Annotated in this window: 51 protein-coding genes, 2 tRNA genes, 1 pseudogene and 1 other annotated feature (1 of these 55 running past the window's edge); of the genes and pseudogenes, 5 read left to right on the top strand and 49 right to left on the bottom strand. The window is 45.9% G+C overall.

Annotation, left to right across the window (positions count from 1 at the left end):
* The 4 genes from B3157_RS04945 to B3157_RS04930 all read left to right on the top strand — a co-directional run.
* A protein-coding gene (locus tag B3157_RS04945) for an ATP-binding protein (protein ID WP_292589275.1) crosses the window boundary here: on the top strand, positions 1-710 show its 3' portion. 142 nt of this gene lie to the left of the window's left edge; only the last 710 of its 852 coding nucleotides appear in the window; its start codon lies beyond the left edge, outside the window; the stop codon is at positions 708-710.
* Positions 710-1,588, top strand: coding sequence for an ATP-binding protein (locus tag B3157_RS04940; protein WP_292592581.1), 879 nt, complete (start codon positions 710-712; stop codon positions 1,586-1,588). Before B3157_RS04945 ends, B3157_RS04940 begins: the two co-directional genes overlap by 1 nt.
* Complete coding sequence (locus B3157_RS04935; protein WP_214061058.1) at positions 1,588-1,908, top strand: NifB/NifX family molybdenum-iron cluster-binding protein; 321 nt, start codon at positions 1,588-1,590, stop codon at positions 1,906-1,908. Before B3157_RS04940 ends, B3157_RS04935 begins: the two co-directional genes overlap by 1 nt.
* Positions 1,909-2,081: 173 nt before the next feature.
* Positions 2,082-2,543, top strand: coding sequence for a helix-hairpin-helix domain-containing protein (locus B3157_RS04930; RefSeq protein WP_292589271.1), 462 nt, complete (start codon positions 2,082-2,084; stop codon positions 2,541-2,543).
* Here the strand turns inward: B3157_RS04930 and B3157_RS04925 are convergent.
* The 35 genes from B3157_RS04925 to dnaN all read right to left on the bottom strand — a co-directional run bounded on the left by B3157_RS04925 (position 2,540) and on the right by dnaN (position 47,285).
* On the bottom strand, positions 2,540-4,042 hold the full coding sequence (locus B3157_RS04925) for a carboxypeptidase M32 (RefSeq protein WP_292589269.1): 1,503 nt from the start codon (positions 4,040-4,042) through the stop codon (positions 2,540-2,542). The two genes, B3157_RS04930 and B3157_RS04925, sit on opposite strands and share 4 nt — an antisense overlap.
* A gap of 84 nt (positions 4,043-4,126) precedes the next feature.
* Positions 4,127-5,011, bottom strand: coding sequence for an ABC transporter permease (locus B3157_RS04920; protein ID WP_099828967.1), 885 nt, complete (start codon positions 5,009-5,011; stop codon positions 4,127-4,129).
* Positions 5,004-6,035 (bottom strand): ABC transporter permease, encoded by a 1,032-nt coding sequence (locus B3157_RS04915; protein WP_214060512.1) that lies wholly within the window; start codon positions 6,033-6,035, stop codon positions 5,004-5,006. The genes B3157_RS04920 and B3157_RS04915 overlap by 8 nt, the downstream gene beginning before the upstream one ends.
* Entirely contained in the window at positions 6,032-7,546 is a 1,515-nt protein-coding gene (locus B3157_RS04910) for an ABC transporter ATP-binding protein (RefSeq protein ID WP_292589265.1), read from the bottom strand. The genes B3157_RS04915 and B3157_RS04910 overlap by 4 nt, the downstream gene beginning before the upstream one ends.
* Positions 7,547-7,644: 98 nt before the next feature.
* Positions 7,645-12,339, bottom strand: coding sequence for a DNA-directed RNA polymerase subunit beta' (locus tag B3157_RS04905; RefSeq protein ID WP_292589263.1), 4,695 nt, complete (start codon positions 12,337-12,339; stop codon positions 7,645-7,647).
* A 40-nt stretch (positions 12,340-12,379) separates the two neighbouring features.
* Complete coding sequence (locus B3157_RS04900) at positions 12,380-15,904, bottom strand: DNA-directed RNA polymerase subunit beta (protein ID WP_214061043.1); 3,525 nt, start codon at positions 15,902-15,904, stop codon at positions 12,380-12,382.
* Positions 15,905-16,010: 106 nt separating this feature from the next.
* Entirely contained in the window at positions 16,011-16,397 is a 387-nt protein-coding gene (rplL, locus tag B3157_RS04895; RefSeq protein ID WP_292589261.1) for a 50S ribosomal protein L7/L12, read from the bottom strand.
* Positions 16,398-16,418: 21 nt separating this feature from the next.
* Complete coding sequence (gene rplJ / locus B3157_RS04890; protein WP_099828961.1) at positions 16,419-16,961, bottom strand: 50S ribosomal protein L10; 543 nt, start codon at positions 16,959-16,961, stop codon at positions 16,419-16,421.
* A gap of 8 nt (positions 16,962-16,969) precedes the next feature.
* Positions 16,970-17,088 (bottom strand) — a sequence feature (ribosomal protein L10 leader region).
* 14 nt (positions 17,089-17,102) lie between these two features.
* Complete coding sequence (rplA, locus tag B3157_RS04885) at positions 17,103-17,801, bottom strand: 50S ribosomal protein L1 (RefSeq protein ID WP_214061044.1); 699 nt, start codon at positions 17,799-17,801, stop codon at positions 17,103-17,105.
* 12 nt (positions 17,802-17,813) lie between these two features.
* Complete coding sequence (gene rplK / locus B3157_RS04880; RefSeq protein WP_099828959.1) at positions 17,814-18,239, bottom strand: 50S ribosomal protein L11; 426 nt, start codon at positions 18,237-18,239, stop codon at positions 17,814-17,816.
* Between the two features lie 55 nt (positions 18,240-18,294).
* Entirely contained in the window at positions 18,295-19,362 is a 1,068-nt protein-coding gene (gene nusG / locus B3157_RS04875) for a transcription termination/antitermination protein NusG (protein ID WP_099828958.1), read from the bottom strand.
* Positions 19,363-19,387: 25 nt separating this feature from the next.
* Positions 19,388-19,594, bottom strand: coding sequence for a preprotein translocase subunit SecE (secE, locus tag B3157_RS04870; RefSeq protein ID WP_099828957.1), 207 nt, complete (start codon positions 19,592-19,594; stop codon positions 19,388-19,390).
* 35 nt (positions 19,595-19,629) lie between these two features.
* On the bottom strand, positions 19,630-19,797 hold the full coding sequence (gene rpmG / locus B3157_RS04865; RefSeq protein WP_292589255.1) for a 50S ribosomal protein L33: 168 nt from the start codon (positions 19,795-19,797) through the stop codon (positions 19,630-19,632).
* A 29-nt stretch (positions 19,798-19,826) separates the two neighbouring features.
* A tRNA-Tyr gene (locus B3157_RS04860) sits at positions 19,827-19,913 on the bottom strand.
* Between the two features lie 16 nt (positions 19,914-19,929).
* Positions 19,930-20,005, bottom strand: a tRNA-Thr gene (locus B3157_RS04855).
* Positions 20,006-20,100: 95 nt separating this feature from the next.
* On the bottom strand, positions 20,101-20,334 hold the full coding sequence (locus B3157_RS04850) for a DNA-directed RNA polymerase subunit omega (RefSeq protein ID WP_099828955.1): 234 nt from the start codon (positions 20,332-20,334) through the stop codon (positions 20,101-20,103).
* Positions 20,331-20,948, bottom strand: a complete 618-nt coding sequence (gmk, locus tag B3157_RS04845) for a guanylate kinase (protein ID WP_214060215.1) — start codon at positions 20,946-20,948, stop codon at positions 20,331-20,333. Before gmk ends, B3157_RS04850 begins: the two co-directional genes overlap by 4 nt.
* Complete coding sequence (locus tag B3157_RS04840; protein ID WP_099828953.1) at positions 20,945-21,244, bottom strand: DUF370 domain-containing protein; 300 nt, start codon at positions 21,242-21,244, stop codon at positions 20,945-20,947. The genes gmk and B3157_RS04840 overlap by 4 nt, the downstream gene beginning before the upstream one ends.
* A 12-nt stretch (positions 21,245-21,256) precedes the next feature.
* Positions 21,257-22,129, bottom strand: a complete 873-nt coding sequence (locus tag B3157_RS04835; RefSeq protein WP_292589250.1) for a YicC/YloC family endoribonuclease — start codon at positions 22,127-22,129, stop codon at positions 21,257-21,259.
* Positions 22,130-22,185: 56 nt separating this feature from the next.
* A complete protein-coding gene (locus B3157_RS04830; RefSeq protein ID WP_292589248.1) occupies positions 22,186-23,313 on the bottom strand; it encodes a cysteine desulfurase family protein in 1,128 nt (375 codons plus the stop codon).
* The gene (ligA, locus tag B3157_RS04825; protein ID WP_292589246.1) at positions 23,310-25,307 is read right to left on the bottom strand and encodes an NAD-dependent DNA ligase LigA; all 1,998 of its coding nucleotides are present in this window, start codon (positions 25,305-25,307) and stop codon (positions 23,310-23,312) included. The genes B3157_RS04830 and ligA overlap by 4 nt, the downstream gene beginning before the upstream one ends.
* Before the next feature lies 1 nt (position 25,308).
* Entirely contained in the window at positions 25,309-25,650 is a 342-nt protein-coding gene (gene acpS / locus B3157_RS04820; protein WP_099828950.1) for a holo-ACP synthase, read from the bottom strand.
* Between the two features lie 6 nt (positions 25,651-25,656).
* Positions 25,657-27,966 carry an endonuclease MutS2 gene (locus B3157_RS04815; RefSeq protein ID WP_214078162.1) on the bottom strand — a complete coding sequence of 770 codons (2,310 nt, stop codon included), beginning with the start codon at positions 27,964-27,966 and terminating at the stop codon, positions 25,657-25,659.
* Positions 27,947-28,381: a SoxR reducing system RseC family protein gene (locus B3157_RS04810; protein WP_214060210.1), complete on the bottom strand. Its 435-nt coding sequence runs from the start codon at positions 28,379-28,381 to the stop codon at positions 27,947-27,949. The genes B3157_RS04815 and B3157_RS04810 overlap by 20 nt, the downstream gene beginning before the upstream one ends.
* 14 nt (positions 28,382-28,395) lie before the next feature.
* Positions 28,396-28,899, bottom strand: coding sequence for a hypothetical protein (locus B3157_RS04805; RefSeq protein WP_292589243.1), 504 nt, complete (start codon positions 28,897-28,899; stop codon positions 28,396-28,398).
* A gap of 84 nt (positions 28,900-28,983) precedes the next feature.
* A complete protein-coding gene (gene amrB, locus B3157_RS04800) occupies positions 28,984-29,811 on the bottom strand; it encodes an AmmeMemoRadiSam system protein B (RefSeq protein WP_292589241.1) in 828 nt (275 codons plus the stop codon).
* Positions 29,808-41,489 carry a type II secretory pathway, component HofQ gene (locus tag B3157_RS04795; RefSeq protein ID WP_292589239.1) on the bottom strand — a complete coding sequence of 3,894 codons (11,682 nt, stop codon included), beginning with the start codon at positions 41,487-41,489 and terminating at the stop codon, positions 29,808-29,810. The genes amrB and B3157_RS04795 overlap by 4 nt, the downstream gene beginning before the upstream one ends.
* A 28-nt stretch (positions 41,490-41,517) precedes the next feature.
* A complete protein-coding gene (locus tag B3157_RS04790; RefSeq protein WP_099828944.1) occupies positions 41,518-41,958 on the bottom strand; it encodes an alpha/beta hydrolase in 441 nt (146 codons plus the stop codon).
* Between the two features lie 14 nt (positions 41,959-41,972).
* Entirely contained in the window at positions 41,973-42,569 is a 597-nt protein-coding gene (locus B3157_RS04785) for a hypothetical protein (protein WP_214060206.1), read from the bottom strand.
* Positions 42,562-42,984, bottom strand: a complete 423-nt coding sequence (locus tag B3157_RS04780; RefSeq protein ID WP_292589236.1) for a hypothetical protein — start codon at positions 42,982-42,984, stop codon at positions 42,562-42,564. Before B3157_RS04780 ends, B3157_RS04785 begins: the two co-directional genes overlap by 8 nt.
* Positions 42,985-43,084: 100 nt before the next feature.
* Positions 43,085-44,122, bottom strand: a complete 1,038-nt coding sequence (locus tag B3157_RS04775; protein ID WP_292589234.1) for a hypothetical protein — start codon at positions 44,120-44,122, stop codon at positions 43,085-43,087.
* Between the two features lie 15 nt (positions 44,123-44,137).
* Positions 44,138-44,518, bottom strand: a complete 381-nt coding sequence (locus B3157_RS04770; RefSeq protein ID WP_214060203.1) for a hypothetical protein — start codon at positions 44,516-44,518, stop codon at positions 44,138-44,140.
* Entirely contained in the window at positions 44,515-45,714 is a 1,200-nt protein-coding gene (locus B3157_RS04765; RefSeq protein WP_292589231.1) for a type II secretion system F family protein, read from the bottom strand. Before B3157_RS04765 ends, B3157_RS04770 begins: the two co-directional genes overlap by 4 nt.
* A 3-nt stretch (positions 45,715-45,717) precedes the next feature.
* Positions 45,718-46,185: a 2-C-methyl-D-erythritol 2,4-cyclodiphosphate synthase gene (locus B3157_RS04760; protein WP_292589229.1), complete on the bottom strand. Its 468-nt coding sequence runs from the start codon at positions 46,183-46,185 to the stop codon at positions 45,718-45,720.
* Positions 46,182-47,285 carry a DNA polymerase III subunit beta gene (gene dnaN / locus B3157_RS04755; protein ID WP_214060664.1) on the bottom strand — a complete coding sequence of 368 codons (1,104 nt, stop codon included), beginning with the start codon at positions 47,283-47,285 and terminating at the stop codon, positions 46,182-46,184. The genes B3157_RS04760 and dnaN overlap by 4 nt, the downstream gene beginning before the upstream one ends.
* A gap of 106 nt (positions 47,286-47,391) precedes the next feature.
* Between dnaN and B3157_RS04750 the strand changes: the two genes are divergently transcribed.
* Positions 47,392-48,069: an endonuclease V gene (locus B3157_RS04750; RefSeq protein ID WP_292589226.1), complete on the top strand. Its 678-nt coding sequence runs from the start codon at positions 47,392-47,394 to the stop codon at positions 48,067-48,069.
* On the opposite strand, the gene B3157_RS04745 is transcribed toward B3157_RS04750, so the two are convergent.
* The 14 genes and pseudogenes from B3157_RS04745 to B3157_RS04680 all read right to left on the bottom strand — a co-directional run.
* On the bottom strand, positions 48,054-49,004 hold the full coding sequence (locus B3157_RS04745) for an ROK family protein (RefSeq protein ID WP_214060603.1): 951 nt from the start codon (positions 49,002-49,004) through the stop codon (positions 48,054-48,056). The two genes, B3157_RS04750 and B3157_RS04745, sit on opposite strands and share 16 nt — an antisense overlap.
* A 13-nt stretch (positions 49,005-49,017) precedes the next feature.
* Positions 49,018-50,349, bottom strand: a complete 1,332-nt coding sequence (rho, locus tag B3157_RS04740; RefSeq protein ID WP_349680368.1) for a transcription termination factor Rho — start codon at positions 50,347-50,349, stop codon at positions 49,018-49,020.
* 480 nt (positions 50,350-50,829) lie between these two features.
* A complete protein-coding gene (gene fsa, locus B3157_RS04735; protein ID WP_214060604.1) occupies positions 50,830-51,486 on the bottom strand; it encodes a fructose-6-phosphate aldolase in 657 nt (218 codons plus the stop codon).
* A gap of 38 nt (positions 51,487-51,524) precedes the next feature.
* On the bottom strand, positions 51,525-52,007 hold the full coding sequence (gene rplQ / locus B3157_RS04730; RefSeq protein WP_292589222.1) for a 50S ribosomal protein L17: 483 nt from the start codon (positions 52,005-52,007) through the stop codon (positions 51,525-51,527).
* A 21-nt stretch (positions 52,008-52,028) separates the two neighbouring features.
* Positions 52,029-53,048: a DNA-directed RNA polymerase subunit alpha gene (locus B3157_RS04725; protein WP_292589221.1), complete on the bottom strand. Its 1,020-nt coding sequence runs from the start codon at positions 53,046-53,048 to the stop codon at positions 52,029-52,031.
* 54 nt (positions 53,049-53,102) lie between these two features.
* Positions 53,103-53,729, bottom strand: a complete 627-nt coding sequence (gene rpsD, locus B3157_RS04720; RefSeq protein WP_099828930.1) for a 30S ribosomal protein S4 — start codon at positions 53,727-53,729, stop codon at positions 53,103-53,105.
* Between the two features lie 16 nt (positions 53,730-53,745).
* Positions 53,746-54,132: a 30S ribosomal protein S11 gene (gene rpsK / locus B3157_RS04715; protein WP_099828929.1), complete on the bottom strand. Its 387-nt coding sequence runs from the start codon at positions 54,130-54,132 to the stop codon at positions 53,746-53,748.
* Positions 54,133-54,150: 18 nt separating this feature from the next.
* Positions 54,151-54,519 carry a 30S ribosomal protein S13 gene (rpsM, locus tag B3157_RS04710; RefSeq protein ID WP_099828928.1) on the bottom strand — a complete coding sequence of 123 codons (369 nt, stop codon included), beginning with the start codon at positions 54,517-54,519 and terminating at the stop codon, positions 54,151-54,153.
* A 12-nt stretch (positions 54,520-54,531) separates the two neighbouring features.
* Positions 54,532-54,648 carry a 50S ribosomal protein L36 gene (gene rpmJ, locus B3157_RS04705; protein ID WP_099828927.1) on the bottom strand — a complete coding sequence of 39 codons (117 nt, stop codon included), beginning with the start codon at positions 54,646-54,648 and terminating at the stop codon, positions 54,532-54,534.
* Positions 54,645-54,890 carry a translation initiation factor IF-1 gene (gene infA / locus B3157_RS04700; RefSeq protein WP_099828926.1) on the bottom strand — a complete coding sequence of 82 codons (246 nt, stop codon included), beginning with the start codon at positions 54,888-54,890 and terminating at the stop codon, positions 54,645-54,647. Before infA ends, rpmJ begins: the two co-directional genes overlap by 4 nt.
* Before the next feature lie 12 nt (positions 54,891-54,902).
* Positions 54,903-55,655 carry a type I methionyl aminopeptidase gene (gene map / locus B3157_RS04695; RefSeq protein WP_292589215.1) on the bottom strand — a complete coding sequence of 251 codons (753 nt, stop codon included), beginning with the start codon at positions 55,653-55,655 and terminating at the stop codon, positions 54,903-54,905.
* Entirely contained in the window at positions 55,648-56,307 is a 660-nt protein-coding gene (locus B3157_RS04690) for an adenylate kinase (protein WP_214060608.1), read from the bottom strand. The genes map and B3157_RS04690 overlap by 8 nt, the downstream gene beginning before the upstream one ends.
* Positions 56,308-56,309: 2 nt before the next feature.
* Positions 56,310-57,513 (bottom strand): annotated as a pseudogene (gene secY / locus B3157_RS04685) (preprotein translocase subunit SecY).
* Between the two features lie 2 nt (positions 57,514-57,515).
* A partial coding sequence (locus tag B3157_RS04680; protein WP_349680367.1) for an uL15m family ribosomal protein occupies positions 57,516-57,671 on the bottom strand: 156 nt, incomplete at its 5' end.

Genomic DNA, 57,671 nt, shown 5'->3' with positions numbered 1-57,671 from the left:
ACCCAAAGATTGAGCATGAAGAGGAAATTGAGCTGATGCTTCCCGTAATAGACAAGGAAAAGTGCACTCGTTGCCGCAAATGCGCTGAAGCCTGCCAGTTTGGAGCACTTTCTGTTTTTGACACGGGTGTCATGGTCTTTGAATCTTTGTGTCATGGCTGCGGTTTGTGCACTTTTGTCTGTCCCGAGAAGGCAATCAGCGAGAGGCCAAAAACCATTGGAAAAGTCATGACGGGTAAGATTAACAACAAAATCGATTTTGGAATGGGAATACTGGAAATTGGAGAACCATCTCCTGTAAGGGTTATCAGAAAGCTTAAAGAGAATATCGATCGAAATAAGGTCGTCATCATTGATTCTCCCCCGGGAACGTCCTGTTCTGTGGTAGAGACACTAAGAAAAGTAGATTTCGCGATACTGGTAACCGAACCCACTCCATTTGGTCTTCATGATTTGAAACTTGCAGTTCAAATTGTAAGAGAGATGGGAATTCATTTCGGTGTCGTAATCAACAGAGATACGAATTCTTACACAATGATAGATGAGTATGCTGGTGAAGAAAACCTCGTTCTCCTCGAAAGAATACCCTTTGACCGCAGCATAGCGGAAGCCTATTCAGAAGGCAAGCTATTTACTGAGACTTCGCCATCATGGAAGATACGGTTCAAAAAACTGGCGGAAAAGATCATCTCTTCATCGGGGGTGTCATGATGTTCCAACTTGCCATAGTAAGTGGAAAGGGCGGAACTGGAAAGACAACACTTGCAGGATCGCTTTCCTCTCTTTTTGACTCAATAGTGATGGCCGATTGTGACGTAGACGCACCAAACCTTCACCTCATTCTCGAGAATAAGCAGATCGAGAGATTTGAATACTATGGTGGCAAAAAGGCCGAAATTTCTGATCAATGCATATCATGCGGACTCTGCGAGAAATTCTGCAGGTTCGATGCGATTATCAGGGGAGGTCCTTACTCAATCGATCCCTACGCATGTGAGGGATGCGGCATGTGTGTGGCTGTCTGCCCGGCAGACGCGATTTCACTCAAAGACAATAAATCGGGCGATTACTTCTTGTCTCAATCGAATGAAATCCCTCTTGTCCACGCTTTATTGACTCCAGGGGAAGAGACTTCTGGAGGGTTGGTGGCCGAGGTCAGAAAGCTGGCAATTAATGTCGCAGAGAGAGAAAAAAGAGAAGTAATTGTGATCGATGGTGCCCCGGGAATCGGGTGCCCCGCAACTTCATCGATTACCGGGGCAACTTACGTTCTTGCAGTTGCCGAACCGACTGTTTCTGGAAACCACGATCTTGCAAGGATAGTGGAGACAATAAAACATTTCAAGAGAGACTTTGGAATAGTTATAAACAAATGGGATTTGAATACATCCAAGAGCGCTTTCATAGAGTCCTGGTGTGGAGCCAACGGTATAGAACTGCTCGGCAAGATTCCCTTTGACGAGCAGGTAGAGAAAGCGACGATTATGGGGAAACCGGTTGTTGCAATGGAAGACTCTACGGCAGCGCAAGCAATAAAGCGAATTGCCTTGAGGTTGAAACGGAAAATTTCCGGAGGTGTAGAAGAATAATGAAAATAGCTATCCCAGTGAAAGAAAAGAGTATCAACAGCATCCCAGACGATAGATTTGCCAGAGCTAAGTTCTTTCTGCTGTATGACCCGGAAACGGGAAGCGAAGAATATGTAGAACCAGACAACAGTGTGGCGCACGGTGCCGGACCTATGGCAGTAAATATGCTCACAAAGCAAGGGATAGACACAATAATAGCTTTCCATCTTGGAGGCAACGCCATTCAAGCTATAGAAGCAGCAGGCATGGCCTTCTATGAAGCCTTTGTCGGCACGGCAAAGGAGAACATTGAAGCTGTTCTTAGCAGAAGGAAAAAATAAATCCACGGGCCTATCCTCTGATATCCCGATCCCTATGTCACTCATTGAGGCTTTTGTATGCCTGGATTTTGTCTAAGCAAATAGATTCACTTCAAATAGAGCGCAAGAGAATTCCGAGCATCTTACTCTCTGCCGGTTGTAAGCGGTGTAAAATACACTGAGAGGTGATACCGGTGAGAAAAGAGGAACTTGCAATGCAATTTGACTTGCTCTCGAGACTTCTCAAGGTCATAAGAGACAACCCGTTCAAAGTGAGAACCTACGAATTCGCCGCAAGAATAATCAGATCAAATTTGCCGGAAGGCCGTCTCTCAGATGGTGACATAACAAAGCTTTTAGAAATAAGAGGCATTGGAAAGGCCGTAGTGGACAAATCTCTCGAGTACCTACAGAAGGGTGAGATCAGCAAGGTATGTGAGATAAGTGATGAAATGCCCTCGCCAATATACCTTCTCACCTCTCATAACCTTGTAGACGCTGAAGTAATTTCCTTCATGTGGAAAGATATGGCGATCGTTGAGCCACAGGAAATAATCTCCTTTCTTACTAGTAGAAAGGAGAGTCTGAAGCTTTCATCCGACAGACTCTCCGAAATTGAGGCCTTACTTGAAGGTCCAAAGGCCTCTGAGAACTAAATGAAGTAGATTTCGGAATACTTATCGATGACATACTTCAAGAAATAAGAAGAATCTAGCTCCTTTCCCGTCGCTACTTTGAGAAGCCTCTCCGGTTCATGCTTTCTGCCTACAGCATGAATATTCTTTCGCAACCAGTCTACAAGAGCCAGAACGTCTCCCTTCTCAATCCTCTTTTCGAGATTTGGGATATCCTGTCTTGCTTTCGCGTACATTTGAGCGGCGTAAAGGTTTCCAAGCATATACGAGGGGAAGTATCCGATCATTCCCGATGGCCAATGAATGTCCTGCAGCACACCGTCCCGGTTGCTCTCAGGTTCAATTCCCAGGTATTCTCTCATCTTTGCATTCCAGGCAGCCGGAAGCTCAGACACTTTCAAATCACCTTTCATCAACGCTTCTTCAAGCTCAAACCTTACCATGATATGAAAGTTGTATGTCACTTCGTCGGCTTCTATTCTTATCAACGAAGGTTTGACATTGTTTACAGCTCTATAGAAGTCACCAAGCGAAACACTCCTGAAGTTTGACGGGAAAGCCTTCTGAATCTGAGGATAGAAAAACGATAGAAACTCCTTGCTTCTTCCCACTATGTTTTCCATCATTCTTGACTGCGATTCGTGGATTCCTAATGAACATGCACCATATATAGGTGTATCTTTCAGAGAAATCGGCAGCCCCTGCTCATAAATTGCGTGACCCCCCTCATGGATAGATCCAAACAATGAGGGCGTGAACTCTTCGATCACGTACTTGGTAGTCACTCTAACGTCATTCACTCCAATGCCAATCGTGAATGGATGGACAGTCTCATCCAGCCTACCTGCATCGAAGTCATAGCCAATGAATTTCAAAGCCCTTCTGCTGAGCTTCTCCTGAGCCCTCTTGCTGAACATCCCTTGAAGGATTGACGTGTCAGGATGTGTGCCTTTATCCAATATCTTTTTTACGAAGGGTATTAGTTCTGATTTCAGTGGTTCGATGACCTTCCGTAGCTTTCTTGCCGTCATCCCTTCTTCGTAACCTTCGAGTAGCGCATCATAGGGGTTTTCTTCATAACCATACAGTTCTGCCATTTCTCTAGAAAGATCGACAATCTCTTCCAGATATGGCTCCAAGCTGCTAAAGCTGTTTTCTTTTCGCGCTCTCTCCCATACCCTTTCACTCTTAGACGTTAGGACGGAAAACCTATGATGAAGCTCAGGTGGAATTGACCTGGCCCTTTTGTATGCTTTCGTAGCAACTCTGACCATTGCTTTTTCATCATCTGTTAATCCTTCTTGGGTTGCTCTTTCGTTCAATTGGCTTAACAATGCTCCAAATTCATCTGAGACTGCCTTCTTGAATGCAAGAGTTGATACATAACCTAGAGCCTCCGCCCTATTCTCGGCCCCTTTAGGGGGAATGTAAGTCCTCAAATCCCAGACCATCAGGGCCGCTGCATTCTGAAGATAGGAGATCTCGGAGTATTCTGATTTAAGCTGATCTATTAATTCCAAAACTGCACCTCCAATTCGATGAATTATATCATGGTCCGACTCGGCTATTCTAAGAGCCTCTTAAGTATCCTCATCCATTACGAATCACGAAAGCTGCTTCGCCTTTCTTCCGCCGTATGAGATAGCAAGGATAGCAAGAGAAGCGAAGTAAGGTAAAGACAATAGTAACTTAGGAGATATTTCTGTGGAAACTTGCAGGAAGATGGAGAGTTCTGTAACAAAGCCCAACATGACAGCCGAAACAACTACAAGAAGCGGGTTCTTTCTCCCCATTATTACGGCAACAAGAGCCAGCCATCCGCGCCCCCCAGACATATTGGATACAAAGGCTCCTAACGGTATGGAAAGTGCTGAACCGGCCAAACCCGTGAACACTCCACTGCCAATGTATGCTATGAATCTCATTTGATCTACTCTAACACCGCTGTAAAAGGCGCTTTCATCGTCATACCCACAGGCCCGCAATTTCACCCCAACCACCGTCTTCTTGAAAAGATAGAAGAGAGCAAATGGAGTGGCAAAGGCGATTAGATCAAAAAAACCGAGTCCATTCAACCAACCAAATACAGTACCGCCTAAGACATCAATAGAAAGAGCGGCAGGCCTGGGGGAACCTCCGAAGACAATTGTGCCTTTACTACTGAACCAAACGTCCGTCAACACTACAGTCAATCCGACGGATAGAAGGTTGACCGCAATTCCGACAACAAAGAGATTCGCCTTCAGAAATCTCACTGCAAAGTAGATAAGCGATGAAAGAATGATCGACACAATAATAGAAGCAAGAGTTCCGAGAAGGATGCTACCCGTGGTCGATGATATTACTACTGCAAAAAACGCACCTGAGAGAATTGTACCCTCAAGTCCAATATTGAGCCATCCCGAAACCTCTGTCAGCAATCCTCCGCTTGCTGCAAGAACGATAGGCGTCGAATTCCTTATTGTGTCACGTACTATGGCTTCAAACATATCTTCTTCTCCTGAAGCTCACGGGAGCAAGTGCCTCTGCAGTGACTAGAAAGAAGACCACTGCCTGGACTATCTTAGCCAGTTCAGGCGTGACACTCGCTTCAATAGATGATATCTGTGCTCCGCTTTCCAGGTATGCAAAGAACAGAGCTGCAGGAATAACAAACAACGGGTGATTTCTTGCGATAAGGGCAACCGCTATTCCATTCCATCCGTATCCGGCCGAGAAACCCCTCATAACTCTACCGTGTGCGCCTATTACATCGATTATCCCTGCGGTGGAAGCAAGTCCCCCACTCAGAAAGAGAGACCAAAAAATGACTTTGCTGGTATTCACACCTGAATAACGAGCGAACATCCTGTTCTTGCCCGAAATTCTTAATTTGAAGCCTTCTCTAGTCCTGAACATGAGAAACCAAAGAACAAAAGCGACTATCAGTGAGAAAAAGATCCCAGTATGCAGACTTGAAGGTTGCATGAGTCTTGAAAACCTGAGATTCGCGGGCAAACTTAAGGATGCCGCAAGTCCCGACTGTCTGTCGTTGAAAGGTCCCTCAACGAAATAGTCTACGACAAGAATTAGCCCATTGCTGAGCAACAGAGAAGAGATTAGCTCACTGACACCCATACGAATTTTGAGGACGGCTGACAAACTTGCCGCCCCAGCCCCAAACAAGAAACTCACCAGGATCATTGCCGTAATCCCTAGAGTACCAGACAAATTACCCGATAGAAGTATACCTGTCGCAGTCCCGACAAATGCCCCGAGATATACCTGCCCTTCAATGCCAAGATTGAAGGAAGACGAACTGAAGGCTATTGAGGCTGCAAGCCCGGTGAGGATAAGTGGAATTGCATTTGAAATAAGATTGCCAAAGTAAAACCTGTCTGAAAAGACGGAAAGGAAGAATGATCGGGCCGAATTGATGGGCTCTTCACTCATCAAAACTACGAGTAATAGCCCGGCAATCAGTGCAATACCTATAACAAGGAGTGATCTTCTCAAATCTTGAAAGCTTGTCATCTTCGATCTTCCCTCAACGTTCCAGCAAAATGCTCTCCTATTGCCTTCTTGCTGAGTGCTGGTCCGTTCGCTCCGGAAAAGACTATCCTTCCCTCTGACATCACAACAACTCTATCCGCCACAATTAGAGCTTCGTCAAGATCAGAAGTGAATATCACAATGGCCATCTTCTCTTTAATACTCTCTAGAGTGCTGCGCAGCTTCTCCAGATGTCTGACATCGAGCCCTCTAAAAGGCTCTCCCAGGAGAAGAAGCTTTGGCTCCGAGCTGATCTCTCTAGCTAGCAGCAACTTTTGCAGGTTTCCACCAGACAAAGTGAAAACCGGATCGCCGATACTGCCAAACACAACACCATACTTAGAAAGCAGTTCCCTCGCATAGTTATCCATTTCTCTGCCCGAAACAACCCAGCCTCCACTGAGGACTCTCTGAATAACTAGATTGTCCCGTATCGATGAACCTCTACAACTCGCCAACTTATCTCTGTCTGAAGGTAGCGAAGCCACTCCGAGTCTTCTGAGTCTATGCGGCGGTAGATTGGTAACGTCAATTCCGCCGAGCAGGATTCTTCCAGAAATCACCTTTCTAACTCCGAATAGTCCTTCTTGAAGCTCCTCCTGGCCATTGCCGGCCACTCCCGTTATAGCGATAAGCTCACCCTTTCTAGCCTCGAAAGATACATCCCTGACTGCATCTGACCCTTCTACAGAAGACTCTACACAGATCTTCTCAACTTTTAGAACGACCTCTTCCGACAAGGAACTCCGGACAGAAGACCCGGGAGATTCTTCTCCGGCCATCAAATCGTAGAGTCCTTCGACCGAGATCTCATCTTTCCTGAAACTGCCTACTATAACCCCTGATCGAATCAGGTAAATCCTGTCGGACACAGAATAAGCTTCCCGAAGCTTATGAGTAATGAACACAATGCTCTTACCTTCACCCTTAAGTTTGTTGAAGGTTTCGAACAACTCTGCCTTCTCGTTTTCGGAGATCAGAGCGGTCGGTTCGTCGAATATTAAGATATCTGGCGAGTTCTGAAGCAGCCTCAGGATTTCCACTCTCTGTCTCTCTGCCAAGGAAAGAGTTCCAACTTCTCTATCCAGAGGCAGCTGTAACTGATATCGTCCTATCAACGTCTCAATGTATTCTCTGTAGCTTCTCGCCGTTCTTTTCAACCTATTCGCTTTACGTGCGATCAGAAGATTTTCAAGAACAGTAAGCCTGTCGATTACTCTCAGATTTTGCGGAACCATCCCAATGCCCATTTTTAAAGCCTGTGAAGGGTTCGACGGAGAGTACGGCTCTCCTTTGAGAAGCATTGAGCCACTGTCTGGTTTTTCTATTCCGACAATTGCCTTCATGAGTGTTGTCTTTCCCGCAGCATTCTCTCCCAGAAGCGAGATTAACTCGCCCGGGAAAAAGGAAAGCGTCACTCCGTTTAAAGCTTTTGTTCCGCTCGTCTCATAAGTTTTCTTAAGATCCGATACTTCCAAAATCGGCTTAGACAACTCAGCCCCCAAGTAGTGATTTTCCCTCTACAATGTTACCATCACAAAAGAAAAGCGGAAAGCTATTTAAGCTTTCCGCTTCTATTAGAAGTACCTACTCAAGCCAACTCCTCTTCCTGTAAACGAGAAGGGATTGAAGCTTCTTCCACCTGCAGATTTGCATACATGTCAAGACCCGTTCCGGCAGGTATAAGCTGACCTACAATTACATTCTCCTTCAGCCCCTGAAGGAAGTCTGACTTACCCGCAACAGACGCCTCGGTGAGAATCTGAGGCGTTTGCTGGAACGATGCGGCCGACAGCCACCCTTCACTCTCAAGAGATGCCTTTGTGATCCTTAGAAGCTTTCGCTTGAACTTAATGGGATCTTTCGGCATTATCTGGATCTTCTTCTCGGGAATTACCGTATCGGGGTTGAAGTCATCGACCAGCTTCTGATACTGATCCTCATCCACATCATAGATCAATATCTGCTTGATTCCGCCCTTCAATATCTGATTCAGGAGCTCTTCCGTAATCGGCTCGGCCTCGGCTGCAATCTTATGTATCTTTCCATCTTCATCTTCGCCTAGGACTCTCCTCGCCAACCGCTTGTCGATTACGTATTCCCTGTTTTCGCCAACTCTACTGTTGGCTTCCTCTATAGACTTGTTAATCTTCCTAATTTCTACTATGTCGAGAAGATCCCCGGGTAAAAAGTCGGTATCTCCCGGATCGGTTATCTCGACCTTCGAAAGCATCTGTCTGATGATAAGTTCAAAGTGCTTGTCGTGAATTTCGACTCCCTGTTCGGCATAAACCCTCTTGATCTCTGTCAGGAGGTATAGCGCCGTCTGAACGAGGCCTAGCTTTTCCATAAGTTTCCTTGGCCTCACCGTTCCAGTTGTTATGGCCTCTCCTTCTGTGACTTTGTCACCAATCTCGATTTTTGGCTTTATGCTCGAGGAGAGATCGTATTCGCTGATGCCTCCGGTCTTCGTTTCGATGTAGACCTTTCTCCTACCCTTGTCGTCAGGGACGAGATCCTTCACGAACCCGCTATCGCCCTTTTCTATAAAGAGCGCCTCAGGATCCTTGAGCTTCTTTCGGGCCTCAAACAATTCCTCTGCCCTGGGAAGACCTCTGGTGATATCCTGTCCAGTCGCTATACCGCCAGTGTGGAATGTTCTCATCGTGAGCTGTGTACCCGGCTCTCCAATTGACTGGGCAGCAACTACACCTACGGATTCTCCAACATTCACTATTTCATGGTTTGAAAGATCCATTCCATAGCACATAGCACAAACACCACTTTCGGATTCACAAGTAAGAACAGACCTGACCTTTATCGTCGGTCGGACTAAGACCTTGTCGATCTCGTTCTTCTGCAGCTTCTTGGCAGTGAGCTCGTCTATCTTCTCCTGATACTTGACAAGCATTTCCTTGTTACTGTTCTTTATTGGATCACCTGCAAATACCTGACCGACGCAGGGGAAGATAACAACTTTCACTTCTTCGATATCCGAGTTCTTTAGCTGGTGCAAAATATCGCTGCCGATATGGGTTCCCGCTTTGTATTCCTTATCGTTTATTGTGATGGTTTCTGCCAGCTCTGTATAGTTGATCAACCGGGTCACTTTCGGAATACTAAGCACTTCTTCTCGCGCAACTTCGACTTCGGTCCTGTAGTTCGAAAGGAAAGCCGCATCTTCATCTCTGATCATTGTATCGCGCAAGTATTCCTTTCCCGTCTTCCCATTCTTAAGAGCTCTTCCAGTCAGCGGGTTGATGATATCTGACGCAAGAACTCTTCCAAAGAGAAATTCTTCGAGCTTCTCTATCGTTACTCCGTCTGCCATGAGCTCTATGGCTTCAATGCCCTCGTGAGTTCCACAGTTCGGAGTCGTTACGGTTATAGTCTGGGAAACGTCTACAAGTCTTCTGGTGAGATAACCTGCAAACGACGTTCTTAGTGCCGTATCGGCAGAACCCTTTCTGGCTCCATGGGTAGATGTGAAGAATTCGAGCTCCGTAAGTCCATCTCTAAAGTTTGACTTTATCGGTACTTCGATCGTTTTTCCCGATGGATCTGCCATCAGACCTCGCATACCTGCAAGTTGCTTAAGCTGGTCGATATTTCCTCTGGCTCCGGAGTCAACCATCATATAGATTGGATTGAAGGGATACTTCTCGAACTCTGCGTATGTCTTCTCCATTATCTCCTGAGTGGTATCTGACCAGATTCTGATTATCTCCTGTGTTCTGCCCTCTTCTGTGAGAAAGCCTGACTTGTACAGATTCTCGATCTGATCTACCCTCTCCTGCGCGGCCTCTATAACCTTGTCCTTTTGCGGATACACAACAATGTCGTTTATTGATATTGTGAGCCCGGAAGCAGTCGCGTAATGGAATCCAAGAGACATCATGTCATCCAGAAGGTCTGCGGTTCTGTCTATTCCATATTCGTGGAAGCAGTCGTAGATTAGCTTCTTTATCGCTTTCTTGTTGAACTTCTTCATGTAGTCCCTAAGCTTTTCAGGAACTATGGTGTTGAAGATTATCCTTCCTACCGTTGTTAGCGTGAGATCTCCGGATGAGGGATCTAGCTGAACAAGAATAGGATCGTGAAGTGATATATATTCCATGTCGTAAGCAAGAAGCGCTTCTCCCGGAGAAGAGAACTTCCAGTCAACCCATTCAAGGGCCTTCTGCCTAACCATCCTCCTCGCTTCAACATCGGAAATCTTCTCATCTTTGAGGAGGGCTGAGTAGTAATCCATTACCTCTTTCTCTTTCTTCTCATGATCGTGGTCAACGGTCGTGAGATAGTAAACACCGACGATTATGTCCTTGCCTGGCATTGAAATAGGCTTGCCGCTGGCAGGGGAAATCACGTTGTATCTGCTCAGCATAAGGAACTTCGCCTCTGCCTGCGCAGCTGCGGATAAAGGCACGTGAACAGCCATCTGATCGCCGTCAAAGTCTGCGTTGAAAGGTGCGCAGACAAGCGGATGAAGCTGAATTGCGTTTCCTTCGACCAATTTGGGTATGAAAGCCTGTATGGATATCCTGTGAAGCGTCGGTGCCCTGTTGAGGAGAACGGGGTGTCCCTTGATCACATCTTCGAGGACTTCCCACGCTTCGGGCATTTCCTTTTCTATGATTGTTTTCTTTAGTTTTCTCGCCGTCTTGCTCGATTCACTTCCGTGAAGCAGCTTTGATAGAACGAACGGTTTGAACAACTCCATTGCAACCCTCTTGGGGATTCCACATTCATGAATCTTCAGGTCCGGCCCAACGACGATGACCGCTCGACCGGAGTAATCTACCCGCTTTCCAAGCAGATTCCTTCTGAATCTCCCCTTCTTGCCCTTCACCAGGTCGGTGAGAGACTTCAAAGGCCTTCCCGATTTGTCGGATACTGCTTTTCCCACCCTACCGTTGTAGATTAGGGAGTCAACTGCCTCCTGAAGCATCCTCTTCTCGTTTCTGATTATTATGTCGGGAGCCCCGATCTGCAAGAGTTTTGCAAGCCGGTTGTTTCTGTTTATGACCCTTCTGTAGAGGTCATTGAGATCGGTTGTAGCAAACCTTCCACCTTCGATTTGAATCATAGGTCGAAGGTCTGGCGGGATTACCGGAACAACATCCATTACCATCCATTCCGGCCTATTGCCAGAGGCTATGAAGTCCTTGACATACTTGAGTCTTCTGAGAAGCTTGAGAGCCCTGGCACTGCTTTTGGGAATAGTCTTCAATTCATGTTCTATCGCTACCTGTAGCTCTTCGAGATCCATGCCCTGCAATAGTTTCTTAATTGCAGCAGCACCGTAATCACAGGTTACTTTGCCCGGGTAAAGCTCTTTGTATGCCTCATATTCGTTCTCTATCAAGACTTCACCGATCGTTCTTCCTGTCTCCTCCGAGACTGCAGGGTCGATCTCGGTGATTATGACTATAGGTCTATCGCTCTCGGTATCTGTTTCAACTTCGAACTTGCCGGGATAGTACTCGTCGAAGATCTTATACTCAGTCGCCGAAAGAACTTCATCTTCAAAAAGGAATCTGTCGGCAAGGGTATCTCCCTTATGAACTTCATCCTCATTCTGGACATATATAAGGGCGCCTTCAAAGACCGGGTACTTCTTCTCTATCCCAGTCTCATCCTTGACGATTATCCAGTTCAGTTCTCTCTCGGTACTGCTGTCGATCCTCTCGATCGTCACTTTTCCGTCAATGTCCGTTGTAACCGGTCCGTGAGGGTTTTTTACCTTGTAACCTTGCTCTACTTCGAAGCTGAGTTTCTTCGTGTATATTTCGTATTCGGTCTGGTACATCGTCATTCCAGGGAAGAAGTCCGTCTCCTTAGGGTCTGTCACGACATAAAGTCTCTCTATAACCCTCTTAGATCCGTAATAGATGATGTTCTCGAGATCCTTCGCAGGAATGTTCAAAAGTGAAGAAAGAACACTAGGCGCACTCTTCAAGTACCAAACATGAGTAACAGGAGCGGCGAGCTCAATGTGACCCATTCTTCTCCTGCGAGCCTCTTTAGATTCGACTCTCACACCACAACGTTCACATACTGTACCCTCGTACTTTTTACCCTTGTACTTTCCGCATGTACATTCGTAGTCTTTTGTCGGACCAAAGATCTTCTCACAGAAGAGTCCGTCTCTCTCCGGTTTGAATGTACGATAGTTAATCGTCTCGGGCTTCTTGACTTCCCCGCTTGACCAGCCCTTGATTCTATCCGGCGACGCGATATCAATTTCCAGCTTATTGACTTTTCTCTTATACGCGCTTACTGGCATCTGCTTCCCTCCTTGAGGGGTAGCTCCCTTCTATTGATCCTCATAGTTTATCCACATCCAGCTCGACATTGTTCTGGTCAAAAACTTTGACGTCGAGTGAAAGCCCCTGAAGTTCCTTTATAAGAACCTTGAAACTCTCAGGTATTCCTGGCTCGGGGATGTTGACTCCCTTAAGTATTGCCTTATAGACATCATTTCTTCCTTTGATGTCGTCAGATTTAATTGTGAGCATTTCGTTCAGAGTGTGGGCCGCTCCATATGCCTCAAGCGCCCAGACTTCCATCTCACCAAATCTCTGACCTCCAAAGTGAGCCTTTCCACCTAGAGGCTGCTGATGTATGAGTGAATAGGGACCTGTAGATCTTGCGTGAATCTTGTCCTTCGCTATATGAACTAGCTTGAGCATGTACATTATTCCTACCACTACCGGGTAGTCAAAAGGCACGCCAGTCCTACCATCTCTTAGGGTAACTTTACCTGTCTTCAGCTCTTCGCTGTCACCGGCTTCAAGTCCAAACTCTTTTCTAGCCTCGTAAAGCTCATTCATGATCTCTTCTTCTGTAGCCCCATCAAAGATTGGTGTCGCAAAGTAACGATTCGTAAGTTTCCCAAGCCAACCGAGATGTGTCTCGAGCACCTGCCCGACATTCATCCTCGACGGAACGCCAAGAGGTGAAAGAACAAGCTGTATAGGAGTTCCGTCAGGAAGGAAGGGCATATCCTCTTTTGGGATTATATTCGAAACGACACCCTTGTTGCCGTGTCTACCCGCAAGCTTGTCTCCTACATCCAGCGGCTTTCTGATACCAACGAAGACTTTAACAAGCTTGTTTATGCCCGAACCGAGTTCAGAAACCTCTTCCTTCTCGAAAACCTTGACGTCGATGACTCTACCTTCAACACCATGAGGGAGTTTCAACGATGAATCCTTGACATCCCGTCCCCTGTCTCCAAAAACCGACCTGATAATCTTCTCTTCGGGGGTGGTCTCGGATTCGCCCTTTGGAGTCACCTTTCCAACAAGAATATCCTGAGACGTGACATATGCTCCTACTCTCACTATACCGCTCTCATCTAGATTCTTCAGAGACTCTTTCGAGACATTTGGAATATCAGCAGTTATCTCTTCGGGACCAAGTTGAGTATCCCTGGCGATTGTTTCATACATCTCAACATGAATAGTTGTGAAAATGTCGTCTTCGAGAAGCTCCTGGTTGACGAGAATGGCGTCTTCGAAGTTGTACCCCTCCCAGGGCATAAAAGCTACAAGAACGTTCTTACCCAGTGCAAGCTCTCCCATCTCGGTCGATGGACCGTCGGCGATAGGAGCGCCCTTTTCCACGACTTCACCAACCGAAACAATTGGACGCTGGTTTACCGCGGTATCCTGATTGGTTCGAACAAACTTATACAACGTATAGACATCTTCAATTGCTCTTCCTTTGTCGTCAAGTTCTGACTTTCCCTTTTCGTCTATTCTTTGCACAATGATTCTTCTTCCATCGACGTTAACAACTTTACCCCGATGCTTCGCTAGAACTACATATCCGGAGTCTCTTGCAGCTACTCCTTCGACACCGGTGCCGACTATAGGAGCTTCAGACTTGACAACAGGAACCGCCTGTCTCTGCATGTTAGATCCCATCAGTGCTCTGTTTGCGTCATCATTTTCGAGGAACGGGATCAAAGAAGTCGAGATTGAGACAATCTGCTTGGGGGAGACTGACATGAAGTCTACTTCCTCCCTCATAACATATCTCACTTCACCGGCGTAACGAATCTCTACGTTTTCATCGGCAATACACCCGTTGTCGTCCATTTTAACTGTGGAGTGAGCGATATTGTAACTTTCCTCTTCATCTGCTGCGAGATAAACGATATCTTCAGTAACGAACCCCTTCTGCACCTTCCTGTAAGGCGTGAGAATGAAACCATACTTGTCTATCTTCGCAAAAGTTGCCATTGAGGTCATAAGACCTATATTTGCGCCTTCAGGCGTCTCTATAGGACACATCCTCCCATAATGAGAGTGATGGACGTCACGCACCTCAAACCTCGCGTGTTCCCTCTTCAAACCTCCCGGTCCTATTGCAGACAATCTTCTCTTGTTCGTCAATTCAGCCAGAGGATTTACCTGGTCCATGAACTGCGAAAGCTGACTTGTTGCAAAGAATTGATGCAGCGTGGTCATGAGAGTTCTTACGTTAACCAGGCTCTGCACCGAAATCTTGTCGAAGGAAGTGTATATCGTAAGCTTCTCTTCGAGAAGCTTATGGATCTTCATAAAAGCCTTCTCAAACTCAGTTTCCATAAGCTCGCCCACTGTTCTTACTCGCTTGTTTCCCAAATGGTCTTTGGTATCGAGAAGTTCGGGACGGCTTTCTATCTCTGTCAAGTGCCTTGCAGCAAGTACAACATCTAGAACAGTGAGAACGCTCGACTCTTCGGCATAGTCGGTGTCTTTCGAAACCTTCTTTCCTTCGATCTCCTTGAGATAGTCTTGATAGACTTTCTTAAGTCTGCTGTTGACCTTGTACCTTCCAACGTTTGAGAAGTCAAAGCGGTCCGGACTGAAATAAAGGTTAGTAATATAACTCTTTGCAGCATTTATCCTCGGAATTTCGCCCGGCCTAAGCTTCCTGAAAAGCTCTATGTAAGCGTCGTCCTCAGTCATACCTTCACCGTATGTCTTCTGCAAAGCGCTGAAGGTCTTCATAGCTATAGGAAGCGGCATCTTGATGGTCTTCACATCGGCTTCAATTGCCCTTGCAATAATATCCTCTGTAAGAAGTGTTCCTTTCTGAGCTATCAAATCTCCTCCGGGAGTCTTGACATCTTCAAGAATCATGCTTCCGACACTTGCGAGCAATTCGTCCTCATCCGACCCGTCATATTCATGTTCGAAAAGTCTCAGTAGATCAAGATCATTCTCGTAACCCAATGCCTTCAAGAAGACGAAGAAGTTCAGTTTCCTTCTTCGGTCGATCCTCGCCTGCATTATCTGCTTGTTAGGGTTAAGAAGTATCTCAAACCAGGCTCCCTTTACAGGCAGAAAATGGGCAACATAAATCGGCAGAGAACCAGACACTGCCTTTGTCGGTTCGTCAACAAAGTAGACACCCGGCGACCTTACAAGCTGATTGACTATTACTCTCTCCGCTCCGTTAATTATGAAAGAGGCGTTATCAGTCATATAAGGCAAGTATCCGAAGAAAGCCTCTTCCTCCTTGATCTCTCCTGTATAGAGGTCGGTGATTCTTACGGTCACATAAAGCGAAACGGAATAAGTTAGCCCCTTGTCTTTGCACTCCTGGATGGAATGCTTTGCCTCGCCGATTCTAGTTGAAACAAAATCCAGAGAGAAGCCTTTCTCGCCCTTCTTAAGATCCGAACGCTGAATTTGCGATTTGATTGGAGAATACTTCTTCAGAACACTCAGAAGACCTTCATCGATGAACCATTCAAAGGAACGAGTCTGGATCTCAATGAGATTCGGAATTTCAAGAGGTTCATACACTCTTCCAAAGACCCACCGCTCTCGTTTGCCAAAATTGGCCTTTCTCATCAGATCACCTCTCGTATGTTTGAGCACACCAAACCCACATCAGAGCATCATCCCTGATGTGGGTGTATTTATTATACAGACAATATGTAACCAGACAATTGCCCAATTACTTCAGTTCGACTTCGGCGCCAGCCTCTTCGAGCTGCTTCTTCAGTTCTTCGGCCTCCGCTTTCGGAAGGTTCTCCTTCACAACACCCTCTGGACTGCCGGCCTTTTCAACAAGATCCTTTGCTTCCTTGAGTCCGAGTCCGGTAATTGTTCTAACGACTTTAATGACATCGATTTTCTTGGCCCCAAAAGACTTCAAAACAACCTTGAATTCAGACTGCTCCTCTTCTTCCTCGACCGCTACTCCGCCCGCTACAGGCCCTGCTGCAACTGCCATAGGTGCTGCTGCACTGACTCCAAATTCATTTTCAAGTGCTTTCACCAGTTCCGAAAGTTCTGAAACTGTCATTTCTTTTATTGCGCTTATAAGTTCTTCCTTAGTCATCTTACCACACCTCCACCTGAATCATTCAGCTTTTTTATCCTTAATTGCATTTAGAGCATACAGGAACTTTGTCAATATTCCGTTCAGAGTATATACAAGACCGGTTATCGGGGCGGCGAATCCTCCAACGACCATTGCGATCAACTGATCTCTAGACGGAAGCTTCGCCAACTCAGAAGCCTGGCTGCCGGCAAAGTATCTGCCTTCAAGATACCCTGATTTTATCAACGGAAGGGTCTTGTTATTCTTGTTGAACTCAGTGATTATCTTTAGCGCTGAGACCGGGTCTTCGTCCTCGACAGTCAGTACCGCCGTAGTTCCGATGATTGACTCTTTCCATTCACTCTCGTCGAACCCGGCCTTGTTCAGAGCAAGCCTGACCAATGTATTCTTCTTTATTGTGAACTGAGCTCTATCGTCGTACTTTTCGTAGAGCTTGTCCCTGAAAGCAGTGATACCGTCAACCTTCATACCCTTGTAGTCGGCGAACAGAATCAATGAAGACTTTTTGTAGGCTTCTGTTAGGCTCTCAACGATTTCTTCCTTTCTTTCTCTGGTTAGCACTTCTTGCACCTCCTTTCAAAAAAGCGGCCCCAAATCGAGGCCGCAGAAGGCATTCACTTCTACTTACCTCGGTAGGTGGCTTACGCTCTTAATAACCTACTGTCTTTGGCAGTGAGTACATATATGCTTGGGTATCTTAAGCTATTTCTCGGTTTCTTTAACAAAGTAGACCTTTATTCCTGCACCCATGGTTGTAGTGAGGAATACCTTTTGAACAAACCTTCCTTTTGAACCGGATGGCTTCATCTTCATTATTTGATCGAGAGCTGAAACGAAGTTTTCGCGCAGCTTCTCCTTGTCAAACGACTTCTTTCCGACGGGCAGATGTAGATTACCGGTCTTGTCGTTCTTGACTTCGATCCTCCCCGCCTTAAAACCCTTCACGGCATCTTCAACGTCTGTTGTCACAGTTCCTGCTTTCGGAGACGGCATCAGACCCCGGGGTCCCAGAACTTTCCCCAATCTACCTATGTCTCTCATCATGTCTGGTGTAGCTATCGCGACATCGAAATCGGTCCAGCCACCCTGAATCTGCTGAACCAAATCGTCGGATCCAACAAAATCCGCGCCAGCCTGCTTGGCAACTTCTGCCTGCTCCCCCTTCGCAAACACTAGAACCCTAACATTCTTTCCAGTTCCGTTAGGAAGAGAGATAGTACCTCTGACCTGTTGATCTGATTTGGCTGGATCTATCCCGAGCTTTATGTGCATCTCAACCGTTTCGTCAAACTTTGTCGACGGAAAACTCTTCAAAAGCTCGATTGAATCCTCCACAGAGTAAACCTTATTTCTGTCAACGGATTTCCTCGCCTGAATATATCTCTTTGATCTAACCGACATTTAAACCCCTCCTCAACCTACGATTTCGATGCCCATATTGCGAGCTGTTCCAGCGATGATTTTCGCAGCGGCATCTACTGTTCTGGCGTTGAGATCAGGCATCTTGATCTTCGCAATCTCCTCAAGCTGTGCTCTGGTAACCTTCCCAACTTTGTCTCTATTGGGCACTCCTGAACCCTTTTGTATTCCGGCTGCTCTAAGCAGCAAGAAACTAGCAGGTGGAGTCTTGAGGATGAAGCTGAAGGATCTGTCGGCATATACCGAAATAACAACCGGTAACACCATACCGGCTCTGTCAGAAGTCTCTGCATTGAACTGCTTGCAGAACCCCATAATATTCACTCCATGTTGACCGAGAGCCGGTCCAACTGGAGGTGCTGGCGTTGCCTTCCCCGCTTCAAGCTGAAGCTTGATTTGGGCAATGACCTTCTTAGACATATTTACTTACCTCCTTGTGGTTAACGGGCTATGCCCTCCCACTCTTTCTTGTAGATTAGACGATTCTTTCAACCTCAGATAGGCTGAGGATAACCGGTGTTTCTCTTCCGAAAATGCTCACAACGACTTTCAGTTCCTGTCTTTCAGGATCGAGACCCGTCACTTTTCCAACAAAGTCCTCAAACGGACCTGTATTAATTCTGACGACCTCTCCGATATCAAACTCAACTTCAATCTTGACAGGACCACCTGAGTGCTCTTCATACTCTTCAATACCGACTAATCTGAGCAGAGCCTTTATTTCCTTTTCCTTAAGCTGCACAGGCTGTCCACCTACAGAGACGAAGTTCACGACGTTCGGAGTATTCTTAACGAGGTTCCACGTCTCTTCGTTCATTATCATCTCAATAAAAACATATCCAGGATACAATCTTGTCCGGATGATTTTGAAGATCTTTATCTCTTTCCGTCCAGGGAGATCGGAAATCTCGATCCTTCCCTCAGTCTTGGAAAAGATCTTCCTTGTATCTCCAAACAACTGTCCGCGCTTCACAAGATTACCCTTCTTAGCTACCTTGGCGTCATAACAATCGGGGTGAACAAGATAGACATCTTCTTCGCCGTTCTCTTTTTCAACAACGATGCGCTTCATCTTCTGTGTATATACTATCTTTCCATCCAGCTCACAGAAGTACTCACCTTGCTTTGCAAGAGGCATTCCCTGCCTTATCCTCGCACCCATTTTTATTCCGGTCTCAATTTTCGCGCTTTCGGGAATGTAGTAAGTCTTCGTATATCGCCTATCGGCAGTTTCAATAAAGATAACTCGGTAGTTCTTTACTTCCGCCACCGTACCGTCGTTTTTCACCTTTATTTCTACTTCTTCAGCGACAGGGTCTCCTTTTGCCACATCCTGATTGTCCTTTACAAGAAGCCTGGCGTTGGCGGGGACAATATACTTCTCGGCAGCGACATTGGTTCTATCAAGTTTCGTCTCTTCCGGCACAAGAATCTTGCCAAACATGTGCGAAACACCGAAAGACTCTATCTTAATCTGAATTGCCTCTCTGATAGAGTTTTCGAGACCAGAGTAAGTCTGAATTATGAACCATCTCTTTCGCACAGTCAATCACCAACGTAGAACAGCATTAAACGGCGCCTGTCAAGAAATTGAGAAGCGACCCGATTACATTAGTAAAGAGAATATCTAGAAGAGCAAGAAAAGCTCCCGCCACTACCAGAATGACGAGCACGGCACCTGTAGACGAAATCATCTGCTCCCTGTTAGGCCATGTCACCTTCTTAACTTCGCTCTTTACTTCGGAAAGGAACTTCCAAAACTTTGCCTTGGCCATGGGATTCCTCCTGACTCAGTTGAAACGACTCAACCTTACTTCGATTCTTTGTGCTCGGTATGCTTTCTGCACTTTGGACAGTACTTACTCGCGTCCAGCTTATACTTCTTCTGGCGGTTCTTGAACCTGTAATAGTTTCTAGTACCGCACTCAGAACATTTCAACGTTACAAGAACCTTATTTCCCTTAGTTTTCTTTGCCATTGCTTGCACCTCAACAGTAGCAAAATTAATGGTGGTAAGGGGTGGGTTTGAACCACCGAAGGCGTTCCGCCAGCGGATTTACAGTCCGCCCCCTTTGACCACTCGGGCACCTTACCACCGATAGTTAACCTATGGAGCCAACGAAGGGACTTGAACCCCCAACCTGCTGATTACAAATCAGCCGCTCTTCCGATTGAGCTACGTTGGCCCGACGCACGATACTTATTATATCTAATGACCTTATCCCTGTCAACAAGGCAAATAAAGTATTTTCTGCGTTTGCCCGAACATGAAGTGATCCGGTTACTTAACTTTCGGTACAAGGATCATCAGCATTTCCTCATTTCTTATCCTGATGTATCCTTCTTCTAGCTCCTTCAACGCTACGGTGATCTTATCACCTGCAGCCCTTACCGTTGCTGCATCAAGCTTTGGGCGGCCAAAGTCCTCAAGGTCTTCCGCTCTCTTAGCAGCAGCCACAGGAATTGCATACTTGTGCCTTATTCTCTTCAAAAGCAAATCATAATTGATTATCATGTAGTTTTCTCCTCAAACAGGAATCTTTCTCCCTTTTCTTTCACGATTCTATCAACGCGGAGCCTTGCTGCGGTGATGATAGCCTCAAGTTGATTTACCGAGTGGTTTAAGTTATCGTTAACAACAAGATACTGAAAGTGTTTTACCTGTTCTAGTTCCCACTTCGCATCTTCCAGCCTAACCTTGAGCGATTCGGTGTTCTCGGTTCCCCTCGCTTCGAGACGCTTGACCAGCTCACCATAAGAGGGTGGAGCCACAAATATATAGACTGCGTCTGTAAGCTCCCTCATTACTGACATCGCTCCCTGAATATCTACATCCAGCAAAATATCTCTACCCGAATCAACACTCTTTCTAACTTGTGTTCTGGATGTTCCATAGTGATTCCCATGAACCTTGGCCCACTCCAGAAACTCCTCTTCTTCTCTAAGTCTTCTGAATTCATCTTGCGTCACGAATATGTAGTCTTTCCCATCGACTTCTGTCGGGCGTCTCTTTCTTGTAGTATAAGAAACCGAAAAATCAAGATCGCTGTTGGCCTCAAGCACTACCTTCAGTATTGAGGTCTTTCCCGCCCCTGAAGGGCCGCTAATCACAAAAACTATGCCTTTCATTCTTCAAAGCTCTGTCCAGAAACCCTTATGTCTTCCAGAAGCTTCTCAATATCGCTGAAAGTCTGCATGAATCTGGAAGCGATCGTCTCGGGCTGAATAGCTGAAAGAATTATGTGGTTACTATCGGTGATGACGATTGCCCTGGTCTTTCTTCCATAAGTGGCATCAATAAGCTTTCCTTCGTCTTTTGCAACTTCCTTAAGCCTTTTCAGCGGCGCGGATTCGGGATTGACTATCGCGATAACTCTGTCACCTATAATTACGTTTCCGAACCCAACGTTAATGAGTCCGTACAAGTGAAACACCTCCTACTCTATGTTCTGAACTTGTTCCCTAAGCTTATTGACCAGTGTTCTACCTTCGATGGAAAGATTGGTTATCGCAAGCTTCTTCGATTTCGATGCAATGGTTGAAAGCTCTCGATGCATCTCCTGGCAAATGAAGTCCATCTGCACTCCACTCTCTTTGTCAGTTCGCATAACTCCCCTGAACGACTTCAGATGAGAGTGCAACCTTACGATTTCCTCCGATATATCGGCCCTTTCAGCTAGAAGCGCTACCTCCTGCTCCAATCTATTCTCGTCAAACTGACCTTCAATAATCGTCTCGATTCTCTTCTTCAGGAAGTCGCGATAGTACAGAACCATGTCCTCAGAACTAGTAAGAAGCTCATTAGCAATAACTTCAAGTCTATTAAGATACTCGCTCATCGCTAGAGCAAGGTTCTGTCCCTCCCTTTCTCTGTCTGCGTTGAGCTGATCCAAAGCTTCAATAAGCAGTTCTTCAATAACACTCCAAATTTTGTCTGCGAGGTCTTCAGAAGGTCTGCTCCTGAAAATCTCCTTGAACCTGGCCATCGAATCGACAGAAACCTCACCGGCTAGTTCAAAACGGTCCTTAATCGTTTTCAGAGAGTTGAAAATCGAGAAGGCTATACCATAGTCAGGCTGGAGAAGATCATCGCTGTCCGCAAGAGATATGTCGATCTTTGCTCTTACCGTCCCTCTCTTGAGGTTTTCCTTTATAAACCTACTTGCTCTCATTTCTAGCTCAGAGAAAGCATCTCCTATGTTTATATCGACATTCAAATACTTCGAATTGACTGTTTTCAGTTCCACGAATGCGTTTACGCCGCGAAGAGCCTTTTCGACCCTCGCATATCCGGTCATGCTCCTGAGCAACTATATCACCTCAAAGGCAATTAAATCTAACTACAGTCAATTATAACCGTTTGTGGCTAGAATTTCAAAAGAGGAATCGTTTTCTTCAGTTTTTCTATCAAATCCTCCACATCTTCCTCTGTTGTGAATCTTGACATACTTATTCTTATTGATCCCGAGGCAATCGATGGACTTATTCCCATCGCATCTAGAACATATTGACCTCCATCATTTCTTGAAGAACAAGCCGAAGAGGTACCAACAAAAACGCCTTCTTCTGATAAAGCATTAACCAAAACTTCTGATCTTATTCCGCCGAAAGATGCATTTACTGTGTTGCAGATGGAGCACTCAGGAGTATTGATATATCCTCCTAGCTCAACAACAGCTCTAGATATTCGATTCTGAAAGTCTTTCGTTATTCCGGATGCTTTCTCCATACAATCTAGAGCTCTTTGCATCGCTATCGAAGTCACTAAGACGCCGGGCACGTTTTGTGTACCGGAGCGCAAACCTCTTTCCTGATTTCCTCCTGTGAGCATAGGTTTGATTGGAGATCCCCGTTTGACGAAGGCGATTCCAACGCCTTTCGGTCCGTGAAATTTGTGAGAAGAGAACGAAGCGTAATCGCAAAACGAGGATTCCGGAGTGAAGGGAATCTTCCCGATTGTCTGTACAGCATCGACGTGATAGAGAAGATCTAGACCAACTAACTCTCTGCCTATCTCCTCGAAAGGCTGGATCGCGCCTGTTACGTTATTCACAGCCATTACAGAAACGAGAAAGGTCTCGTCATCTACTTCTCTTAGGAGCTTCTCGGCCTCAACTATTCCGTTGCTTTCGGGCGGAATCTCGACATAGTCGATATCGAGAATTGCCTTAAGATCTTTGAGTGTATTGAGAACGGCCTTATGCTCGATTGAAGTTGTCACGATCTTCTTCTTCTTCCCCCTGAAGAAGACCGTGGACCTCAAGATCCAGTTTATCGTCTCGGTCGCACAAGAAGTAAAGAAGATTTCGCTGGAATTGCAAGAGAGACATGAGGCCACCCTTGCACGCGCCTCCTCCAACATTCTTGACTGCTTCACACCAAAGGTATGCATAGAATTCGGATTAGCGTACTCTTCAATACAAAGACTTGCCATCAGTTCGGCAAGATCAGACTCCATTTGAGTAGTAGCATTGTTGTCAAAGTAACGAATCAAGATCTTACCATCTCCTCAAATTCCTCCTCATCAATTATCTGCGTTCCGAGAGAACGAGCCTTCTCCGCTTTCGACCCTGGGTTATTCCCGACAAGAACGTAATCGGTATTCTTCGAAACCGAAGACATAACCTCTCCTCCCAGTTCAACAATCCTCTCCTGAATTTCCTTTCTAGAATAGCCGGGAAGAGTTCCCGTTACCACGAATTTCATACCCTTCAGCGGCTTTGGACCATCACGACTTTCATCTTGTGTATTGACGAATCTCATCAATTCTTCGATCTCTTCTCTCACGGATTGAGCAGATAGATGCTTTCTTATTTCTGAGGCCAACTGATCGCCTATTCCCGAAACTGCTTTCAGATCCTTTTCACTTGCAGACATGAGGGCTCTTAAACTTCCGAAGCTGTTAGCAAGATCCTTCGCAAGTTTGGATCCTACTCCTGGAATACCAAGCCCAGTTATAACCTTGAATAGCGGGTTATTCGTGCTCTTATTAATTGCCTTGATGAGATTGTCCGCCATCTTCTCCCCTATCCTTTCTCCAAGAGCCAAAAGATCTTCTTTTGTCAGTTTGTAGAGATCGGACGGGCTCTTCACAAGGCCCGATTCAACAATACGCTCGACTAGCTTTTCACCAAGGCCCTCGATGTCCATGGCCTCTCTGGAACAGAAGAACTGTATTCTCCTACCCACCTTAGCGGGGCAAGAGGGATTAAGACACTTCAAAGCAACGTCCTCTTCTCTCTCTTTGCCAACCGGTCCTTTGCAAATTGGGCACTCGGAAGGAGGTTCTATTGGCTTCTCTACACCTGATCTCTTATCAGGAATACTCTTAACGATCTGTGGAATAATCTCCCCAGCCTTCTCTACAACAACTGTATCCAAGATTCTGATGTCCCTCTCCCTGACAAAGTCGAAATTGTGCATGCTTGCCCGTCTAACGGTTGTTCCGGCCAGTTGAACGGGTTCGAGTTCAGCAACAGGCGTTATAGTGCCTAGCCGACCGACACTGAGGTTAAGACTTATAAGTCTTGTCGTTGCTTGTTCCGCCGGAAATTTGAAGGCTATGGCCCACCTGGGCGCTTTCGTAGTGTATCCCAGTTCCTCCTGATAATGTAGATCGTCCACCTTGACAACCACCCCGTCAACAGCATAGTTCAGTGTAGATTTCAGCCCAGACCACGTCTTCCAGAATTCGATTACGCCCTCCGTGCCGTCTACAGTCTTGAAATTCGGCTCAATTTTCATTCCAATAGTCTTCAACAGCTCCAGCTGCTGGCTCTGCTTTTCAAGCCGAAACCTTTCTGGCTCCACTATCTGGTAGAAGAAGGCACTCAGTCTCCTCCCTGACACTTCTCTGGGATCAAGTTGTCTGAGAGTTCCAGCTGCCGCATTGCGAGGATTTGCAAAGGGCTGAAGACCGTCTTCTATTCGGGCTCTGTTAAGGTCATTGAAGACGTCTTTCGGGAGATATACTTCTCCTCTCAGTTCAATCGAAAGACTCTTTCTGAGTCTGAGAGGTATCGATTTGATCGCCTTTATGTTTTCGGTGACGTCCTCGCCGACAAAACCATTCCCCCTTGTTGCTCCTCTCACAAGCAACCCGTCTTGATACTTAAGCGATATTGACAGGCCATCGATCTTCAGCTCACACATGTATTGAACTCTTTCAATGCCAAGTGATTCTCTCACCCTCTTATCGAACTGCAATACCTCGGCCTCTGAGTAAGTATTGTCCAGGGAAAACAACCTGTGCTCATGAATCACTTCCTTGAAAGAGTCGATCGGCTTCAGGCCAACACGAACAGTTGGTGAATCAGGTGTCTTCAGTTCTGGATAACGTTCTTCAAGTTCGGTTAACTCATCCATCAGCCTGTCGTATTCAGAGTCAGATATCTCTGGATCATCCATAACGTAGTACCTGTGAGCATGATAATCGATCTCTTTTCTCAGTTCGTCGACTCTCTTCTTAGCCTCATCGAATGGAATCACGTTAGCCCCTCCCAAAGAGTATTACAACTGCCACCGCATACTCCCGCTCATGAGAAATGCTTACAGTCAGATCTTCGCCACCCAGCAGCTTCTTCAGTTCCTCGGATGGAATCGGGCATCCCTTTTCATCAACGAGAAACTGGATTTTCGAGAACTCAAGGTCTCTACGCCCGGATGCCTTGACGAAGGCCTCCTTTGCGGCGAAACGCCCAGCTGCAAACTCCATCTTTCTCCGTTCATTTCCAAGAGAATCAAAGACATCTTTCTCTTGCCTTCCGAGTACCCTGTTTGCCACGGCTTCAGACATTCGTGAGATCTTGACTATGTCGATTCCAGCTTTCATTCTTGCTTATACCTCCACAACCGTGACTCCGCTACCGCCTTCTGAAGGTGCACCAATCCTGAAGCTCTTAACTTTCTTTGAGCGTCTCAAGTAACTCCATACTCCTTCGGCCAGTTTTCCAGTGCCTTTTCCATGAATTATGCAACCCTGCTTTGTTCCATTTATCTTGAGAGTCTGGAGAAAATTGTCAATGATAATAGGAACGTCTTCAGTGACACTTCCCCTTATATCGATCTCCTGAGTCATACTCTCACTGACATACTCGAGAGAAGAGGCATCTGATTCCGACTTCAATCTTCCGATGATTTTCACTCTTGAAAACGGGACCTTCAGCGTAATCTTACCTGAGTCAATTACAACTCTATCTCCATCGACTGCACTGACGATTCCTTCTGCTCCACTATCTATAAGCGTAACGGTATCGCCGATTTCGGGTATCTCAAAATCACCGTCATCACATGAAGAACTTCCGAAACGCTTTAATTCACTTCTAAGCTCATTAAGTCTCTTGACCGCGGTAACCTTGTCTCTTTCATTTGAAGATCTTGACATGCTAATAGCCCGTTCAATTTCCTTTATTACAGATCCTAGTCTTTCCTCAAGCTCGGCGATCTCTCTGCTGATCTCTCCATACCGCTTTTCCTTAATCATTGAAAGCTTGTCTTCAAATTCGCTGCTCTTGGATTCAAGATTCTTCTTCGTCCTCTGAAGTTCTCTTCGTTCCTCTTCTAGAGTCGACCTCTCTATATGAAGCTTCCCTATTACTGCCTCGAGATTTCTTGCATCACTATCAATATATGATCGAGCTCTTTCGATAATATCCGGTGCAAGTCCAAGTCTCTTTGAAACCTCTATCGCATTTGAGGAACCGGGAATTCCCATCAAGAGCCTATACGTTGGTCTAAGACTGGCAACATCAAATTCTACGCTCGCATTAAGAATGTCGGAACGCTCCATAGCATAGAGCTTAATTGGTGTCAGATGTGTTGTGAGGATCAATTTCGACTTTTCCAAAAGCCTCTCAACTATCGCAATCGAAAGTGCCGATCCCTCTACCGGATCAGTTCCCGCCCCCAATTCATCAAGCAAAACTAAAGAGTCACCGTCGGCATTCTCAATAATGCGGATTATCCTGGATACATGAGATGAGAACGTGCTTAGACTCTGCTCTATCGATTGCTCATCTCCAATGTCTGCAAAAAGCTTCTTGAAAAGCGGGATCTCTGATGTCTGATCAGCAAGAACGGGAAGACCACAGAGCATAAGTATTACAGAGAGACCTATTGTCTTCATCGCTACTGTTTTCCCGCCGGTGTTGGGTCCGGTAATGAAAACTCCATTGATTCCCTCTTCCATAGTAAATGTTATTGGAACTACCTTCTCGTCATCGATCATAGGATGTCTGACGTCCTTCAGGAAGAAGCGACCCGATGACGAAGGTCCAATAAAAACTCCATTCCTCTTCTTGGCATATCTGCACGCTGCGAAAAGAGCATCAAGGATTCCAAGCGCTTCCAGTGAAGGTTCAAGCCTTTCAAAGGTATTGAAGAAGTAAGTCGTCAGTTCTCTAAGTATCCTTCTTATCTCCTCTTCTTCTCTCGATTGCAGAATCCTCATCGAATCATTAAGAGCAATCAGCTCTTGTGGCTCGAAATAGACGGTCGCCCCACTTCCAGAAGAGCCATGAATCACTCCCTGATACTCATTCTTCTTGCTCGCAGACAACGGCAAGACATAACGACCTTCTCTACTCAGCACTAGACTGTCTGTGAGCCCGTCTTTATACCTGTTCATTATAGAATCAAGCTTTCCTCTCAGGTTTCTGGTAAGTGACTTGAGTTCGTTTCTGATTTCCTTCAAGGCTGGAGAGGCACTGTCCTTTATCTGCCCGTCTTCCGAGATCTTCTTCTTGACTTCGTTTATAAACCCACGTTCACACCCAAGAAGAGCAACAACTTCGCCCACAGCAGTAAACTCCGAAGAGACTCGTTCAAAGAATTCCTTGAGCCGACAGATGTTCTCCATGGTAACGGCACTTCTGTAAAGCTCTTCACAGCCAAGGCTGAAACCTCGTTTCACCCTGTTGATATAATCACTTAGATCGTGAAAGACTGAAAAAGGTGGCTCCCCCTCATTTTGAAGAATAATACTGAACTCGCTCGCTCTTCTGTAGAGTAAGTCTGTGTCATCTACTAATGGCCTAAGAGATTTGATTCTCTCTCTACCGTACCTTGAAATCGCCTTCTTAGAAATATCTTCCAGAACGCAGTCAAACTCCAGAAGTCGCAGCGCATCTTCATCGAACAAGGAATCCATCCGGTAACTCCACCCTTCTAATAATCTTTGGCATAAGCTTCTCCCTGTTTCTTCTGTCGTAAACTGCAATCAGCGCGTACACGACCACAATTGAAGCAAAAGCTGCTCCTAGGGCCAATCCTTCAGAATTGAGAATGATGTTCGTCACAATCAAAGTAACCAGGAAGACGGCTAAGGGTATTCCATAAACAATCATCGAGACCCTAGTTGCGTTTAGCTTCCCTGTCTCTATTTCCACAGTATCCCCTGGATCGACTTCTACACCATTCCTTAAGGCCTTTATGGTAACTTTCTTATCGCCCAAAGAAACGCCGCAATTACTCTTAGAACCGCATGTAGAACATGCTTCGGTTCGCGCCTTTTCCAGGAGCACCGTATCTCCTTTTAGCTCCTTAACAACGGCCAACTCTCTCATATCGACAACCTCCGCTAGAAACGGTAAGTAATCTCACCGCCTGCATGAACAACTGGAAGTGTTTTCGTTCCGAAGAACTGCTCTAACTCAAGGCCCGCCGCAACTCCGAAGGAAAGAAAGCCAACTCTAACGTAAACGACGGGAGTGATCGAGAAGAAGACTCCGAACTTTTCAAAGTTTGCAGCCATAAGGCCAACCCGAGAGACAACTCTTAACCCGGCGGCCGATTCCTCTGTAAGATCGTATGCATGGCCAACAAAGGCTTTAAGAACCGTGTTGAAATGACCGCTCTTATAGAATAGCTCCGAGGAAGCGGAGGAAATGAAGGAGAAGTTTCCTCCAATTTCAAATGAGTTCTTCCCTATCTGGCTAATGACATATGCTGCGTTTATTCCGTCATAGATCAGCATATCACTTTCCGACTCTATACCAGAGTAGTGAATTCCATCTATAATTAACGAAGAAAAACCCATGGAACCCAATACGATTACCATCAGGAACACCATTATCGCTTTCACAAGACACCTCCAGTTCATCGAGATTATAGCATGTGTTTTTATGACGTACCGAAGGCCAAACATGGATCTATTTGATTTTGTAACTCACTTAAGCAAGGCAGCAAGATAACCGACAGTTCTGTACCTGTCTCCGATGACTTCACCGCTCGTCGTGTTGCATAGTATATCCATCGATTCAAAGGTTTCTCTAACCGCCACCATAGGTCCTAGACCACAGGCGGTGATTCGCTCGCTTCTGGATATCTCGTATGCCTCTGCGTACTTCCTCTCCTTGACAAGATTCACGAGTCTCCTGTCTTTCTCCATAGTTGTTTCGTGAGACTCGTAGTGATTCAGATCTGAGGAAGCGATTATCAGTAGGTTACTCTTCTCGCTCAGGATCTTCCTTAGCAGCCCGGAAACCATTAATGCCACTTCCAGTCTCTGATCAGTCATAATTATCGGCACGATTCTGAAGTCACTGTACAGAAACTGCAGGAACGGCAGCTGGACTTCTATAGAGTGTTCGTACAGGTGGGCCGCCGTGTCAGATACCACAAGTCCGCTAGACATAGTCATGATTGACTTCCCAAGCTCTTTATCTATCTCTACTTCACCCAGAGGTGTGTCCCAAGAATCTTCATTCCACAGAGATAGCCTCGTCCCAAGGCCGGTATGATTGGGACCGATAATTATTACCGTTGAAGGGGTAATTAGAGAATACGACTTCCAATAGCTCCAGGCAGCAACCGGACCGCTTGCCATGTACCCCGCATGCGGCACTACCAGACCAACTGAGCTTTCAGATTTTCCAGGATTCTTAGGGAGACTCCCTGGTCCTATCGGATGAAAGAAGCAATTCTTGATCTGGCTCTTGAGGTCCTCACTGTCATCTGCGTAGAACTTGCCGCTGACAACGGGGCTCCTTTTCACGGCTCTACCACCTCCGCTGTGATGAAGATAACCAGCTCTCTCTTATCAGACGTTCTGTTTTCGGTAGTAAATAACTTACCGATAAACGGCAAATCGCTCAAGAAAGGCATCTTATTAACGGTTACAGTATCCTTGTTTGCAACAAGTCCACCGATCGTCAATGTATTGCCGTTCGAAATAATCAGTCTGCTGTTTGCTTCTCTCGTCTTCTCACCATATAGCGTTCGCGTTCCGTCCTGATACTTCTCGGGCTCGCTGACTTTTATAAAGAGATCGAGAAGTATCTTGCCGTCATCATTGACAGTTGGAGTAATTCTTAATTCGACTCCTGTGTTCAGATACTCGATAGTCTCGATCTCTACGGGATTACCATCTACGTACTCGATTGTTCGAACCAGGTAGGGAATGGTGTCCCCGATATGAATCTTCGCTTCCTGACCACTCATTGAGACTATCGAAGGACTGGAGATAAGGTCGGAATCGGTGTCCCTATTGCTCAGGTCTGCCCCGATCTTCACGACTGCCGTATTTACGATATCGTCTATCAGTTTCGTAAAATCAAGATAGTCGATGATTTTGAAGTCGAGATCTATCGAACCGCTTTCAATGAGAATCTCAGGAGTGTTAATCCCTATTGCCGTCTTGAACTCCCTCTGAATATCATCAACAAGCGATTTATCCACGAGCCTTGTTTCGATTCGTACCTGCTTTTTAGGACGCGAGAGATCGGATCCAATTTCGTCAAAGATATTATCAACTCTTGATTTGGCCAGGCCTCTGACTACTATATATCCGTTCACCGGATCTGAGAGAACTTCACCTCCATAGAACTCTATAAGCCTTGTTACTTCTTCAACATTGTGGTAAACACGATAGACTAGTTCAACATCGGTCGGTTCTTCACCGGCCTTCTGCTCCTTCTTTGTCACCGCATAGATATCATCGATTCTGCTTATCTCAACCGGCTTCGTGGCATTTATTACTCTGGTAAGAGCTTCCCATGTGAGATCCTTGACAGACATGGTGATCCTCTCATTTATGTCGTCAATGAAAAGGAGCGAGATTTGAAGCTTGTCGGCCACTAGTCTCAACAACTCTTCCAGATCCTGATTGGCGACATTTATCTGGACAAGCTTTCCCTCAACCACTACTCCCCTTTCCAGCGGATCTACTGCCTTTCTCGACTCCTGGACCTCTTTGATCATCTTTTCGGCCATATCAAGGAGAGCTGAACTCTTCGATTTTATCAGCAGCATCTGAAGTTCGGTGAATGTCTGAACCGTGATACCCTCGATCGATTCTCTTAAGAGAGAGGCCAGTTCCTCAGGATTCACCGTGAGATCGGTTATGTATCTCGAAATCTCCCTATCGGCAGCTGCCTCCTCGACTGTCCTGGTAATTACCATTAGAGACTCAGGATCACCTATAAGCAACCACTGCCGATCTAGGTCGACAAATTCGATTTCGAGACCCAGTTTGAAGATCAGTTCCGCTAACTGGGCCTGTGTGACGAGGCTCTTCTCGATCCTCACCGACTCTCTTTTAGAATCAACAGCGAGTATGTTCAGTGCTGCCCTAGCGTTCTCAAGTTCGACCTGAGTCCCAATTCCAATGAGTCTTCCTGAGTATTCAATGATTGATTTCAGCTGAATTTCCGCGGCTTCCAGGAACTGTGTGACTTGTTCTGTGCTCCAGCCGCTAACAGGAGGAAGGTCTTCGATGTTAATTTGCTCTGATGCTTCCTTGCTGTCCGCATTCCGATTCAGCTCTGAAATAAGCTCTCTCGCGAAGTCAACGTGGTCACTCTCTCCTACCAAGAGGAGGCGAGTATCGAACCTACCGATGAAGACAGATACACCAATGTTCTCAAGAGCCTCCTCAAGGCTAGCCATTCCTGATCTTTGGCTCCCCTGAGCAAAATAGACGCTCTCTAGATCCTCTAAGAAGGCTTGCCCTACTGTGATAAGGGAATAGGACAGGAATTTAGCCTCTACAGTTACTGCTTTGACAAGTACCTCTTTCAGTGCTGCTACATCATCAAAGTTACCGACTATCATGTACCTAGATGGTGTGATTTGAACAACGGATACCTCCAGGAGAAGATCGCTAACCATAGCTTGAAGAATCTCAGGAGTTATACTGGCAGGTAAATCAATATAAGCGAAGTGGACCTGCTGGTTGTTAACCAGGTAGTCTATCACGGCCTGTGCTTCGTCGACTGATTCGCGGGTTCCAATTAGCAAATAACCACCGCTCACATCGAAGACTCCAGAAAGAGAAATCGCTTTTGCCTCAAGATACGCATTAAGAGTTTCTGCATCGATTCCGGAGAGTCTCTTTGCGAACCTTGATTCATTTACAATCCCTGCTTTCTCGCTTGTAAGACCGCCTATAACCTCCTCGAATTCAGCAATATCCTCGCCCGTACCTATCATGAAGACCATGTCTCCGACCGGTTCAAATTTGAGCTTCAGTTCCATCAACCCCGCAATCGTCTCGAATTGATCGACTTGCGTTCCATCCGGCTGCACAAAGGTCTTATAAGAGATAGATCCATCGGCAGAAGTTCCCATCGAATCTATCCCTATCCGTAGAGAGGAAATCAACTCTTGAGCTCTCGCAAGGGAGGGCTTGGTTCCGACGATAATCGCATAGTCACCTGCTTCAATAATACCAACCGGTATCTGAATCGACTCGAAGGCAATCTCAAGCTGCCCGGGCGTCAGATTCCTTGGAAGGATGGTAATTGTGTAAGACAGCGGACCTTCGTCTGCCTCGACAGTTTTTCCAAGTGAGTTGTAGACATCGACGGCTATCTCCAGATCCGTTCTAGTTCCGACAAACACAAGCGCAGTATCGCTTTCAAGAATCTCCACTTTGACGCCGATCAACCTGAAGAGCTGATTAAGCAAGTTCGATGAGACTTCGTCTTCAAGATCAAGAATTTCAAATTCACTCTTCTCTCCCGAATCGCCGGTAGACACCTGAACGAGCCTTTCCACAAGTGCCAGAGCGTTCTCTATCGATTCTCTGGTTCCGATAAGAAGCAGAACGTTGCCTACTGAATCCAGATCCACACTGAACCTTAGCTTATCTAACACAGCCTCCAGTGAACTGAGATCGAAACCCTCCGGCAAGGAGATCGTAGCGAATTCGATCTCGTCAGTTTCAGGTTCTTGATCCTCTTTTTCAAACTTTGAGAAGAGCTCAACTGCTCTTGCGTTGTTTTCTCCTGAACCAATGAACACAATGTAATCCGCTACTTCTACGATCTTTACAGGTATATTGAGAGAGGAAAGAAGCTCTCTGAACTGCCCCAAAGAAATCTCTTCTACTAGCTCAACGATTTCGTATTCGGGGCTCTCGAATTTCCCTATTCCCAATGTTGCAGAGACCGAACTCACCAATTCTCTGAAGCGGTCAACATTACTCTGGGTACCAACCGAAACCACGTCTCCACCGACTGGAAGAATCTGGACATTGAGCGATAGACTCTCAACAAGGGCCGCCATTTCGGCTAGCGAAAGCCCATCACCCAACGGGACTATTGAGTACACTCTCTTCTCATCGACCGCAGGATCCTCTGGAGTTAGGTATTCAACTATCTCTTTTGCCGTTCTTAAGTCACTATCGGGGCCAATTAACATCACTTCCCCGTCAACTTGAACAGCTGAAATACTGAGAGCCATGTCGCTCAGAATCCTCTCAAACTTTTCGAGAGTTAGTTCGGCAGGAAGTTTCGCAAGTCTATAGGAGACTCCTTTTCCTAGCCCGCTTCGAATAACTTCATCAAGTAGAGCAACAGCCATATTAACATCCTCTTCGAGACCCGATACGGACATGCTTTGCCCCAGCTTTGTATAGGAGAGGTTGAAACCGGCGGAAACTAGTATCTCCCGTAACTCCTCAAACGTCATCCCGGATGGAATAGTATATAGGGTAGTCAGCTTCTTCGTCTTCAACTCGAGACCGTCCATCAAAGCCGGTATTTCCGCAAGCTGATCTTCGGGACCTATTAGAAGGTAGCCTTGACTACTCTCGTGGAATACCTTCACGGCAAAGCTCATCGCCATGAAGAAATCAGAGAGAGTCTCGCCACTCCAGCCTTCGAGTTTCGGGAAGAACTGTGCCGTAAGGCTCTCCGCCGTCGGCGCCGACCCCATCTCCTTGAGAAGACTCTCAAAGACAACAATATCCTCTTCGTTTCCAACGACCACTATTCTGTCTCCCTCTCCGAAAACGACTAGAGAGGAGTTCATACTTGACAGAAGCTGATTCAGGAAATCAGTACTATGGCCTATCCCACTGAAGATGCGCATTTCTTGCGACTTCTCGGACGGTTTATCGGAAGTTAGGCGGTTAAGAATGTCCCTTACCTGTTCGATCTCTCCCTCCTTACCGTAAACGACGAAGCTGCCCCGAATCTCGAGAACGGAGATTTCAAGGCCAAGCGTGTTAATTATCCCATCGAGTTCTTCGATGGTAACTTCACGAGGAACTATAACTGTGACTTTGTGTTCGCTGATAATATCGTTCCTTATCTGTACGAATCTTTCAATCTCCTTCTCTGCTCCGATCACTACAAGTCTCCCGGCTACAGAAAGAGGATAGACGTTTATGTTGAACGCCGATTTGACTGATTGGGCAGCTGCAAGATCAAATCCGTCACGAACTTCGACAACCAGATAACTCTGTTCGCCGTCAACAACCTGAACCTCTCTTCGCGAGAGTATCGAGCTAATAGTCTCTTCGGCCTTCTTGACGTTTTCCTTTTGGCCGACCGCTATTACTCCGGTTGGCGTATTCAGAAGATCAATACGAATACCCAGCCTAGAGAAGATCGCTCTGAAACTGTCGGTCTCCTCAGTTGGGATTTCCACAAATGCAAAGATGTCAGGTTCATCGCCCTTGGGAAGCACTATGCCTTCAGCAAGTTCGCCGAAGACTCTTACGGTAGAACGAACATCGCTTTCCGGACCTATCACCATCGACCTTCCATCAACGGTAACAACCGTAACTGCAAGTCCCATCTTCTCCAGCATACTCTGCAGATTCTGAATAGAAGGAACGGACTCAACTATCTCGTAGTGAGGTCTCTCAAGACCTGAAAGCCTGGTTGTTTCGGTGCTTATTCTGTCAAGAATTGCCGTGGGGCCCACAATGAGATAACCTGACTGGACCGGTGTTACGCTTACCTTTGCCCATTCTTTTTCTCCCAAATAACCCCTCAAGTATGAAACTAGCTTGCCATCTTCCCAGCCGGCAGGGTTGTTGAAGAATCTAGATTCGACCGTCTCATCTTCTTCCGACCTTGAAAGCACCGAATGGATAACTTCTATCGCCTTTGTCGACTCCTCTTCGGTTCCAACCAGAACAACGCCGGAAGGAGATGAGAGAAGCTCAACATCTAGTCTGAGACTCTCAAGTATGGCAGTGAACTCGCCGATCCTGTCGTTTGGAATGTCAGTGAAAGCGTACTTGAGTTCCTTGTCGGTCTCAAGTATGACGGTTCGATCATTTATCGATTTTACGACGCTCGCTGCATTTTCAAGGTCCTCACCGTATCCGACAATTATCACGTTGCTTCCAAAGCTCAAAGCAGTAGCGTCTATCTTCAGTTCCGAAAGTACTTGTCTGATCGTCTCGAATGTGCCTTCGCTTGCAGGCATTATTATGTAGTCGTATTTTCTCGAGGTCAGTGGAGCCTCAAGACCGTTTCTCAGCATCTTGATCAATTCGACTGTCTTCTCTACACTCTCCTTCATGCCAACGACAAGGTGTTTGTCTCCGACCGGTAGTATCGTCACCTTAAGTCCCAGCCGTTCAAGAAGAGTGTCCAGCTGGTCTATTGCAGGAAGTGAGGTTTCTATGACAAAGAACGGATCTTCGATCCCTGCCAGACGATCGGCTTCCGCAACCAATCTCGAGATAACTTCCAGCGGACCGACAACGATATAGCCACTGGACGAAGGAGTGATTGAGATCCTAGAGAAATCGTCCTCGCCAAGGAAGTCCATGAAGTAGCTGGCATATTTTGCATCGTTCCAGCCCGGCACAACTGCAGCTACGTTTGAAACTCGCCCCTTCTCTCCTTCGGTTTCAGCAACCAGGGCTTCTCTTTCGAGAATCGCGTTGACGGTCTTGATTGCTGTCTCGACCTTTTCTCTGTCACCGATCATTAAAACCCCGGTGGCAGAAGGAAGAAGCTCTACTCCGGCACCAAGCTTATCAAGAATTGCCTGATAACTATCTATCTCGCTGCTCTGTATGCCCGTGAAGGCGTACGTGGGTTCATAAACCTGCGCTGTAGTTCTTCTACTAAGTATGTCATCTACTACCATGATCGTTCTCTCAACTGCCTCTTGAGAACCGATTGCGATAACGCCCGAAGGGGATGTGATTAAGGATACTTCGATTGCAAGTCTCTCAAGAATCGCATTGAAGCTGCCGATGTCTTCCCCGGAAATATCAACGACTCTGTATTCTACAGCTTCAGGCACAGTCACATCTTGTGAGACTGATTTCAAGAGCTGCTCCATTATCTGGCTTGTGCGTCGTACATCTTCACCTGAACCGATTACAATGGTGGAACTACCCATTTTTGCGAGATCAACCATAACCCCCAATCTAGCCAGAAGCCCTTCAAGATCGTCGACGGGAGGTATCCTGTCAAACACTGCGAAAGCCGGATCCTCAAATTCCCTGAGTCTCGAGATCTCTGCCTTGACTACTTCTGCCAGGACAATTGGAGTTAGGGCAACAAACCCGCTGGAGGACGTCATAATTGAGATTCTCTCAAAGTCGTCGACTCCAAGGAATAGTCTAAGGTATTCGCTTACCCTCGCAAGATCCCAACCCGGTATGGCCTTGATGTCAAGAGACACTCTTTCTTCCCTTTCGATTTCCTGAGCCTGAAGCTGTTTATATAGAGATCTGAACTTTAAGAGATCCTCTTCTTCACCTATCGCGACAATCTTGTCAGCCACCCCGACTGCAAATACTCTGTAGTTAAGAAGTTCAAGGGCAGGTTCTAGTGACTGAACGGTAATTCCCGACGATAACGGAAGAAGAAGGAAACTCTCATACTTATCCTGAAGTGGAACATCTTGCGATTCTCTTGAGTTGATCGCCTCAATCAACTCCTCCGCACGTTCAAGCTCAGACTCTGCTCCAATGGCGACAACACCTGTAGGGGTGTTGAGCAGTTCGACATCAATACTCAGCCGTTCGATGATCGGGAGAAGTTGTGCTATCGAATCCGATCTAACATCTACAAATCTGAATCTCAAACTGAGCTCTGCTGAAACACTTTCGGAGTGAGCCATTACCGACTCAACTATGTCAAGTGCCTTTAGAAGCTCTTCCCCAGAACCCACAGCAATTACTCCTGTAGAGATCTGGATGAACTCCGATACGACCCCAAGCTTTTCCATTACTATCTCCAGAGGAGCAATATCTTCAGGTCTTACAGGCAAGAAAATGAACGTTTTTGACTCTAGCGCCTGCTCCTCGGGTTCACCTTCTGGATAGATCGCATCTATAAGCTGATCGATGAGCTTTCCGGTTCTGTCAACACTGTCACGGTTTCCAACTATTAAGTACTTGTCTTCAACAGGAATGATTCCGACCTTTATTCCGAGAGCATCTATTAAAAGCTCCAGCTGGTCAAGAGGAGGTAAAGCTCGCTGTACCATGAAGTGCGGGTCCTGAATCGCTTCAAGTCTGGCGATCTCTTCCTCTATCGTCTTTAGAAGTTCAGCCGGGCCAACGATTATGTATCCACTCACTGAAGGAGCAATCGAGACTCGAGAATAGAGGTCTTCGCCTAGATAGTCTCTTAAGTAGCTGGAAAGCATTTCGTTGCTCCAACCAGCTACCTTCTTAACGAAGGTCGATACGTTCCTTGTATCTTCAGAGGGACCTATCTCCTTCTTCTGATCAACAATCGTTTGCACTACAGTTTTGGCCTTTGAAACCTCTTCCGACGAACCAATCAAGAGGGCCCCTGAGGGGGAAGACAGTAGTTCAGCGTTGATTCCCATTTTCTCCAGAACCAAAGAGTAATCGCCAATCTCATCAGAAGAAACGGAAACAAACTCGAACACCGATTCCGTCACAATAGTCGACGGCCGCTTCTCAAGGATTGATTCTGAAGTCTCCATTGCTTTTGCGACTTCTTTGCGTTCACCGATAATCAAGACACCAGACGGGGAGTCGAGAAGCTCCACTTCTATACCGATGCTCGAGAATATTCCTCTAAATGCTGCAGAATCTTCGCCAGATATTTGAGAGAGTTCAAATACCGTTTCACCGACTTCGGGCTCGTCACCGATTATCTCCAGAAGCTTGGCAACTATCTCTATAGTTTGTTTAACATTGGGTTCAGTACCGATGATAACGAAGTAATCATCAACCTTCAGAATATCGACTATTACTCCGAGTCTCACTAGAAGAGAATTCAGTTCGTTTAATGAGGGCATCCTTCGCTCTATAGAGTAGAAGGGGCTTTCTATTTTCCTGAGCCTATCGAGTTCCCTTTCAACACTTTCCAAGATTGACTCGGGACAGTTGATGATGTATCCCTTGGCGGTCTGAACGAGAGAAATGCTGGCAGTCTTGTCAACTCCCAGGACTACTCCCAGATACGACAATAGTCGTTCAGAGTCCCAACCGGGCACCCCCAAAATCTCTTTGCTTGCAAAAGCCCCCTCCGCACTCTCTGAGGTGAGAATCTCTCCGTACAACCCTCTGAACAACTGAAGGTCGAAGCTGTTTCCGACAACAACGATCTTGTCGTAGATCTCTGTGATAACGAGATCGAAACCGAAGACATTTATCACTGAGTTTAGAGATTCTATTGCAATCTCAGGTTTAGAAGAGATTATCAGGTACGAACTATCGGCATCTACTTCTTGAGGAAGTGTAGTTGGTTCTTTCTTTAGAATCTCATCGACAATCTTCTTCGCTTTAGCCAGTTGTGTTTCGACACCGATTCCGATTATCCCAACTGGTGTTTCCACAAGATCAATCTCGTAACCAAGAAGGGTTAGAATCTCTTCCAGGCTACCGACCAAGGACAACTCAACATCTATTAAGCTATAGCTTTTTGGACCGGTCTCAATCGTCTCAATTCTCGACAAAATCGAACTAATAACTGCCATTGCATCTTCAAGGCGGTCCTCAGTTGCCACAACAGCCACGCCGGTTGGTGTGTTTACAAACTCCACTGACAAGCTGAGTTTATTCAGAAGCTCGCTGATCCCTTGAATCTCGGAATAGGGCAGATTTATGAATTCATACTTGTACTCTAATTTAGCCTCAGAAACGTCCCCCTGTACAGGAAGTCCGCTACACAGCTGCCTTACAAGCCTTGATGCTTCCTCAACGTTCTCCCTGGAGCCAATAATCATGAACTGGTTCTCGACTGGAACTATGGTCGCAGCAATACCCAGTCTTTGCAATAGGACTTCAAACTGGGAAAGAGAGGGGATAGATGTCTCCAGTCTGTACGATGGGTTCTCAAATCCTCTCAGTTTTTCCGCTTCAGCGGAAACCGCTTCAAGAACAGATTCTGTTGCAATAACTATGTATCCATTGCCTGAAGTTGTGAGAGTGATATCAGAGAAGAGTCTAGGTCCAAGAAAGTCGCTGAGGTAGGCTCTGAACTTCTCGATATCCCAGCCGGGAATAGCCCTTATCTGGAGGGAGAGGCGAGTCTCCTGACTTGCCATCCTGCTTTCAACCATCTCAGTGATTCTGGGAATTCTCTCTTCAATGATCCCTTCTATCTCAGAAAGCCTTTCCGGATACGCTCTGATTACCAGAAGACCCGCAGAAGCGATGAAATCCGCCGTCTCATTTTCTACGAGAATCGTTTCGAGCAGATCCCCCAGACCGGAAGAGTAGATTTCGGGAGAGATCTCGAGAATCGATTCCCTTGTCACCCTGTATATCTGTCTTTCATGTTGTTCAAGTTCGTTGATGGCCCTCCCCATGATTCCTGAAGGACCATACATGAATACCAGTCTGTCCGCAATCTGCTGAATTGTGTACTCACTCTCAACGAGACCTTGGGCAGCAAAGAACGTACCAAGAAAACTGGATACTTCTTCATATGAATCGTTGGTCTTCAGTTCCAGGTAAGTGCTATCATAGTCATCAAATGTAATCCCGGTAAATAACGACAGCAGATATTCGGCAGTCTCTATAGAGCTCTTAGCACCCTTCACGATGTAACCCTTTCTCTCGCCTAAGGGCTCGATCATTGAACCTGTAATTCGTTCGACCTGAGCTACTATCGACTCTTCTATTGTAAGGTGATAGTTCACCATGAGGTATGAAACGTCTTCAGAAATTGCGGATAAAGAGTCTGCGATTCTCTCCAGAACAGGAACTAGATAATTTGGCAGCTCGAAAGTGACTTTTCCGATAGGCTCAAAGGTTCTGTCAACGGAAAGTTCCTCATAAACTGCATAGCTTTGAAGAATCCCGAAGATCGCTCCCACGAGGGTCCCGTCATCAGGAAGCCCCGACCCTGAAGCACTTACTAGTTTCAGAACGTCCTCAATCAAGAAGAAATTGTCGGGGAGAGTCAATGTAACCCTTGTCCTGCTCGAATCAAGATCTTCTGAGGTCAAATACAACCTGTAGAGATCGAGATACTCATAAAGGGCCGTAACTTGAGAATCGTTTCCAGAGAATATCAGCTTGTTGAACTCAGGAATACTTACTATGGTAAGGCTTTCTGAGAAGAGCAGCGAATTAAGACTCCTTGCCAATTCGTAGTATGCTGTAAGCGGTTCAACATCGACGTTAGTTATCTCCCACGGGACAGAGTATTCTTTGGTGACCGTGTTTTTCGTAAGAGCTGCAGAAAGACTCATGTGGGTCTGGAGATCGCCAAACACCATCAAAGAAGCCTCGTTCGGCAGATACTCTATGTAGCTATTTACTGGAAGAGTCTTTCTCAGCCTTTCAATCTGTTCTGAAACGGTCTCCCCCTCAATATTGAAATCAACACCGATATACGTCTTCCAGAAGGCATTAACAAGATCTTGAACTTCTTCAGGCGAACCCAGATAGAAGGTTCCGTCAGTCAAATAGGAATAAGCGACCCTATCTCCAAGAGACGTAAGGATATTTCTCAGAATATCTTCGGGCATGGCCAGTGAGAAACCAACCACAACCTGCTCATTTCTAACACTTGGAGAGATGATATACGATAGATCTAGCATTTCTTCCGAAAAAAGATATGTCATCGCAGTAGATAGCGTCATACCATATGTAGTGAATTTCTCGATATTCACATTAATATTCGATCTAAAGAATCTAAGCGTAACAACATTCTCCATAATCGTAACTTCTGGATCATCGATTGCTGGAATCAACAAAGCGACGTTCACCGACAGTCTCTTCGGATCTTGCCTGGTCCACAAACCTTCAACCGGACCCATTCGAAGCGGTAAATTCATATCTCTGCCGCTTACACCGTTTATTGCCAGAGAATATATGGTCCTTGAAGGATTCGATTGTATATTGTAATCTGTGACATTGTCCTTAAAGATCAGAGTCACTGTTACAGATTCTGCATCCATAGTGGGAATGACTGAATTCAGCTGATTAGAGAAACCAATACAGAAGAAGCCCAGAACTAGAAATAAGACCGCTATTCTTCTCACACGAATCACCCCATATTCACCCTCGAGTTTATGACCTGAAATACTTCACAACAAAGAAGCTGTTCGTACTAGTATCATTTAGCAGAACAGCAAATTCCGTAATTCCATATACTATATAGGAGGGAGCAACTTGCTCGCCCACTCTTACTGTTATCTCCGTCTCACCCGTCTGTAGAACTGCGTAATCAACCTTGTTCAACCTGTAATAGGCAACATACCTGACATTCTCTGCCTCTTCGCCGACTTCTAGCATTGAACTTATGACCTCCGAAGGACTCGCATAGAGTGGGAGGAAATGATTCTCCATACTGAAGACGCTCACCACCCTAGAAGTATCAACGGGATCAATTCTTATTCTGCTTGCCGCAACATCAGCAATCTCTACCGGTTCGAAGAGCAATACCAAGAGTACACCACCCGTGACTAACAGAGTAATTGAGACCACTATTATCAAAACGATCTTCTCCATAAAATCAGCTCCGTCTAGAAGGTCCCTGTTACAGCAATGTCCGTCCTCAACTCAAGCAAAAGATTGGAAGGAATATTAGACTCCGGCAGAATCGGAAATCCAAGGTTTGATCTCAGATCAAGCTTTCTGACAAGAATTCTCGGTTCACTGACAATCATCTCAACAAGATCAAGAATATCTCTCGAACTACCTGAGACAGTGATTCCTTTGTACTCTCCTTGAGAAGACCTTATCGGAATCCTCTCCTCTATCTCCTTAAGATAACTCCTTGTACTCATTGCGCCTATCGCTTCGTTTCGGACTCTTGAAAGCAATTGAACCTCAAGGTATGCACTTTCAAGACCGTTCACCTCTTCGACCAGCAGAGATGTGTTCTCGAAAGTGTTGTAGGAGTAAAGTACCACCAGGAACAAAAAACCTACGATCGTCAAAGCGATCAACGACCAAAAGGCAATCTTTGAGTTTATTCCCTTTCTGTCAAGAATACTGAGTCTTCTCTTCAGCTTATTAGCATAGTCTCTGTGAATGAAAAAGCCATCGTTGCTCTCAAAAGATCCCGAGTCGACAAAGGCATTAATTTCTTCGATGTTAAACTCGTCTCTCTCATTCATCGAGGCCACCCACCTTGAGGTCGACAAGTTGAAGAGAGTAAAGCTCCGCGAAGTCCAAATTACCCCTCACGCTTGGCCTGGCAAGAAGGGTTGGTGTGGTAAGCGGTGACGGGAAATAGGTATTATCACCTTCAAATATTAGATAGTAGAAGGAGTTACCAACACCACTTTCAAACGAAATTCTCGAAGCAATCGTCTTCAGAGCGTTCTCGTCTTCGAGATAAGCTTCCATTGTTCTGAAGACATCCATCTCTAGCGACTTCGAGCTTACATGAGCGCGAAGATCGCTAACCTGTCTACTAAGTCTATTCCGGATTGCAATGTACTCCTGCTTCTTGTCGAACATCATGTCAATGTCTGCTATCAGATTCCCTGTAAGGTATGTTCCAGTATTATCAAACAGATAGCCTTTCATTCTAGAAACCTGTCTAAATCTTACATCAAAGGCTTGGGTCACAAAAAAACGAGACCCGATAATCAGAACGACAATTATCAGCAGGACTATTAGAGAATACTTAAGCCTTGATACCCGTTTCTTCCTTGAATGTAAGTTTACGTCGACCAAGTATCTCACCACCTCTCATGAGTAGTCCCACCGAAGTATATGTTATCCCAGTCGTTTCCTTAATCCTAAGAGGCATGCTGACCACATCTGTCTCGTCTCCAAGAATTCTCTGAAATGCTCTTGAGTAAACGGCTGTAGAAAGACTCGAGGGCCCCACTACAAAGAACCTTGTGAAGAGAGACTCGTCGGCCGCAGAAGTATTCGGAGAGTTCGACAGAGTGTTCGTAAGATACATCCTAAGCTGATAGGAGATTAGCCCTTCAAGTCTCTCGGAAGCCTCTTCTATCAATGAATCGTAATATGCCTTGGAGCCGACAAGGAACTCCCTCTGGATATCTGTTTTAGGAGAAAGAGAGTTGTCCTCACTGAAACCACTTGCCAGCTCGTCAAAACCATCGCTTATGTAGTTCAGCCCAACAATCTCTTCTCCTCTCAGTGTAAGGAGAATCGAATAATTCTTATCCACCACAAAGACGATGTTGTTTCCCTCGAAGACACTGGTATGAGCGGTCTTGAAGATGGAGAAAGGCTTAACATCTACTATATTCGGCTCGGGGAAGTTCTCGCCCGTGAGTCTTCCAACGAATTCAAGAACAGCCTTCCTCTTGGTGATAATAAAGGCAGGAACCAACCCCGTCTTCAAAGAAGCAATTGAGTTGAGACAGGCAACGTTTACTTCGTCTGGCGGCAAAGAAAACTGAGAGGCGGCCTTGAAACTGGCAACGCTAAGCAGGTTCTTCATCGACTTGACCCTCGGAACCTCTAGATGCTGAAACACAACATCCTTTGGGTGGAAGGTCGTCACAAATATCTCATCTACGGGAAGAGTATTATTCTCGCCAAACACCCTGGCCGCTTCGCCAAGCGAGTTCTCACCGATCCTAAGGACAGAAAAGACCGGTATTACGTTCCTACCTTCGACCACTGCTCTTACGATCTCAGTGTAACCCTCATCGGAATTAACGGCAGTAATCATACTTTGAAACATATTTACCCCCAAGTCTCAATAAGTGACCTTCCCCGTAACCGGCTGGATAGTCAATACACTGCCATCAGCAAAATTCAGCGTTGTCGAACCGTTAAGAATTACTATAGACCCATCGCCGTTGAATCTTATTCTGAAACCTTCGGGATTCTCCCACAAGCAATCCTCAAAAATATCACCCGTTGTCGAAGACACCCTTCTAGTTCTGAAATCATAGAAGAGCTCGACTGGTCTTGAACGAACAATTGCCTCAAGTCGTTGGCTTTCAATGAAAGAATCGAAAGCTGTTTTGCTGAGGCTAATCTTTAGCTTAACTATGATTTCAGACGAAAACAGTACGACGCCGCTGATACACAGAGAGACCAGGACCAGACAGCACAACAACTCGGTCAAACTCATCCAATACTTTGCTCCATAGCAAAGACTGCACCGTATATCGTTATTGCCAGGAAACCAATGAACCCACCAATAAATAATATCATTATTGGTTCCACAAGCGAAACAAGTTTCTTGAGTGCGTTCTGAACTTGCATATGATAGAAATCCGCAACTTTTAACATCACTTCATCCAGCTTGCCGGTCTCTTCACCAACAGCAACCATACTAACAACAATGGGCGGAAAGACCTTCTGGCGCTCCAAAGCAGCATTGATACTTTCCCCACCCTTTATTCCTATTATTGCATTGCCCACTGCTTTCATAACTCTTGGACTCTGAGAGACTTCTCCGGCCAGTTCCAAAACGGTCGGCAGATCGACTCCACTGGCAACTAGGACCGCAGTCGTCCGAGTGAACCTCTCCATTGCCGTCATGTTTCTCAAATTCCTTATCGGAGGGATCAACTTACCAATGTTTTCCTTGACAACGTTTCCATATCTGCTCTTGAAGAAAAAGTAGCCTCCAATCAACAATCCGACAAGCATAACAAGCAACAGAGGCCAGTGATTCTCAAGAATGCTGTTCATACTCAGGAGAATTGCCATCGCTCCTTCTGGTTGAAAGTTTCCACCAAAAGCGCCGATCAGGTTCGGCAAAATGAAGAAGGAGATCATCCCAACTATTCCAACTGCAAAGACCATCATGAAGAGAGGGTATGACATAGCTGACTTCACTTGATTCTGCAGCTCGACCATCCCTTCGTAGAAGTCGGCAACCCGTTCTAGTGACTCGTCTAGCACTCCACCCGCTTCTCCGGCCTTAACCAGATTGGTGAAGAGGGGCTCGAATACACCCGTCTTTTCAAGTGACTCGCTGAAGCTCATTCCACCTTCTATATCCAGGACCACCCGAGTCACGATCTTTCTGAATCTTCTTGAAAAGAAAACCTGAGTTGAAAGAACCTGAAGAGCGTCTCTTATTCTCACACCTGAGGAAACCATGGTTGCCAATTGCCTTGAGAAGATGCTGACTTCCTTTTGCGAGGCAGGGAACATTGAAGCTTTCGTGGAAACATGTGAAGCGGACTGCTTGATTGAACTGACGACATACCCTCTGCTTGAAAGTATCTGAAGCGCCTCTAGTTTGGAGTTCGCAGCAAGCTTGCCTTTTTCTGATTTTCCCTTGGTGTTGATGACTTCATAGCGGAAATCGGGCATCTTTCACTCCACCCTCCTTAAGAGACAGACTGCGTAGGCCTTAGCAAAACCGGGACTGCTGCCGTTCCCCGATTTCGGTTTGATGTTCACTAGCTCGCTCTCTATCCCAAGAGCACTGGCAACGTTGTCTATCATTGACTGGACAAAACCAGCCAGCCTTATTTCTTCGATAACGACCACAGAATCAACGTTGTTCACTTCCCAGTTGCCTTTGATCAAGTCTGCCGTTTCCTTGAGAAACTCAATACTCCTGCGATCTTTGTTAGAGCTGTTTTCCGGATACCTGAGGCCGATGTTTCCAAGAGAGCAAGCCCCAAGAATCGCATCTACTATCGCATGACTCAAAACGTCACCGTCTGAGTGACCGGAAAGGTACAGTGAATCAGATACTTTCAAGCCACCCAGAAACAAACCTTTGCTTCCTGCGACAATAGGATGAACGTCATAACCTATTCCAACCCTTGTGTTCATATCAGCCTAATAGGCATAATAATATAGGTATACCCCTGAATATCCACAGGATTCATCTGAAGGGGACTATTCGAATCTACGAAATTCAGTTCTACCATTTCGGAATCAACCTTCTTCACTGCCTCTGACAGAAATCTAGGGTTGAAAGCGATAATTATGTTGTCACCCTCTTTGCTCGTCTTAATAACCTCGATCGATTCTCCGTGATCTGGACTACGAGCAATTATCTTGAACTCCTCATCGTTTATCTCAAACTTAACAGAATCAGATCCCAGTCTTGCAGCGATTGAAGCTCTTCTAACCGCATCGGAAAAAGTAACTGCGGGAAGAACAACCCTAGCTTTAAATGACTTTGGGAGAACTTTCTTGTAGTCTGGAAACTCCGCATCGACGACTTTAGTAACTATTTCGGTACCGTCAAAGAAAAACTGGACACGAGAACCGTCGTAAACTACTCTCATGACGTCGGACATCGCAGCCTTCAGACTATTCTGAAGATCTCTCATGCTCTTCAACGTCAGCAAAAAATGGTCTTCGATACTTAGGTCTATCCTCTCTTCAGAGAGGGCCATCCTGAATCCATCTGCGGCAACTAGGCGAACATAACCATCGTCGAATTCCCAGTATACACTGTTCAGATTTCTCATGAACTCATCTCTGGCAGCGCAAAATATCACCCTGTCTATCATCAACTCAACCGATGAAACCGATACAGTGAAGTCAAGCCCCCCGGCTGCAGCCTCTATATCAGGAAAATCCCCTGGATCCATAGTAGGAAGAGTGAATTGGGCACTTCCCAAACGAATAACCACATTAGTTTCTTCGGTCTCAAATATTACTTCTCCTTCCGGGAGATTCCTTACTATCTCTAGAACCAGACGGGCATCGATAACGAAATCACAACTTCCATCAATGTGCTTGGGCTTCAGCTCGGTGGTAATAGCTGTCTCGAGATCAGTTGCCACAAGCTTGATGGTCGACTCATCCTTCATCGAGAAATATATGCCTGAAAGAATCGGTTTTACGCTCTTTGACGCTACTGCACCGGAAACCGACTCCAATCTAGTGAGGATTTCGGAACGAGCTACGACGAATTTCATCATACACCTCCACTTGATGAGCTTTTCATAGATTATAACATCTATGTGGCATAATCATTATGATAAGCAGCAATGGCAGATTGTTATCCACTGGAGAGCGAGAGCGATGAACATAAGATATATTCATTCGTGGAGCATGGAACCAAATCAAGCGATAGCTTTGCAAAACAAGCTCGCCAGTCAGCTCGTCTTGCACACTCGTATCGCGAACCCACGCTTGATAGCCGGAGTAGATGTCTCTTTTCCATCAAGAGCTACTGCCCTAGCAGTTGTAGTAGTACTGGAATTCAGCACTTTACAAGTTGTCGATTGCTTCCATGCAATCGGAAAGGTTGATACACCTTACATTCCCGGACTTCTTTCCTTCAGAGAAGGCCCCACAATTCTCAACGCTCTATCGAAATCTTCTGAAGTCGATTTGCTTTTCTTCGACGGCCACGGAATCGCCCACCCAAGGGGGATTGGTATAGCCTCCCATATTGGTCTCTTTCTAGAAACACCAACCATAGGAGTAGCCAAGAAACTTCTATTCGGGCGGCTGCATAGCACCCCTGTGGACAAGGGAAAGAAAAGCCCAATAACCGCCCCAGACGGTAGGCTGCTAGGGTACGCGTTATGTACTAGACAAGGAGTGAAACCGGTATATGTCTCTCCAGGCAATCGGATAACTCCGGAACTCTCTGTTGAAATGGTTTTGAAGACTACCGACAAGTACAGAATTCCCGAACCAACCAGACAGGCTCACATAATGACGCAGAAGCTTAAGGATCAACTTAGCCTGTAGAAAACTATCGATGCCGCGCCGGTTATACCCGCGTTTTCTACCAGCCTGCTGAGTGTAATACTATAAGTTCCAATGAATGAAGGCATGACAAAAGCAGGCATCTTTCTCAGAATACCGTCAATAAGCAGATCTCCCGCTTTACTTATCCCGCCTCCGATGATGATATGCTCAGGATTGAAGACATGGATGAAATTGCCAATTGCGATTGCCATAGCCTTTGTCACTCTCTCCACTATCATTGTGGCTGCTAGGTCTCCCCCTCGCGCTGAATCGAAAACGACCTTGGCAGTTATTTCGGGTGCGGAAAACATTGAGGATTTGGGAAACCGCTTTGAATACTCTCTGGCCATTTTGACAATGGCTGTGGCAGATGCAAGAGACTCCAAACATCCATGCGAACCACATCCACATAGAGGACCCTCGGGTTCCACAATTGTATGTCCGAGCTCTCCACCATAACCGCTGCTACCCGTCATCAGTATTCCATGGGTAATCACGCCTCCTCCGACCCCCGTGCCGAGGGTAAGTCCTATCATGTGCTGACTTCCTTTGAACTCCCCAAAGGCCCATTCTCCAAGAATAAATGAGTTTGCATCATTCTCCACGAACGTCTGGACTCCGGTTATCTTTTCCAGCATCGATGCAAGTCCGAATCCTGACCAATCGGGGAGATTCGGCGAGAATAGCACAGTACCTGTGTCATGATCTATCGAGCCGGGCGAACCGACCCCAATACCAAGTATTTCGGAGGAACTAACAGCTGATTCGAGAAGAAGCTCCTTTATCGCTTCCCCAATTCTTGTAACAACGGTTATCCTACCATCGAAGACTCTAGTGGGAATCATCTTTTTCTCAATAATCCGGCCGTCTTCTTCAACTATTGCAATCTTTGTTTCTGTACCGCCAAGATCAATACCTATAACGTACTTAGCCATTTGCATCTCCAGTCTAGTACGACTTTTTCTCCATCTCTATCAAGTCCAAGAACTCCTCATTCGTGGCGGTTCCACGTAGTTTTTCCATGATTAGTCTCAGGCCCTCTTCCTCTGACATTGATGAAAGCATTCTCCTAAGAACCCAAACCTTCCTAAGAATATCGGAAGGAAGAAGAAGCTCTTCTCTCCTTGTTCCTGAGAGGGTTAGGTTGATCGAAGGAAACATTCTCTTATTGGCAAGCTGTCTCGACAGGATCAATTCCATGTTTCCAGTACCTTTGAATTCCTCAAATATGACCTCATCCATCTTGCTCCCGGTTTCGACAAGAGCAGTAGCGATTATCGTAAGGCTTCCACCCTCTTCAATGTTACGGGCTGCTCCGAAGAAGTACTTGGGTTTGTACAAGGCAGAAGGATCCACGCCACCGGAAAGAAGTTTTCCGCTAGGCGGAACATACAAATTGTAAGCCCTTGCAAGCCTGGTTATACTGTCAAGGAGGATAACAACGTCGTAATTGAATTCCACTAATCTCTTGGCCATCTCGATTGTCATCTCAGCGACTCGTATCTGCTTCTCTGGATGCATGTCAAACGGAGCCGCAATCACGTGTGCATTTGTGCTTCTTCTGAGATCGGTGACTTCTTCAGGTCTCTCATCAATAAGTAAGATAATCCTAACCGTATCGGGATGATTTTCAGCAATGCCATTTGCTAGTTCCTTCAGAAGTATCGTCTTACCCGCCTTAGGAGGCGAGACAATTAGCCCTCTCTGTCCCTTTCCTATCGGAGAAAAGAGGTCGACCATTCTCGTACTCATAATGTGCGATTCTGTTTCCGTAATAAGCATGTCTTCGGGATGGATAGGAGTGAGATTCTGAAAGGTTATTCGTTCAGCAGCGAAGTTGATTGCTTTGTGGTTAATGGCTTCAATTCTCAGGAGCGCGAAATACTTCTCTCCTTCTTTCGGTGGTCTCACCTGCCCCGCGACTGTATCGCCGCTAGTGAGATTAAATCTTCTGATCTGTGACTGGCTAACGTAAATATCATTTGAGCTTGGGAGAAGATTGTTATCGAGCGTTCTTAGAAAACCATATCCCCCATCTGTAATCTCCAGAACTCCTTGATCAAAGAAGTAGCCGTAGGATTCTGTTTGAGCCTTTAGAACAGCGAAGATCAAATCCTTCTTTGCCATCTGCGTATAGCCCTGTACGTCATACTTTCTGGCAAGTTTATACACCTCCCTGATAGGCATAGCCTGAAGCTGGGAGATGTCAATTTCGACTTCCCTGATATTGTCCTTGTCTTTGTCCTTATCCTTCTTGGGAATCTCCTTGGCATCATCCATAACGCCTTCTCTAAAGGTTTCCTGAGCTACCGGGCCATCTGCATTAGGTTCTTCGTAGTTCTTCTTGGAAATGGTCATAACTTCTTCTTTTTCCTTTCCAGATTCATTAGAAGGAGTTATATTTGCCTTCTGATTCTCCACATCTCTTTTCGTTTGAGTCTTCTTCGATTCCGTCTTTTTTGATTCGGTCTTTTTTGATTCGGCCTTTCTCTTGGTAGTTCTCTTGTTGGCGGCTTTCTCGATTGGAACCTTTTCTACTTGTTCGTTTGGAGTTTCTTCTGTCTTCTTTTTTCTTGGGCTCAAATTCAACGGTACATTCTATCCACCACTGGAAGAATGTACCTACCCTCCTTCCGTGTTCTTGAAATTAATAAGATTATGAAGCTAATCGTATTTGTAAGAAAGCATGGGAGACCTGTCTCCGGCGAGGTACCGATTCTTTCAGGAATAATATACCACTTACGAAGCAAAATTCAAAGCTTATTGACCTTGTTGTTTCTCATAGCGCTTCCAGTCTTTGGTGAACCTCTCTATCCCAATATCTGTAAGCGGATGATTGAATAGTCTGAGAAGCACATCAAAGGGTATTGTCACAATATCCGCACCCATCAAAGCGGCCTCTAGTACATGCATAGGATGCCTCACGCTTGCAACGATGATCTCAGTACAATAGCCATAGTTCGCAAAAATGTCAACAATCTCCTCAACTATTCCCATCCCTTTACTAGCAATATCGTCTAGCCTTCCAACAAATGGGCTTACGTATGTAGCACCTGCCTTCGCAGCCAGAGTAGCCTGAAGCGAATTAAATATAAGTGTTACATTTGTCCTTATCCCTTCACCACTGAGGGTTTTCACAGCCCGCATCCCGTCTTTTGTCATTGGGATTTTAACAACAACATACTCGCTAAGAGAAGCCAATTCTCGCGCTTGTGATACCATATTCTCAAAATCCGTTGCCGTAACCTCGGCTGACACAGGACCCCTAACGGTTTCGCAGATTTCCACAACACGTTGTTCGAACTTCACGCTTTCTCTGGAGACAAGCGTTGGATTAGTCGTGACTCCATCAACCAGTCCAAGCTTCATACCCTCTCGAATCTCGTCAATGTTAGCTGTATCAAGGAATATCTTCACTTTCGTACCTCCGAAGAATGGCTACCTTTCGGTAGCCATCATTTTTTGTCCTGTTTCTTTTCAGTCTTCTTCTCGGGCTTCTTTTCCTGTCTTTCTTCGTTGTCAATGAGTTGGAGGACGGCCATCTCACTAGCGTCTCCTCTTCGCATGCCAAGTTTCACAATCCTTGTGTATCCGCCGTTCCTTTCGAGATACTTGACAGCTATATCATCACATATCTTCTTAACTAGCTTCCTGTCATTGAAATTTCTGTTGATTTCGCGGCGCAAAGCAAGATTTCTTGACTTGAGCTCCTGCGATTCGCTACTCTCGGAATCCTTAGCAGCGATTTCCGCCGACAGTATTGTAGCCTTCTTCGCTTTTGTAATTATGCTTTCTACGAGCGGCCTTACCTCTTTAGCCCTAGTTACCGTCGTTACTATTGTCCCGTGTTCAAACAGCTCCCTAGCCAGGTTTCGCATCAGAGCAACTCTCTGGCTATGGGGCATATTCAATTTGCTTCCACTAACTCTATGACGCATCTCTTATAGGCCTCCTCACAATCATTCTTTCTTGAGCACGATGTTGAACTTGTCTCTCAGTTTCTTCACGACTTCAAGCATTGACTTCTCACCGAAATTTCTGATCTTCAGAAGATCGGCCTCACTCTTGTCAAGAAGATCGCCAATTCTGTTTATCTTATCTCGTTTAAGGCAGTTAAGAGATCTCACTGAAAGATCAAGTTCTTCGATCTTCTTCGCAGCGACGGAGTTTGAGTCTTGTTCATCCGCCTGAGAAACTTCTGCACTCATCTCACTCTCTTCGGTGATTGTCTCTTCTTCCTCTGGCTCGATGGTTGATCCGGTTAGTCCTTGGGTCGGTTGACCAAGTCCGCTTGAAACAACCTCAAAATGCCTCATAAGGATATCAGTTGCTCTCATCAAAGCATCAGAAGGAGTTATTGATTTCTTCGTCCAGACGTCGAGAACGAGTTTATCATAGTCGGTCCTCTTTCCTACACGAACGTTCTCTGTCTGGAAGTTGACTTTCAATACCGGACTAAAGATTCCATCAATGTATATCATTTCTACGTCGTGCTCGATCTCCATCTCTGAAACAGGGACAAATCCTCTCCCTATCTCTGCGAAAAGCTCGATATAGACAACCGAATCCGTGTTGAGAGTAGCCACATATTGCGATGGGTTTACCACTTCAACACCGGTGGGAGTCTTTATATCCCCTGCAGTGATAACCCCAGGTCCTACCTTTTCAAGAGTTAGTTTCACTGCGTCAGAGAACTCTAGAGCAGGTTTCAGCTGGACTTTCTTGAAATTGAGGATGATTTCAAGGATGTCCTCTTTAACTCCGTCGATAACATCGTATTCGTGATACTTCCCAGGTATCTTAAGCTTTGTGATCGCCATACTAGGTATCGATGAGAGTAGAACCCTCCTTAGCGAGTTCCCAATAGTAGTGGCGTATCCTCTTTCCATTGGAGAAAGGATGAACCTTGTGAAATAGCTGTTCTGATCCTCTCGTTCTTCTTCAATTCGCAAGTTCTTGGGCATTATTGATGTCAACATTATTTCGCCCAGAATTCGGGCACACACCTCCTTCCAAGAAGGTAAGAATCGGATTTACTTGGAGTAGAGCTCGATAATCGACTGCAGATCAACTGGAATCTCTACTTCTTCGGTTACAGGGTATCTCAGGTAGGTCCCTCTGAATGTCTCGTAATCTACCTCAACCCACGGATAGGCTGTCCTTTCTTTCGATGCTTCTACCGCTTCTTTGATCGGTACGACCGCTCTGCTCTTCTCTCTGATCTCCACGATATCACCGACTCTAAGGTTAAAGGAGGGTTTATTGACCCTTCTACCATTGACTAGGACATGTCCATGGTTAACCAGCTGTCTTGCCTGTCTCCTGCTGGATGCAAATCCCATCCTGAAGACCATGTTATCAAGTCTTGATTCAAGGATCTTAACCAGAGCGCTTCCTGTCTCTTCACTCTTTCTCAGAGCCGCTTCGAAATATCTTCTGAACTGTCTCTCAAGGACTCCATAAATCCTCTTGACTACCTGTTTCGATCTTAATTGCATTCCGTATTGAGTAAGCTTTCTTGTCGAGGCTCCGTGCTGTCCAGGTGCTACAGGTCTCTTGACTTGAGCACATCTTGGTGAAAAACACCTTTCACCTTTTAGATAAAGCTTGAACCCTTCGCGACGACAAAGCTTACACACTGGTCCTGTATATCTGGCCATTCAACTCCCTCCTAAATCAGACTCTTCTTCTTCTTCTTGGTCTGCAACCGTTATGAGGCAGTGGCGTGATATCCTTAAGCGTCTCAACAGTGAGACCTGCCGCTTGAATAGTTCTGATTGCAGCTTCTCGTCCCGAACCTGGGCCTTTAACTTCTATTCCTACTCTTGTGATTCCCAACTTAATAGCTTCTTTGGCTATCCTGTCTGCGCCAAGTTGGGCAGCATATGGTGTGGATTTTTTCGAACCGGAGTATCCGGCAGTTCCGCCTGAAGTCCACATAAGGGTATTACCCTCGGGATCCGTCAGGGTGATTATTGTGTTGTTGAAAGAGGACTTTATATGTATTACCCCTCTATCAGTAGTTAGCTTTTTTCTCTTCTTGGCTGCTGGTCTCTTTGCCATTCGCTTTTACCTCCCGTCTTAGCTCTTCTTCCGAATCTTACTGGCTCTAGAACCCTTCCTTGTTCTTCCGTTGGAATGTGTCTTTTGACCGCGAACAGGAAGTCCGTTTCTGTGCCTGTAACCTCTATAACTTCCAATCTCGATTAGTCGCTTGATTGACCTGTCAACTTCGGTCCTTAGCTCACCCTCAACTTTGTAGTGCTCGTTGATGAATTTCGCAATTCTACTTACTTCCTCGTCTGTCAGGTCCTTTGCTCTTTTGTCACCGTTGATCTCAGTTCCGGTAAGAATCTCGTTTGCTCTTGTGTACCCTATACCATAGATATAGGTCAGGGCAACGAACGTCTTCTTATTATTCGGAAGCTCAACACCAAGGATACGTGCCATCTATATCCCTCCTCAACCCTGACGCTGGTTGTGCTTTGGATTTTTCTCGCATACAACTCTTATTCTTCCATTACGTCTAATAACCTTGCAGTGTTCACATCTCTTCTTTACCGAAGCGCGGACTTTCAATTCGTTTCTCCTCCTTTGTCTATCCTTTTTCGATAAACAATTCTTCCTTTGGTCAGGTCATATATTGAAACCTCTACTACGACCTTATCGCCGGGGATCAACCTGATGAAGTTCTTGCGCATTTTCCCAGAGATGTGAGCAAGAACAGAGTGGCCGTTTTCCAGTTCGACCTTGAAGGTCGCGTTGGGCATCGATTCCACAACTATTCCATCCATCTTTATAATATCGCTCTTGTCCGACACCAGTGATCCTCCTCACAGTCTGGAAAGGATTTTTGGACCGTCTTTCATAATCGCTATGTCATGCTCAAAATGAGCTGCACGCGACCTGTCCTCAGTAACTACGGTCCATCCGTCTTCCAGGGTCTCTAAACTGTAGTGTCCGCTCGCAACCATGGGTTCGATCGCAAGGGTCATACCTGTTCTCAATAGCATTCCGCTTCCCTGTCTTCCATAATTGGGCACCTGAGGATCCTCATGAAGACTTACGCCCACTCCGTGGCCAACATAGTCTCTTATCACAGAAAAACCCGCGCTTTCCACGCAGCTCTGAATAGCGAAGCCTATGTCACCGAGCCTATTGCCGGCAACGGCCACTTCAATACCATTGCAGAGCGCCTCTTCCGTCCGCTCCATGAGTAACCTGTCTTTCTCGCATAAATAACTTCCTACAACAAAAGACCTTGCAGCGTCTCCGATGAAGCCATCTTTGATCACTCCACAATCGACAGAGACGATATCGCCCTCAGAGAAGACTTTCGCTTTCAAGGGAAACCCGTGAATAACTTCTTCATTCACTGATACACAGAGAGTATAAGGGTATCCATTATAGCCCTTGAATGCGGGGATGCCACCTCTTCTATTGATCACATCTTCTGCTGCTCTTTCCATATCGTTCGCAGAAGCTCCTTCAACTGCGTAAGCTTCTACGACTGCCAACACCTCCGCAACGATCTTCGCAGCAAATTCGATTTTACATATTTCTTCTGGAGATTTCAACCTAACCATGTTTTGCCTTCTCCAGATGATCAACGATTTGGGCTGTGACACTATTGATTTCTCCTGAACCATCAACCTCTATTAGGTTTCCCTTTTCTTCTGAATAGTAGTTGACAACCGGCTCAGTCTTTTCCAAATAAACTCTATACCTTGCCCGCACAGTTTCAGGTTTGTCGTCATCACGCTGAACCAGGTTACTGCCGTCAATGTCACATCGACCTTCATTTCTTGGCTTCAGCGTCAGGAGATTGTAAACCTTACCACATTCGGGACAAACTCTCCTGCTTGAAATCCGGTTCACAACTTCCTCTTCAGTCGCATTTACTAAGAGTGAAACATCGATCTTCTTCTCGAGCACCGTAAGCATTTCGTCAAGAGCTATTGCCTGTTCGACAGTTCTTGGAAAGCCATCAAGTATGAATCCGTACTTTGCGTCCTCTCTTGACAACCTCTCCCTAACCAGGTCGATCATCAGGTTATCGGGGACGAGAAGCCCTTTGTCCATTATCTCTTTGACCTTCAGCCCAAGGTCAGTGCCAGCAGCCACGGCTTCCCTCAACATATCGCCAGTGGATATGTGCGGAATATCGAATTTTTGGGCTAATCTCTTTGCCTGCGTCCCCTTTCCTGCGCCAGGAGGACCCATGAGAATCACATTCATACTTATCTCCTTCCACGCAACTTGCCTTTCTTCACAAATCCCTCATAGTGTCTGACCATGAGATGCGTTTCCATCTGCTGAAGGATATCAATCGCAACACCTACAGCAATCAACATTGAAGTTCCTCCAATAGCGAGGCCGCCAATGCTGAAAACCCCGCCTATAACTAACGGAAGCAACGCAATTACAACCAAAAAGATGGCTCCCATGAAGACAACTCTGTTCAGAACTCTCTGAATGTATTGTTGAGTAGAAAATCCGGGCCTGATTCCTGGGATGTATCCTCCGTAGTTACGTATATTATCTGAAACCTCCCTCACATCGAAAACCAATGAACTGTAGAAGAACGTGAAGAAGAAAACCATTCCACCATATAGGAGAATGTATACGGGAGAAGTCTGCGCAAAAAGTGTCTGAATTACATTCCTACCGCCACTTCCCTCAGGAAAAGCAGTAGCAATAAACTGAGGTAGCATCATTATTGCAGAACTGAATATTATCGGAATGACTCCACCTTGATTAACCTTAATGGGAATGTGGGTAGAAACTCCCCCATAGACCCTTCTGCCCGTAACTCTTCTGGCATACTGCACTTCAATCCTTCTCTCCCCCATCTGTACGTAAATAATGGAAACAACTGTGAAGAGAGCTATCGCTAGTAAAATCGCCCACTGAACTGGCGACAACGCGACTACTACCTGCATTATAGAAGCAGGGTATCTGGCAACTATTCCTCCGAAGATAAGAACCGATATTCCGTTCCCGATTCCCTTCTCGGTAATTCTCTCACCGAGCCACAAAAGGAACATTGTACCACCTATAAGAGTGGAGGTGGACAGAAGAACAAACAGAATTCTATTCGGAATTGCCATTATTGCAGTGTTAGAAGAGAGGCCAAATGATATAAGGAATCCTTGAAGACTCGCAAGTCCGACCGTCAACATCCTCGTGTAGCGAGCGTATTTCTTCTTTCCCTCTTCACCTTCCTTGAGCATTTCCTTCAGACTTGGAACTACAGCAGTGAGAAGTTGAAGCATAATCTGCGCGTTTATGTATGGAGTAACACTCATCAGAAATATTGAAAACTGCTCGACTGCCCCACCTGTGAAAACATCNNAGTCTGAAGACAGCCAGTGCAAGGAATGTGAAGAGGATTCTGTCTCTGAGCTCAGGAATCTTGAACGCGTTCTTCAGGGCATTCCACATTGTCAGATCACCTCTGCCTTTCCACCAGCAGCTTCAATCTTCTCCTTGGCAGTAGCGCTAAATGCATTTGCCTTGACGACGAAAGACTTAGTCAATTCACCTCTCGCCAATATTTTCACTCCGTCTTTGAGATCTTTCAGTATCTTGTTCTTGACAAG

Source organism: Mesotoga sp. UBA5557 (assembly GCF_002425715.1).
Lineage (GTDB): Bacteria > Thermotogota > Thermotogae > Petrotogales > Kosmotogaceae > Mesotoga.
Note: the sequence above shows the minus strand (reverse complement) of the source record. Positions and strands in the feature narration are given on the sequence as shown.

Coding starts and splice junctions, on each gene's coding strand:
- B3157_RS04940 (WP_292592581.1), top strand. CDS start 710: ATGTTCCAACTTGCCATAGTAAGTGGAAAGGGCGGAACTGGAAAGACA.
- B3157_RS04935 (WP_214061058.1), top strand. CDS start 1,588: ATGAAAATAGCTATCCCAGTGAAAGAAAAGAGTATCAACAGCATCCCA.
- B3157_RS04920 (WP_099828967.1), bottom strand. CDS start 5,011: ATGTTTGAAGCCATAGTACGTGACACAATAAGGAATTCGACGCCTATC.
- B3157_RS04915 (WP_214060512.1), bottom strand. CDS start 6,035: ATGACAAGCTTTCAAGATTTGAGAAGATCACTCCTTGTTATAGGTATT.
- B3157_RS04905 (WP_292589263.1), bottom strand. CDS start 12,339: ATGCCAGTAAGCGCGTATAAGAGAAAAGTCAATAAGCTGGAAATTGAT.
- B3157_RS04900 (WP_214061043.1), bottom strand. CDS start 15,904: ATGAGAAAGGCCAATTTTGGCAAACGAGAGCGGTGGGTCTTTGGAAGA.
- rplL (WP_292589261.1), bottom strand. CDS start 16,397: ATGACTAAGGAAGAACTTATAAGCGCAATAAAAGAAATGACAGTTTCA.
- rplA (WP_214061044.1), bottom strand. CDS start 17,801: ATGTCGGTTAGATCAAAGAGATATATTCAGGCGAGGAAATCCGTTGAC.
- rplK (WP_099828959.1), bottom strand. CDS start 18,239: ATGTCTAAGAAGGTCATTGCCCAAATCAAGCTTCAGCTTGAAGCGGGG.
- secE (WP_099828957.1), bottom strand. CDS start 19,594: ATGGCCAAGGCAAAGTTTTGGAAGTTCCTTTCCGAAGTAAAGAGCGAA.
- rpmG (WP_292589255.1), bottom strand. CDS start 19,797: ATGGCAAAGAAAACTAAGGGAAATAAGGTTCTTGTAACGTTGAAATGT.
- B3157_RS04850 (WP_099828955.1), bottom strand. CDS start 20,334: ATGATAATCAATTATGATTTGCTTTTGAAGAGAATAAGGCACAAGTAT.
- gmk (WP_214060215.1), bottom strand. CDS start 20,948: ATGAAAGGCATAGTTTTTGTGATTAGCGGCCCTTCAGGGGCGGGAAAG.
- acpS (WP_099828950.1), bottom strand. CDS start 25,650: ATGAAAGCTGGAATCGACATAGTCAAGATCTCACGAATGTCTGAAGCC.
- B3157_RS04815 (WP_214078162.1), bottom strand. CDS start 27,966: ATGGATTCCTTGTTCGATGAAGATGCGCTGCGACTTCTGGAGTTTGAC.
- B3157_RS04810 (WP_214060210.1), bottom strand. CDS start 28,381: ATGAGAGAGTTGGCCGTTGTTAAGGAGCTAAAAGGAGATACGGTGCTC.
- B3157_RS04790 (WP_099828944.1), bottom strand. CDS start 41,958: ATGGAGAAGATCGTTTTGATAATAGTGGTCTCAATTACTCTGTTAGTC.
- B3157_RS04785 (WP_214060206.1), bottom strand. CDS start 42,569: ATGAATGAGAGAGACGAGTTTAACATCGAAGAAATTAATGCCTTTGTC.
- B3157_RS04780 (WP_292589236.1), bottom strand. CDS start 42,984: ATGAAAGGCTATCTGTTTGATAATACTGGAACATACCTTACAGGGAAT.
- B3157_RS04775 (WP_292589234.1), bottom strand. CDS start 44,122: ATGTTTCAAAGTATGATTACTGCCGTTAATTCCGATGAGGGTTACACT.
- B3157_RS04770 (WP_214060203.1), bottom strand. CDS start 44,518: ATGAGTTTGACCGAGTTGTTGTGCTGTCTGGTCCTGGTCTCTCTGTGT.
- B3157_RS04765 (WP_292589231.1), bottom strand. CDS start 45,714: ATGCCCGATTTCCGCTATGAAGTCATCAACACCAAGGGAAAATCAGAA.
- B3157_RS04760 (WP_292589229.1), bottom strand. CDS start 46,185: ATGAACACAAGGGTTGGAATAGGTTATGACGTTCATCCTATTGTCGCA.
- dnaN (WP_214060664.1), bottom strand. CDS start 47,285: ATGAAATTCGTCGTAGCTCGTTCCGAAATCCTCACTAGATTGGAGTCG.
- B3157_RS04750 (WP_292589226.1), top strand. CDS start 47,392: ATGAACATAAGATATATTCATTCGTGGAGCATGGAACCAAATCAAGCG.
- B3157_RS04745 (WP_214060603.1), bottom strand. CDS start 49,004: ATGGCTAAGTACGTTATAGGTATTGATCTTGGCGGTACAGAAACAAAG.
- rho (WP_349680368.1), bottom strand. CDS start 50,349: ATGGATGATGCCAAGGAGATTCCCAAGAAGGATAAGGACAAAGACAAG.
- rplQ (WP_292589222.1), bottom strand. CDS start 52,007: ATGCGTCATAGAGTTAGTGGAAGCAAATTGAATATGCCCCATAGCCAG.
- B3157_RS04725 (WP_292589221.1), bottom strand. CDS start 53,048: ATGTTGACATCAATAATGCCCAAGAACTTGCGAATTGAAGAAGAACGA.
- rpsD (WP_099828930.1), bottom strand. CDS start 53,729: ATGGCCAGATATACAGGACCAGTGTGTAAGCTTTGTCGTCGCGAAGGG.
- rpsK (WP_099828929.1), bottom strand. CDS start 54,132: ATGGCAAAGAGACCAGCAGCCAAGAAGAGAAAAAAGCTAACTACTGAT.
- rpsM (WP_099828928.1), bottom strand. CDS start 54,519: ATGGCACGTATCCTTGGTGTTGAGCTTCCGAATAATAAGAAGACGTTC.
- map (WP_292589215.1), bottom strand. CDS start 55,655: ATGGTTAGGTTGAAATCTCCAGAAGAAATATGTAAAATCGAATTTGCT.
- B3157_RS04690 (WP_214060608.1), bottom strand. CDS start 56,307: ATGAATGTGATTCTCATGGGTCCTCCTGGCGCAGGAAAGGGGACGCAG.